This is a genomic window from Bogoriella caseilytica (genome assembly GCF_003752405.1).
GTDB classification, from domain to species: domain Bacteria; phylum Actinomycetota; class Actinomycetes; order Actinomycetales; family Actinomycetaceae; genus Allobogoriella; species Allobogoriella caseilytica.
The window spans coordinates 2,624,498-2,680,686 of record NZ_RKHK01000001.1 but is presented as its reverse complement, the minus strand read 5'-3'; the positions used below and the strand labels follow the sequence as shown (position 1 = coordinate 2,680,686).

58 protein-coding genes and 1 pseudogene (2 of these 59 running past the window's edge) are annotated in these 56,189 nt (G+C 68.3%); 10 read left to right on the top strand and 49 right to left on the bottom strand.

The annotated features are described in order from the left end of the window. Nucleotides 1-309: the 3' end of a hypothetical protein gene (locus EDD31_RS12045; protein ID WP_123304366.1), read on the top strand. Its footprint begins 705 nt before the window's first position; the window shows 309 of its 1,014 coding nt (coding positions 706-1,014); the start codon falls outside the window, past its left edge; the stop codon is at nucleotides 307-309. A 151-nt stretch (nucleotides 310-460) separates the two neighbouring features. Here EDD31_RS12045 and EDD31_RS12040 read toward each other — a convergent pair whose 3' ends face one another. The 14 genes from EDD31_RS12040 to rpsB form a co-directional block, all read right to left on the bottom strand. Continuing rightward, the gene (locus tag EDD31_RS12040; RefSeq protein WP_123304365.1) at nucleotides 461-2,251 is read right to left on the bottom strand and encodes a proline--tRNA ligase; all 1,791 of its coding nucleotides are present in this window, start codon (nucleotides 2,249-2,251) and stop codon (nucleotides 461-463) included. A gap of 86 nt (nucleotides 2,252-2,337) precedes the next feature. After that, nucleotides 2,338-3,012, bottom strand: a complete 675-nt coding sequence (locus tag EDD31_RS12035; RefSeq protein WP_123304364.1) for a hypothetical protein — start codon at nucleotides 3,010-3,012, stop codon at nucleotides 2,338-2,340. 103 nt (nucleotides 3,013-3,115) lie between these two features. Further along, nucleotides 3,116-4,471: a serine/threonine-protein kinase gene (locus EDD31_RS12030; protein ID WP_123304363.1), complete on the bottom strand. Its 1,356-nt coding sequence runs from the start codon at nucleotides 4,469-4,471 to the stop codon at nucleotides 3,116-3,118. Continuing rightward, nucleotides 4,468-5,142, bottom strand: coding sequence for an RNA polymerase sigma factor (locus EDD31_RS12025; RefSeq protein WP_170163293.1), 675 nt, complete (start codon nucleotides 5,140-5,142; stop codon nucleotides 4,468-4,470). The genes EDD31_RS12030 and EDD31_RS12025 overlap by 4 nt, the downstream gene beginning before the upstream one ends. A 79-nt stretch (nucleotides 5,143-5,221) precedes the next feature. Continuing rightward, entirely contained in the window at nucleotides 5,222-6,091 is an 870-nt protein-coding gene (locus EDD31_RS12020; RefSeq protein WP_211336116.1) for a GNAT family N-acetyltransferase, read from the bottom strand. Nucleotides 6,092-6,101: 10 nt separating this feature from the next. Then, entirely contained in the window at nucleotides 6,102-7,256 is a 1,155-nt protein-coding gene (ispG, locus tag EDD31_RS12015; RefSeq protein ID WP_123304362.1) for a flavodoxin-dependent (E)-4-hydroxy-3-methylbut-2-enyl-diphosphate synthase, read from the bottom strand. 75 nt (nucleotides 7,257-7,331) lie between these two features. After that, nucleotides 7,332-8,654 (bottom strand): M50 family metallopeptidase, encoded by a 1,323-nt coding sequence (locus EDD31_RS12010; protein ID WP_123304361.1) that lies wholly within the window; start codon nucleotides 8,652-8,654, stop codon nucleotides 7,332-7,334. Between the two features lie 50 nt (nucleotides 8,655-8,704). Beyond that, on the bottom strand, nucleotides 8,705-9,955 hold the full coding sequence (gene dxr, locus EDD31_RS12005) for a 1-deoxy-D-xylulose-5-phosphate reductoisomerase (RefSeq protein ID WP_123304360.1): 1,251 nt from the start codon (nucleotides 9,953-9,955) through the stop codon (nucleotides 8,705-8,707). Continuing rightward, entirely contained in the window at nucleotides 9,952-10,512 is a 561-nt protein-coding gene (locus tag EDD31_RS12000) for a DivIVA domain-containing protein (RefSeq protein WP_123304359.1), read from the bottom strand. The genes dxr and EDD31_RS12000 overlap by 4 nt, the downstream gene beginning before the upstream one ends. A 135-nt stretch (nucleotides 10,513-10,647) precedes the next feature. Further along, nucleotides 10,648-11,562, bottom strand: coding sequence for a phosphatidate cytidylyltransferase (locus tag EDD31_RS11995; RefSeq protein WP_245991160.1), 915 nt, complete (start codon nucleotides 11,560-11,562; stop codon nucleotides 10,648-10,650). An 84-nt stretch (nucleotides 11,563-11,646) separates the two neighbouring features. Then, complete coding sequence (gene frr, locus EDD31_RS11990) at nucleotides 11,647-12,204, bottom strand: ribosome recycling factor (RefSeq protein WP_123304358.1); 558 nt, start codon at nucleotides 12,202-12,204, stop codon at nucleotides 11,647-11,649. Nucleotides 12,205-12,208: 4 nt separating this feature from the next. Continuing rightward, nucleotides 12,209-13,045 carry a UMP kinase gene (pyrH, locus tag EDD31_RS11985; RefSeq protein WP_123305493.1) on the bottom strand — a complete coding sequence of 279 codons (837 nt, stop codon included), beginning with the start codon at nucleotides 13,043-13,045 and terminating at the stop codon, nucleotides 12,209-12,211. A gap of 160 nt (nucleotides 13,046-13,205) precedes the next feature. Further along, the gene (tsf, locus tag EDD31_RS11980) at nucleotides 13,206-14,045 is read right to left on the bottom strand and encodes a translation elongation factor Ts (RefSeq protein ID WP_123304357.1); all 840 of its coding nucleotides are present in this window, start codon (nucleotides 14,043-14,045) and stop codon (nucleotides 13,206-13,208) included. A gap of 31 nt (nucleotides 14,046-14,076) precedes the next feature. Further along, nucleotides 14,077-15,132 carry a 30S ribosomal protein S2 gene (gene rpsB / locus EDD31_RS11975; protein ID WP_123304356.1) on the bottom strand — a complete coding sequence of 352 codons (1,056 nt, stop codon included), beginning with the start codon at nucleotides 15,130-15,132 and terminating at the stop codon, nucleotides 14,077-14,079. A gap of 621 nt (nucleotides 15,133-15,753) precedes the next feature. On the opposite strand from rpsB, the gene EDD31_RS11970 reads away from it, so the two are divergent. From EDD31_RS11970 to EDD31_RS11940, 6 genes are all read left to right on the top strand, one after another. Further along, nucleotides 15,754-16,737: a hypothetical protein gene (locus EDD31_RS11970; RefSeq protein ID WP_148058946.1), complete on the top strand. Its 984-nt coding sequence runs from the start codon at nucleotides 15,754-15,756 to the stop codon at nucleotides 16,735-16,737. Further along, nucleotides 16,721-17,875, top strand: coding sequence for a hypothetical protein (locus EDD31_RS11965; RefSeq protein WP_148058945.1), 1,155 nt, complete (start codon nucleotides 16,721-16,723; stop codon nucleotides 17,873-17,875). Before EDD31_RS11970 ends, EDD31_RS11965 begins: the two co-directional genes overlap by 17 nt. Then, complete coding sequence (locus tag EDD31_RS11960) at nucleotides 17,856-18,524, top strand: ABC transporter ATP-binding protein (RefSeq protein WP_123304353.1); 669 nt, start codon at nucleotides 17,856-17,858, stop codon at nucleotides 18,522-18,524. Before EDD31_RS11965 ends, EDD31_RS11960 begins: the two co-directional genes overlap by 20 nt. Before the next feature lie 183 nt (nucleotides 18,525-18,707). After that, the gene (locus EDD31_RS11955) at nucleotides 18,708-19,328 is read left to right on the top strand and encodes a M23 family metallopeptidase (RefSeq protein ID WP_123305491.1); all 621 of its coding nucleotides are present in this window, start codon (nucleotides 18,708-18,710) and stop codon (nucleotides 19,326-19,328) included. Nucleotides 19,329-19,539: 211 nt separating this feature from the next. Beyond that, complete coding sequence (locus EDD31_RS14900; RefSeq protein WP_211336115.1) at nucleotides 19,540-21,645, top strand: TPM domain-containing protein; 2,106 nt, start codon at nucleotides 19,540-19,542, stop codon at nucleotides 21,643-21,645. A gap of 86 nt (nucleotides 21,646-21,731) precedes the next feature. After that, complete coding sequence (locus tag EDD31_RS11940; protein ID WP_123304351.1) at nucleotides 21,732-22,448, top strand: PspA/IM30 family protein; 717 nt, start codon at nucleotides 21,732-21,734, stop codon at nucleotides 22,446-22,448. A gap of 52 nt (nucleotides 22,449-22,500) precedes the next feature. On the opposite strand, the gene EDD31_RS11935 is transcribed toward EDD31_RS11940, so the two are convergent. The 29 genes and pseudogenes from EDD31_RS11935 to EDD31_RS11795 all read right to left on the bottom strand — a co-directional run bounded on the left by EDD31_RS11935 (nucleotide 22,501) and on the right by EDD31_RS11795 (nucleotide 47,241). Continuing rightward, nucleotides 22,501-23,445, bottom strand: coding sequence for a tyrosine recombinase XerC (locus EDD31_RS11935; RefSeq protein WP_123304350.1), 945 nt, complete (start codon nucleotides 23,443-23,445; stop codon nucleotides 22,501-22,503). Nucleotides 23,446-23,537: 92 nt separating this feature from the next. After that, nucleotides 23,538-23,957 (bottom strand): annotated as a pseudogene (locus EDD31_RS14810) (DNA glycosylase AlkZ-like family protein); the annotation flags it as partial. Between the two features lie 33 nt (nucleotides 23,958-23,990). Next, the gene (dprA, locus tag EDD31_RS11925; RefSeq protein ID WP_123304348.1) at nucleotides 23,991-25,118 is read right to left on the bottom strand and encodes a DNA-processing protein DprA; all 1,128 of its coding nucleotides are present in this window, start codon (nucleotides 25,116-25,118) and stop codon (nucleotides 23,991-23,993) included. Next, nucleotides 25,115-26,644: a YifB family Mg chelatase-like AAA ATPase gene (locus EDD31_RS11920; RefSeq protein ID WP_123304347.1), complete on the bottom strand. Its 1,530-nt coding sequence runs from the start codon at nucleotides 26,642-26,644 to the stop codon at nucleotides 25,115-25,117. Before EDD31_RS11920 ends, dprA begins: the two co-directional genes overlap by 4 nt. After that, nucleotides 26,641-27,003, bottom strand: coding sequence for a YraN family protein (locus tag EDD31_RS11915; RefSeq protein ID WP_123304346.1), 363 nt, complete (start codon nucleotides 27,001-27,003; stop codon nucleotides 26,641-26,643). Before EDD31_RS11915 ends, EDD31_RS11920 begins: the two co-directional genes overlap by 4 nt. 145 nt (nucleotides 27,004-27,148) lie before the next feature. Further along, on the bottom strand, nucleotides 27,149-27,883 hold the full coding sequence (locus EDD31_RS11910; protein WP_123304345.1) for an anti-sigma factor: 735 nt from the start codon (nucleotides 27,881-27,883) through the stop codon (nucleotides 27,149-27,151). After that, a complete protein-coding gene (locus EDD31_RS11905) occupies nucleotides 27,867-28,400 on the bottom strand; it encodes an RNA polymerase sigma factor (protein ID WP_123304344.1) in 534 nt (177 codons plus the stop codon). The genes EDD31_RS11910 and EDD31_RS11905 overlap by 17 nt, the downstream gene beginning before the upstream one ends. A 26-nt stretch (nucleotides 28,401-28,426) precedes the next feature. Then, complete coding sequence (locus EDD31_RS11900; protein ID WP_123304343.1) at nucleotides 28,427-29,149, bottom strand: class F sortase; 723 nt, start codon at nucleotides 29,147-29,149, stop codon at nucleotides 28,427-28,429. A 7-nt stretch (nucleotides 29,150-29,156) separates the two neighbouring features. Continuing rightward, nucleotides 29,157-29,981 (bottom strand): DUF4397 domain-containing protein, encoded by an 825-nt coding sequence (locus tag EDD31_RS11895; RefSeq protein ID WP_123304342.1) that lies wholly within the window; start codon nucleotides 29,979-29,981, stop codon nucleotides 29,157-29,159. Nucleotides 29,982-30,099: 118 nt separating this feature from the next. Beyond that, nucleotides 30,100-30,399 (bottom strand): DUF2469 domain-containing protein, encoded by a 300-nt coding sequence (locus EDD31_RS11890; RefSeq protein ID WP_123304341.1) that lies wholly within the window; start codon nucleotides 30,397-30,399, stop codon nucleotides 30,100-30,102. After that, nucleotides 30,396-31,163: a ribonuclease HII gene (locus tag EDD31_RS11885; protein WP_245991159.1), complete on the bottom strand. Its 768-nt coding sequence runs from the start codon at nucleotides 31,161-31,163 to the stop codon at nucleotides 30,396-30,398. Before EDD31_RS11885 ends, EDD31_RS11890 begins: the two co-directional genes overlap by 4 nt. Continuing rightward, nucleotides 31,160-31,966: a signal peptidase I gene (gene lepB, locus EDD31_RS11880; protein WP_245991158.1), complete on the bottom strand. Its 807-nt coding sequence runs from the start codon at nucleotides 31,964-31,966 to the stop codon at nucleotides 31,160-31,162. The genes EDD31_RS11885 and lepB overlap by 4 nt, the downstream gene beginning before the upstream one ends. A 231-nt stretch (nucleotides 31,967-32,197) precedes the next feature. Continuing rightward, a complete protein-coding gene (rplS, locus tag EDD31_RS11875) occupies nucleotides 32,198-32,548 on the bottom strand; it encodes a 50S ribosomal protein L19 (protein WP_123304339.1) in 351 nt (116 codons plus the stop codon). Nucleotides 32,549-32,718: 170 nt separating this feature from the next. Next, nucleotides 32,719-33,555: a tRNA (guanosine(37)-N1)-methyltransferase TrmD gene (trmD, locus tag EDD31_RS11870; protein WP_123304338.1), complete on the bottom strand. Its 837-nt coding sequence runs from the start codon at nucleotides 33,553-33,555 to the stop codon at nucleotides 32,719-32,721. 1 nt (nucleotide 33,556) lies between these two features. Next, on the bottom strand, nucleotides 33,557-34,123 hold the full coding sequence (gene rimM / locus EDD31_RS11865) for a ribosome maturation factor RimM (protein WP_123304337.1): 567 nt from the start codon (nucleotides 34,121-34,123) through the stop codon (nucleotides 33,557-33,559). A gap of 22 nt (nucleotides 34,124-34,145) precedes the next feature. Then, nucleotides 34,146-34,394, bottom strand: a complete 249-nt coding sequence (locus EDD31_RS11860; protein WP_123304336.1) for an RNA-binding protein — start codon at nucleotides 34,392-34,394, stop codon at nucleotides 34,146-34,148. A gap of 1 nt (nucleotide 34,395) precedes the next feature. Next, on the bottom strand, nucleotides 34,396-34,845 hold the full coding sequence (gene rpsP / locus EDD31_RS11855) for a 30S ribosomal protein S16 (RefSeq protein ID WP_123304335.1): 450 nt from the start codon (nucleotides 34,843-34,845) through the stop codon (nucleotides 34,396-34,398). Between the two features lie 205 nt (nucleotides 34,846-35,050). Beyond that, entirely contained in the window at nucleotides 35,051-35,860 is an 810-nt protein-coding gene (locus EDD31_RS11850) for an ABC transporter permease (protein WP_123304334.1), read from the bottom strand. A gap of 1 nt (nucleotide 35,861) precedes the next feature. Further along, a complete protein-coding gene (locus EDD31_RS11845) occupies nucleotides 35,862-36,845 on the bottom strand; it encodes an ABC transporter ATP-binding protein (protein WP_123304333.1) in 984 nt (327 codons plus the stop codon). After that, complete coding sequence (locus tag EDD31_RS11840; protein WP_123304332.1) at nucleotides 36,835-37,608, bottom strand: hypothetical protein; 774 nt, start codon at nucleotides 37,606-37,608, stop codon at nucleotides 36,835-36,837. The genes EDD31_RS11845 and EDD31_RS11840 overlap by 11 nt, the downstream gene beginning before the upstream one ends. Further along, nucleotides 37,608-38,402 carry an ATP-binding cassette domain-containing protein gene (locus EDD31_RS11835; RefSeq protein ID WP_123304331.1) on the bottom strand — a complete coding sequence of 265 codons (795 nt, stop codon included), beginning with the start codon at nucleotides 38,400-38,402 and terminating at the stop codon, nucleotides 37,608-37,610. The genes EDD31_RS11840 and EDD31_RS11835 overlap by 1 nt, the downstream gene beginning before the upstream one ends. Beyond that, nucleotides 38,399-38,758 carry a GntR family transcriptional regulator gene (locus EDD31_RS11830; RefSeq protein ID WP_123304330.1) on the bottom strand — a complete coding sequence of 120 codons (360 nt, stop codon included), beginning with the start codon at nucleotides 38,756-38,758 and terminating at the stop codon, nucleotides 38,399-38,401. The genes EDD31_RS11835 and EDD31_RS11830 overlap by 4 nt, the downstream gene beginning before the upstream one ends. Before the next feature lie 243 nt (nucleotides 38,759-39,001). Continuing rightward, complete coding sequence (locus EDD31_RS11825) at nucleotides 39,002-40,003, bottom strand: sugar phosphate isomerase/epimerase family protein (protein ID WP_123304329.1); 1,002 nt, start codon at nucleotides 40,001-40,003, stop codon at nucleotides 39,002-39,004. An 84-nt stretch (nucleotides 40,004-40,087) separates the two neighbouring features. Next, nucleotides 40,088-41,224: a Gfo/Idh/MocA family protein gene (locus EDD31_RS11820; RefSeq protein WP_123304328.1), complete on the bottom strand. Its 1,137-nt coding sequence runs from the start codon at nucleotides 41,222-41,224 to the stop codon at nucleotides 40,088-40,090. A gap of 6 nt (nucleotides 41,225-41,230) precedes the next feature. Continuing rightward, nucleotides 41,231-42,094 (bottom strand): sugar phosphate isomerase/epimerase family protein, encoded by an 864-nt coding sequence (locus tag EDD31_RS11815; RefSeq protein WP_342768049.1) that lies wholly within the window; start codon nucleotides 42,092-42,094, stop codon nucleotides 41,231-41,233. 137 nt (nucleotides 42,095-42,231) lie between these two features. Beyond that, complete coding sequence (locus EDD31_RS11810) at nucleotides 42,232-43,512, bottom strand: substrate-binding domain-containing protein (protein WP_123305487.1); 1,281 nt, start codon at nucleotides 43,510-43,512, stop codon at nucleotides 42,232-42,234. Between the two features lie 41 nt (nucleotides 43,513-43,553). Then, the gene (locus EDD31_RS11805; protein ID WP_123304326.1) at nucleotides 43,554-44,639 is read right to left on the bottom strand and encodes an ABC transporter permease; all 1,086 of its coding nucleotides are present in this window, start codon (nucleotides 44,637-44,639) and stop codon (nucleotides 43,554-43,556) included. Continuing rightward, nucleotides 44,636-45,706 (bottom strand): ABC transporter permease, encoded by a 1,071-nt coding sequence (locus EDD31_RS11800; protein WP_123304325.1) that lies wholly within the window; start codon nucleotides 45,704-45,706, stop codon nucleotides 44,636-44,638. Before EDD31_RS11800 ends, EDD31_RS11805 begins: the two co-directional genes overlap by 4 nt. Then, nucleotides 45,703-47,241, bottom strand: a complete 1,539-nt coding sequence (locus EDD31_RS11795; RefSeq protein ID WP_123304324.1) for a sugar ABC transporter ATP-binding protein — start codon at nucleotides 47,239-47,241, stop codon at nucleotides 45,703-45,705. The genes EDD31_RS11800 and EDD31_RS11795 overlap by 4 nt, the downstream gene beginning before the upstream one ends. A gap of 93 nt (nucleotides 47,242-47,334) precedes the next feature. Here EDD31_RS11795 and EDD31_RS11790 point away from each other — a divergent pair, with 93 nt between their 5' ends. Next, a complete protein-coding gene (locus EDD31_RS11790) occupies nucleotides 47,335-48,507 on the top strand; it encodes an ROK family transcriptional regulator (RefSeq protein ID WP_123304323.1) in 1,173 nt (390 codons plus the stop codon). An 8-nt stretch (nucleotides 48,508-48,515) separates the two neighbouring features. Here EDD31_RS11790 and EDD31_RS11785 read toward each other — a convergent pair whose 3' ends face one another. The 5 genes from EDD31_RS11785 to EDD31_RS11765 form a co-directional block, all read right to left on the bottom strand. Further along, nucleotides 48,516-49,610: an amidohydrolase family protein gene (locus EDD31_RS11785; RefSeq protein WP_123304322.1), complete on the bottom strand. Its 1,095-nt coding sequence runs from the start codon at nucleotides 49,608-49,610 to the stop codon at nucleotides 48,516-48,518. A 14-nt stretch (nucleotides 49,611-49,624) separates the two neighbouring features. Beyond that, entirely contained in the window at nucleotides 49,625-51,217 is a 1,593-nt protein-coding gene (ffh, locus tag EDD31_RS11780; RefSeq protein WP_123304321.1) for a signal recognition particle protein, read from the bottom strand. Nucleotides 51,218-51,526: 309 nt separating this feature from the next. Beyond that, nucleotides 51,527-53,371 carry an HD domain-containing protein gene (locus EDD31_RS11775; protein ID WP_123304320.1) on the bottom strand — a complete coding sequence of 615 codons (1,845 nt, stop codon included), beginning with the start codon at nucleotides 53,369-53,371 and terminating at the stop codon, nucleotides 51,527-51,529. A gap of 2 nt (nucleotides 53,372-53,373) precedes the next feature. Further along, on the bottom strand, nucleotides 53,374-53,712 hold the full coding sequence (locus EDD31_RS11770; RefSeq protein WP_123304319.1) for a P-II family nitrogen regulator: 339 nt from the start codon (nucleotides 53,710-53,712) through the stop codon (nucleotides 53,374-53,376). A gap of 24 nt (nucleotides 53,713-53,736) precedes the next feature. Beyond that, a complete protein-coding gene (locus EDD31_RS11765) occupies nucleotides 53,737-54,984 on the bottom strand; it encodes an ammonium transporter (RefSeq protein WP_123304318.1) in 1,248 nt (415 codons plus the stop codon). A gap of 338 nt (nucleotides 54,985-55,322) precedes the next feature. Between EDD31_RS11765 and EDD31_RS11760 the strand changes: the two genes are divergently transcribed. After that, a complete protein-coding gene (locus tag EDD31_RS11760) occupies nucleotides 55,323-55,571 on the top strand; it encodes a helix-turn-helix transcriptional regulator (protein ID WP_123304317.1) in 249 nt (82 codons plus the stop codon). A gap of 46 nt (nucleotides 55,572-55,617) precedes the next feature. Next, nucleotides 55,618-56,166, top strand: a complete 549-nt coding sequence (locus EDD31_RS11755) for a hypothetical protein (RefSeq protein WP_123304316.1) — start codon at nucleotides 55,618-55,620, stop codon at nucleotides 56,164-56,166. Between the two features lie 11 nt (nucleotides 56,167-56,177). Here EDD31_RS11755 and ftsY read toward each other — a convergent pair whose 3' ends face one another. Further along, nucleotides 56,178-56,189, bottom strand: the end of a protein-coding gene (gene ftsY / locus EDD31_RS11750) for a signal recognition particle-docking protein FtsY (RefSeq protein WP_123304315.1). 1,182 nt of this gene lie beyond the right edge of the window; 12 of the gene's 1,194 nt are visible here — the last part of the coding sequence; its start codon lies beyond the right edge, outside the window; its stop codon occupies nucleotides 56,178-56,180.

Sequence of the window (56,189 nt, the reverse complement as noted above, 5' to 3'; positions counted from 1 at the left end):
GCGCGCGAGAACCGCGCGGCGCGTGCCGATCACTTCCAGCTCCTGGTGGATGCCGCACTTGCGGAGGGAGCCACCGATTCGCGGCAGACCCTCTACCCGCTTCCGCAGATCGAGGGGCGGACGTCGAACGAGTCGGCGATCATCACCGCCGAGGCCGCCCTGCTGGAGCACGCGATCTTCAGCCTGTCGCGGACCGGCCAGGACAGCGAGCTGCGCGAGGATCTCCTGGCCGCCGCGGCCGACTCCGCGTGGCGGCTGAACGCCGTGGGCGGGGAGCTTTCGATCATGCCGGGCTACCCCGCCGAGTAGGTGTCCCCAGCACCAGCACGATTGTGGTCAGCTTGCGCCGGATTGCCGCGTCCGACCGGACGCAGAACGACGCGAACTGACCACAATCGCGGTGAGGTGGGCGGGACTGCGGTGAGGTGGGCGGGGCTGCGGTGAGGTGGGCGGGGCCGGCTCAGCGGCCAGCGGAGCCGATCAGCTCCACCAAGCGCGCCACGGCGGCCTCGGGAGCGACCTCTTCGCGCTCGCCGGTACGGCGGTTGCGGATCTCCACGACCGATTCGGCGAGACCGCGCCCGACGACCAGGCCGTACGGGATGCCGATGAGCTCGGCATCGGCGAACTTCACGCCTGCCGACACCTTCGGGCGGTCGTCGTAAAGGACCTCCACGCCCTGCGCCTCGAGTGCCGCGGCCAAGCTTGCCGCGGTCTCGAAGATCTCCGTTCCCTTGCCGGTGGCCAGCACGTGCACGTGCGCCGGGGCGATGTTCAGCGGCCACACGAGACCGCGGTCGTCGTGGTTGGTCTCGGCGATCTGAGCCACCGCACGGGTGATGCCGAAACCGTAGGAACCCATGGTGACCGTCACGGCCTTGCCGTTCTGGTCCAGGACCTTCAGGCCCAGGGCTTCGGCGTAGAGCTGACCGAGCTGGAACACATGGCCCATTTCGACCCCACGCGCCAGCTCGAGAGGTCCTGAGCCGTCCGGTGCCGGATCGCCGGCTCTAACCTCAGCGGCCTCGATGGTCCCGTCGGCGCGGAAGTCCCGGCCCATGACCAGATCGAAGACGTGCTTGCCCTCGACATCGGCGCCGGTGATCCAGCGCGTACCCTCCACCACCCGCGGGTCGAGCAGGTAGCGGATGGCCGATCGGGTCTCACCGGTGCGCTCATCGACGGTCTGGGGGCCCTGAGGCCCGAGCACGCCCGGGCCGATGTAGCCGCGTACCAGCTCAGGGTTCGCGGCGAAATCCTCATCGGTGGCCGCGATCGCTTCGGCCGGTGCCACCGCTGCCTCCAGGCGCTTGAGGTCAACCTCTCGGTCGCCAGGGAGGCCGACGACGATCAGCTCGCGCTCCCCGCCGGGGTGGCTGAGGGTGAGCACCACGTTCTTCAACGTGTCCGCCGCCGTCCAGGGGCGGTCCGCCCGCGGCCGGACCCGATTAGCCACCTCCACCAGGTTTTCAATCGTCGCGGAGTCGGGAGTGTCCTCGACGACGGCGGCCGGCGCATCGGAGTAGTCCAGCGGCTCGGGCACCGGCGTGGTGACGGCCTCGACGTTGGCGGTGTAGCCGCCGGGTGAGCGGACGAAGGTGTCCTCACCGATCGGCGTGGGGCAGAGGAACTCCTCCGAGCGGGAGCCACCCATCGCGCCGCTCATCGCCGAGACGATGACGTACTCCAAGCCCAGGCGGGTGAAGATCCGCTCGTAGGCCTGGCGATGCGCCTGGTAGGAGACCTCCAGGCCGGCGTCGTCGATGTCGAAGGAGTAGGAGTCCTTCATGTCGAACTCGCGTCCGCGCAGCAGACCGGCGCGCGGCCGGGCCTCGTCGCGGTACTTGGTCTGGATTTGGAAGAGCGAGACCGGGAGGTCCTTGTACGAGGAGTAGAGGTCCTTCACCAGGAGGGTGAACATCTCCTCGTGCGTGGGAGCGAGCAGATAGTCGGCGTCCTTGCGGTCCTTGAGCCGGAAGAGCAGCGGTCCGTAGTCGTCCCACCGGCCGGAGGCCTCGTAGGGCTCGCGGGGCAGCAGGGCCGGGAAGTGGACCTCCTGTGCTCCGATCGCTTCCATCTCTTCACGAACGATGGCCTCGATCTTGGCCTTGACCCGCATGCCCAGCGGCAGCCAGGAGTAGATACCTGGAGCCGCGCGGCGGATGAAGGCGGCGCGCACCAGCAGCTTATGGCTGGCGACCTCGGCCTCGGCCGGGTCCTCGCGCAGGGTACGGGCGAACAAGCTCGTCATTCTCAGCACACGGGCCAGCCTAACGGGCCGAGTGGGCGCCTCAACGCCGCACCCGGCCCGACCTCACCCCTGCGGGGGCAAGCAGGTCAGCGGTCGACGTGCACAACTTCCTGCGCGGCAGGGTCGACATAGACGTCCACGCTGTCGCGGAACTCAACCGACCACACGGGCAGGCCATCGCGGCTCGAGACCTCGATCTCTTCGACCTCGGCGGTGCCACCGTGCTCGACGATGGCCAGACGCAAGGCATCGGCCATGGTGACCTCGCCTGCGGCTTCGAGCAGAGCCTGCTCATCGGAGTCCAGCCCGTCATCGTCAGGCTCCTGGCCGAGAATCTCGGTGCCTTCCCGGTTCACCGCGACCTCGACCTCGCGGCCGTCCAGCGACACGTAGATCTCCCAGCGACCGTCGTCCTCGTCGAGCTCGAAGGCTGGACCGCCGACCTCGCTGGCGGCCAGGTCGATGGCGGCCAGCACGCCGTCGTACTCGGCGGGGATGTCCCCCGCGGCACCAGACGTATCACCGGTCGTGTCGTCATCGGCCGCGTCGTCACCAGCGGTGTCGTCACCAGCGGCGTCGTCACCGGTCGCGTCGTCATCGCTGGTGTCGGTGTCGTCATCGGCCGGCGCCTCGTCCTGTGTGGCCGCGTCGTCCGGCTCGAACTCGGCAGCGTTGTCATCGGCGTCCTGCCCGCAGGCAGCCAGCACAAGGCCGGTGGCCAGGGCAATGCTGACGGCGGAAGCGCGTGCAGTGCGGTTCATACGATCACTCTCCTGGAGGGAACGAGGTGTGGAGCTGCTGATGTGTACACCGGTACGTCGGGCCGGGGCCGCAGAAGGTTGCAGCGTCGAGCCGTGACGCCGGTCACGGCTCGACGACGAAGCGGTGCCGCACCTCAAGGTCTGTCCCGTCCGGCGCGCGGGCCCGCAGCACCACCTCAGCCATCCCCGGACTCGATGCCGTCAAGGTGACGCGTTCCGCGTCGGCCTCGAAGGCGCCGGTGGGTAGCGACCAGACCCAGGAGTCGACTCCATCGGCGAGCGCCTCGAAGCTCACGGGTTCTCCCACCTCCGCCGTCTCGGGCCCGGAGACAGCAATCTGCGCACCACCGGCGGCGCTCGGCGCACCGGAGGAGGCGATCCACCAGCCCGCCCCCAGACCGAGCAGCGCCGCGACCAGCACCGCGACTGCGCCCCGGGCCAGGCGCCAGGAGCGAGCTCGGGACCCACCGGAAGGATCGGCAGGTGGTCCGACGATCGGCGTGCCATCACCCGGCTGCACCGGGGCCTGATCCGCGATTGCCGGACCGCCGCCGGCCTCAGGTAGCAGCATGGTGCCGGCTTGCGATCGAGGATCTCCTGCGGGTGGGGGCAAGCCCGGGCCCCCCGGAGAGGAGGCGGCGATGCCCGTCCCCGCTATCGCACCCTCGATCTCGGCGAGCCAGGCGGCGACGTCGGGATGACGTTCTTCGGGCTCGGCGGCGTAGCTGCGGCGTACGGCTGCGAAGAAGCTCTCGGGCAGGCCGTGCTCGGCCCCGGAGGGGGAGCACAGCCAGAGCAACAGCGCCGACATCGCCCACAGGTCCGCGCGAGTGTCGACCACACCTGGGCCGTCCTGCTCAGGTGGCCGGAACCCCGCCGTCCCTCCCCCGACGGTCAGCCCGGAGTTCAGCGCCAGGTCCTTGCACATGCCGAGGTCGGCCACCACGAGTCGTTCATCGAAGCCCACCACGGCCGAAGCGACGCGGCCACTGCTCCCGCCCCACTGATCGGCCTCGGGAACTGCGGTGAGCAGGAGATTGCCAGGGCTCAGGTCACGGTGCACGAGGTTGGCGCGGTGGACGGCGGCGATCGCGGCGGCAAGTTGGCGCGCGAGGGCCAGCGCATCGGCGGGCGAGGCGACCCATCCCTGCTGGCGGAGCGCACCGACACGAGCTGCCAGCGTGCCCCGATCGGCGTGTTCCAGCACAAGATAGGGCTGGTGTCGCTCGTTCTCCCCGATGTCGTGGACGCCCACCACGTGCGGGCTGGCCACCTTGCGAAGACTGCGCCCTTCGGCGATGAATCGCTCGCGGATCTCGGGGTTCAGGCTGTGGTTCTCCGCGAGCATCTTGATGACCACGGTGTCCAGGAGGGCTTCGTCCACGGCCCGATGCACCGTGGCGAAGGACCCGACGCCGATGACCTCCTCCAGACGGTAGCGCCCCAGCCGCTCACTCATGGAGCCTCGCGGAGGTCGTGGCCCTCGGTCGTGCCGCGCAGCGCGGCGGCCAACAGGGCGCGGCCCCGGGATATCTGCGCTTTGACGGTGCCCGGAGCACGGCCCAGGCGTTCGGCCACCTCGGCGTAGGGCAGACCCTCGACGTCGCGGAGGGTGACAGGGGCCCGGTAGAGCTCCGGGAGAGCCTCCAGTGCCTCGCGCAGGGTGGCCCGGGTGGCGAGCATCGAACTCATCCGCTCAGCGGGGCCGGCCTCCTCCGGCGGCAGGGGCGAGGTGGCGCGCTGGCGGCGCAGGTGATCGACCACCCGGCGTCGCACAATCGCATGCACCCATGTGGTGACCTTGGCCTTGCCGGAGTATGAGCCGATCGAGCCGGCGATGGAGATCAGCGAATCCTGCACCACGTCGTCGACCGCAGAGTGATCGAGCAGAGCGGCGCCGGCGAAGCGATGCACGACCTGCGAGGAATCCAGCTCTTCGAGGAGGAGTTCCGTGGCCAGGGCAGCGGCCGGGCCGTCACCGGCGGCGAGGAGAGCAAGAGTTCTCAGGACGTCATCCTGGTGGCGTTCCGGGCGCGCCGCGAGCAGCCGCCGTGCACCCTGCGAGTCTGCGCCAAGCACCGCGGTGCGCAGTGCTGCATCGTCGTACTCGCCCCTCTCCACCCCAGTCACCAGCTCAGCCTAGCGAGAGCGGCAGCACGGGCACGCTCAGCGGTGCGCAGTCCGCGCGGCATATGCGGGTTCGCTGCGCTCAGAAGAGCACCGTCGCGTAGCTACCGACCTGGCGGAAACCCACCCGCCGGTACGTGGCGATCGCCGGATCGTTGTACCCGTTGACGTACAGGGAGACCGTCGGTGCCAGGCGCGCCCGCACATCGGCGACCACCGCCGCCATCCCCCGCTTCCCCAGGCCCTGACCGCGGCGTTCTGGATGGACCCAGACCCCCTGGATCTGCGCCACGCCGATCGCGAGCGCACCCACATCAGCCTTGAAGACCACCTCCGGCCCGCCGCCGAGATCCTCGATCCGCACGTACGTGCGCTCCCCCGCGGCGAGTTCGGCGACGCGGCTGGCATAGGCCCCGCCGGCCACCGTGGGGTCGTATCCGACCTCCTCGGTGAACATCGCCACCGAGGCCGGGACGATGAGCGAGGTCTCCTCGACTCTGGCGACGCGTACGTGCGGGTCGGCCTCGATCAACGGGTCGGTATCGATCACCATCGAGGGCTGATCGGCGCGCACCTCCCGGGGCTCGCTCCAATGGGGTGCGAGGCGCTCCCAGAGCTCCAGCACCTGCTCGGCGGGCCCCACGAGCGAGGAGCAGCGCCGTCCCCGGCGTCGCAGGTACGTGGCCAGCGGATCCAGGTGGCGTTCCTCGACCCCGACGGGGACAAGATTGGCGCCGAACCAGCACAGCGCCTCGGGCCGGGCGGCGCCACGCTCGGCGCCGAAGACGCCCAGCATCTGTGCCCCGGCGGTCCTGCTGTATCCGAGGTACTCGGCCTGGACCGCGGCCACGACGGAAGCGACCGGATCGCGCCGGCAGACCTCCAGTGCGAGGTGACGGTGCTCGGTCTCCAAGGGTCGGACCGCCGCGGTCGTGCGGCGCCAGAGCTTCATGGCCCCGGTATCAGCTCACGGTGACGACGGGGCTACCCGTGGCGCCGTGCTGCTCCTGGTCCTCGATTCCCATGTCCGCCGCGATGCGTTCGGCCTCGGCGATGAGGGTCTCGACAATCTGGTCTTCCGGCACAGTCTTGATGACCTCGCCCTTGACGAAGATCTGGCCCTTGCCGTTGCCGGAGGCCACGCCGAGATCTGCCTCACGAGCTTCACCCGGTCCGTTGACCACGCAGCCCATCACGGCCACGCGAAGCGGCACGGTCATTCCTTCGAGCCCGGCGGTCACCGAGTCGGCGAGTTCGTAGACGTCAACCTGGGCGCGCCCACACGAGGGGCAGGAGACGATCTCGAGCTTGCGGGGGCGCAGGTTGAGCGACTCCAGGATCTGCGAGCCCACCTTGACCTCCTCGGCCGGTGGAGCCGAGAGCGAGACGCGAATGGTGTCACCGATGCCCTGGGAGAGCAGAGCGCCGAAAGCGGTCGCGGACTTGATGGTGCCCTGGAAGGCCGGGCCTGCCTCGGTCACACCCAGGTGCAGGGGCCAGTCACCGCGTTCGGAGAGCATCTCGTAGGCGCGCACCATCACAACGGGGTCGTTGTGCTTCACCGAGATCTTGAAGTCGTGGAAATCGTGCTCCTCGAAGAGGCTGGCCTCCCAGACTGCGGACTCCACCAGGGCCTCCGGGGTGGCCTTGCCGTATTTCTCCAGGAGTCGCGGGTCCAAGGATCCGGCATTGACGCCGATGCGCAAGGAGACGCCGGCGTCCTTGGCTGCTTGAGCGATGGCCCCGACCTGATCGTCGAACTTGCGGATGTTCCCGGGGTTCACCCGCACCGCGCCGCATCCGGCCTCAATGGCGGCGAACACGTACTTGGGCTGGAAGTGGATGTCGGCGATAACCGGGATCTGCGACTTCTTCGCGATGATGGGCAGTGCCGCAGCGTCCTTGTCGGTAGGGCAGGCCACGCGCACGATGTCGCAGCCCGACGCGGTCAGCTCGGCGATCTGCTGCAGGGTGGCGTTGATGTCGTGGGTCTTGGTGGTGGTCATCGATTGCACCGACACCGGGGCATCGCCCCCGACCTCGACCTGGCCCACGCGGATCTTGCGCGTCGGTTTGCGCGGGCTCAGGACCGGCGGCGCTTCCTTGACGGTCGGCATGCCGAGGGAAATAGGGGTGCTCACGAGGACGAGTCTAGATGTTCTTGCGGTCCGTGGCGGGTGAGGCGTAGCTCGCTAACCACCCATCAGGCTGACCGGTCGCACGATGTCCGCATAGGCCAGCAGCAGCGACATGCCGATGATGAAGACGACCACCACGTAGGTCAGCGGCAGCAGGCGCGCGGTGTCGACCGGGCCGGGATCGGGCTTGCCGCGCAACCGTGCGATCTGACGCCGCAATCCCTCCCACAGTGCCCCGGCCACGTGGCCGCCGTCGAGCGGCAGGAGGGGGATGAGATTGAAGACGAAGAGAGCCATGTTGAGGCTGAGCAGCAGACTCGTCATGTCGACGGCACGTTCGGTCATGCCGTAGTCCTCGACCTCGATGGAGGCGATCTCACCGGCGAAACGGCCCACCCCCACCAGTCCGACCACCGCGCCGTCGCGCTCACCCGAACCGAAGGCGGCACCGGCGATGTCGACCAGTCGCTGGGGCAAGGTGAGCACAATCTCACCCGTGGCGGTGAAGAGTTCCCAGCTCATCTGGGGCACCTCGGTCACCGGCTGCCGTCGCAGTTCCCAGGTGGGGCTGATGCCGACGAAGGGCTGTTGCTGGGTGAGAGGCTCACCGGACTCGCTCTCCACGACGGCGCCGCGCTCATCGAACACCGGGCGCTCCACCAGTGCCGGGGTGACGGTGAGGGTCTCCGGGGCGCTCGCGCCGGCACGCAGCACCTCGATCTCGGTGGCCTGGATCCCGCCAGCGGCGATGGCTGCGGTGAGGTCCTCCCATTCGCTCACGGACTGGCCGCCCCAGGAGATCACCGTGTCACCAGGGGCCAGGCCCGCTTCTGCGGCCGGAGCGGCCGGGTCGGCATCGGTGCACTCGGTGGCTTCGGCATCACCGGGGAGACACTGCTGCACAGTGCCCAGCGTGTTGGTGGTCGTGCCCACGCCCACAGTGGTGACCACGATCGCGAGGAGCCCGACGGCGATCAGCAGGTTCATGGCCGGCCCGCCGAGCATGACCACCAGCTTCTTCGGCACGCTGAGCCGGTAGAAGGCGCGGTGCTGCTCTCCCTCTCCGAGTTCCTCCAGCGCCGAGACCCGTGCCTCCTCGACCAGGGTGAGGCGGCCGTCCTTGCGGGTGCGTGTGCGGCCCGGCCGCCCGGGGGGGAACATCCCGAGCATTCGCACGTAACCGCCCAGCGGAATCGCCTTGAGGCCGTACTCCGTGCCTTTCCTCGTGGTCGACCACAGGGTGGGACCGAAACCGACCATGTACTGCGGGGTCTTCACGCCGAAGAGCTTCGCGGGGACCAGGTGCCCGATCTCATGCAGGGCGATGGACAGGATGAGCCCGAACGCGAGAATACCGACGCCGATGAGGAAGTCCACCGGCTCAGGGTACGGTCCGTGCCCCCGCCGCGTGGGGCTGCGTCCGGGGACTATCCGGCGCGGCGCGAGATGAGCTCGTCGGCGCGGGCCCGGGCGCGCTCCTCGGCGCCGAGGATGCCGTCGAGACTCGCCTCACCCGCAGGGCCGTCGTGCTCCTCCAGCACCTCGCGCACGGTGTCCACAATGCCGAGGTAGTCCAAGCGCCCGGCCAGAAAAGCGTCCACGCACTGTTCGTTGGCGGCATTCAGGACCGCCGGGTGGGTCGCCGAGGCGTCGGCAGCAGCCCGGGCGAGAGAGACGGCCGGGAACACCTCCTCGTCCAGCGGCTCGAAGGTCCACGTTGCCGCCTGATCCCAGGAACAGGGCTCCGAGACGCCAGGGAGCCGTTCGGGCCAGGACAGGCCCAGGGCGATCGGCAGCCGCATGTCCGGCGGGGAGGCCTGCGCCATGGTCGAGCCGTCATGGAACTCCACCATGGAGTGGACGACCGACTGCGGGTGAACCACCACGGTGATGTCGTCCGCGGGAATATCGAAAAGCAGGCTGGCCTCGATGAGTTCGAGCCCTTTGTTGATCAAGGTCGAAGAGTTCAGCGTGTTCACCGGCCCCATCGCCCAGGTGGGATGGGCGAGGGCCTGTTCGGGGGTGACCTCGGTGAGGTCTGCGCGCCGCTTCCCTCGGAAAGGTCCGCCCGAGGCGGTGAGGACCAGCCGCCGGACCTCGCTGCGCCCGGTGATCACCGGGCTGGTCATGCCTTTCTCGTGTCGCCCCGAGGCCAGCGCCTGAGCCATGGCGCTGTGCTCGGAGTCCACCGGAACCACCTGCCCTGGCCGGACCTGCGCGGCCTGGACCAGCGCGCCGCCGACCACGAGGGACTCCTTGTTCGCCAGCCCCAGGGTGGCGCCGGAGCGCAGCGCGGCGAGTGTCGGGGCGAGACCAACCGAGCCGGTGACGCCGTTGAGGACCACGCCGTCCTCCCTCAGGCTCCCGGCGATCCCGGCCTGCGCCTCCGCGCCGGCGAGGACCTCGGGCCCGGGTGCAGTGCCTGGCGACTCCGCGTTCCGCGCGGCGAGGGCCTCGCGCAGCGGCGCGACGGCCTCCGCCCGGGCCACCACCACCGTCTCGGCGCCGAAGTCGAGGGCCTGCGCGGCCAGCAGGGCGGGATCGGATCCGCCGGCGGTCAGCGCGCGAACCCGGAAGCGCCCGGGGTGAGCGGCGACGACCTCGAGGGCCTGGGTGCCGATGGACCCGGTGGAACCGAGGATCACCAGGTCTCGTGGGCTCGAAGCTGCGGCCGTCACTCGACCGAGGCCAGAACTTCGACGGCGCGGGCCAGGTAGGCGTCGACCGTGCCCTCGTGGTAGGCGCGGGAGCGGCGAGCACTGGTGAAGGTCGCCGTGCGGAGTTCCTCGGCAGTGAGATGCCCATCGCGGTCGAAGTACCGCGTGAGGCGCTCAAGCAACGCATCGACCTCCTCGCGGTCGTAGCCGCGACCGCGTTCCGGCGCCTGGAATCGCTCCCCTGCCGGGCGCAACAGGCGCGGGTAGAGGGTGGTAGCACGTTCGGCGATGTGCTCCATCCACTTCTCCTCACCGTGCTCGGCGATGAAGGCGGTGCGGTGGCGCTGGATGAAGGCGGTCTGCAGACGGTCGAGGGCGGAGTCCACGGAACTGGTCAGGTAACCGCCGCGCACGAGATCGAAGGACACACTGGCGACGGCGTTCTCATCGACCGCGTCCTCTGCTGCGCCGGACTGCTCCGACTCATACGCGGAACGAGCGCGCTCGAAGAAAGCCTCGACCTGCTCGCGGTCGTAACCCGTACGCAGCCTGCTTGCGGTGGGGAACATCGCCGCCATCACACGCATCCTTCCGTTGCTGGGGCAGGCTCGTACCCGCCGCGGTCATTGTGTCATCGGCGGCGCACCCGGGCGGGGCGCCCCGCCCAGGTGCCGTGAGCGCCAGGCTGGCGGGGCCGCGAGCGCACCGACGAGCTAGAGACCGGGAACCACGAAGCTGAGCACCAGATAGCTGACGGGTGCACAGATGAGAATGGAATCGAGCCGGTCCATGACGCCGCCGTGGCCGGGCAGCAAGCTGCCCATGTCTTTGAGACCAAGATCGCGTTTGAGCAAGGACTCGGCGAGGTCACCGGTGGTGGCGGCGGCCACCGCCACCACTCCGAGCAGCAGGCCGCCCCACACGGGGCCGTCCAGGACCACACTGACCAGGACGGTGGCCACGGTGGCGGTCAGGAGCAGCGACCCGGCCGCTCCTTCCCAGGATTTCTTGGGGCTGATGGATTTGGCCATGGGCGTGCGGCCGAAGAGCACACCGGCGATGTAGCCGCCCACATCGTTGGCCACCGCGACGAGCAGCACGGTGAGCACCAGCCAGGCACCCAGCTCGTGGCGCAGGAGCAGAATCGCGAACCCGCCGAGCAGGGGCACGTAGGCGGCAGCGAAAATCGAGGCCGAGGCATCCCGGACCGCGGCGGGCCCGCCACCGTCAAGAACACGCCAGAGGAACACCCCGCCACAGGTCAGGACAAAGGCCAGCAGCATGGCCTCGGCGCCGGCAACCCACGCCGAGATGAGGATGCCGGTGGAGCCCACCCAGAGCGGGAGCACGGGGATGCGGATCTCGCGCTGGCCGAAGGCCTTGGCGAGTTCCCACAACGCCCCAGCCACGGCGACGATCGCCAACGCGAGAAAGGCCTCGCGCCGCAGGAACAGGCTCAGACCGACCACGGCGAGCAGGCTGAGGCCCACCCCGATCGCGGCCGGCAGGTTGCGTCCGGCCTTGCTGCTCGCGTGGGCATCGGGGCGGGGCGCTGCGGGCTCGACCAACGCCTCGCGGGCGTCTTCGCGCAATCGCTCGAGTGCCTGCGCTTCGGCATCCTCGCTCACGTCTGCGTCCCTTCTCGCTGTCCCGCGCGCCCGGGTGGCGGGGCGGGCGATGCCGACGCGCACCAGCGGCGCCGGCGTTGATCCTCAGACCTCGAGCAGTTCCTTCTCCTTACCCTCCAGCAGCGCGTCGACCTTCTCCACGTGAGACTTGGTCACGCTCTCGAGCTCCTTCTCGGCGCGCTCGACCTCATCCTCGCCGGCGTCGCCGTCCTTCTTGATCCGGTCGAGTTCTTCCTTGGCCTTGCGGCGCACGGCGCGGATGGCGATCCGGGCATCCTCACCCTTGGTGCGTGCGAGCTTGACGTAGTCCCGGCGGCGCTCTTCGGTGAGTTCGGGAAGGTTCACCCGGATGACCTGGCCATCATCGGTGGGGTTCACGCCGAGGTCGGACTCGCGCACTGCGCGCACGATCGCGTCCGTGGAGCTGCGATCGTACGGCGCGATGAACACGCTGCGTGCCTCCGGGATGGTCACCGATCCGAGCTGCTGCAGCGGTGTGGGGGCGCCGTAGTAGTCCACCAGGATCCCGGTGAACATGGCCGCGTTGGCGCGACCGGAGCGAATGTTGCCCAGCTCCTCACGCACATGTTCCACGGCCTTGTCCATCTTGTCTTCAGCCTCGAGCAGGGCCTCGTCGATCACGGCGTCACTCCTTGGGTTGGTGGCCGGCTCGATCGCCGGCGGCGTTGTCGATGCTCTGGGTGGTGACCAGTGTTCCGATCTTCTCACCCCGCAGGGCCCGCGTGACGTTCCCCTCGGGGCCCATGCCGAAGACGCGCATCGTGAGGTCGTTGTCCATGCACAGGGAGAAAGCAGCGGCGTCAACCACGCGCAGGTTCTGCTGCAGCGCGTCGGCGTAGGTGAGGTTATCGAGCTTGACCGCACTGGGATCGGTGCGCGGATCCGCGGTGTAGACGCCGTCCACACCGTTCTTCCCCACCAGGACCTCGTCGCAGTGGGTCTCCAGCGCACGCTGGGCGGAGACCGTGTCCGTGGAGAAGTACGGCATACCCGCGCCAGCACCGAAGACGACCACACGGCCCTTCTCCATGTGGCGGATGGCGCGCAAGGGAATGTACGGCTCGGCCACCTGCCCCATGGTGATGGCGGTCTGCACCCGGGTGCGCACGCCGGCCTGTTCCAGGAAGTCCTGCAGGGCGAGCGCGTTCATGACGGTGCCGAGCATCCCCATGTAGTCCGCGCGTGCCCGGTCGATGCCGCGCTGGGACAGTTCGGCGCCGCGGAAGAAGTTCCCGCCGCCCACCACGATGGCCACCTGCACCTCGGGAACCGCGGCCGCGACCTGGCGAGCGATACCGGCCACCACATCGGGGTCGAGCCCGACCTTGCCGCCGCCGAAGACCTCACCGGAAAGCTTGAGCAAAACACGGCGGCCACGGGCCGGCTCACCCCGTCGTGGCGGGACAGCGGGACCATGCGGGGGTGTCAGGGGTGCCGTGGGGGCGCCCTCGGAGTCAGTCATGACCATCCTCTTCTTCGGCGAACCGGGCTCTCATAGTGCCTGCTCCCCGGCGGGCCAGCGCGCTGAGCAACCGGCAGGACCGGTCCCGCGGGCGCCCCGCCGGAGGTGTGGAGATGCGACTCGGCCCCGGTTCCACGAGGGAACCGGGGCCGAGGATCACTCAGGATCCGACGCGGATGCGGACGAAGCCGGTGATGGTGCCACCAGCCTCACTCACGACGGCGCCGACGGTCTTCTTCGGCTCCTTGGCGAAGGGCTGGTCGACCAGCACGTTCTCCTTGTAGAAGCCGTTGACGCGCCCCTGAACGATCTTGGGCAGCGCCTGCTCGGGCTTGTTCTCGTTGCGAGCGGTCTCCTCCGCGATGCGCTCCTCGTTGGCGACGACGTCGGCGGGGACCTCGTCGCGGGAGAGGAAGTTCGGGGAGTAGGCAGCCACATGCATGGCCACGTCGCGACCGACGGAGGCGCCAGCGGCGTCCGTGGCCACCAGGACGCCCACCGAGGGGGGCAGGTCCTTGGCCGTGCGGTGCAGGTAGGTGGCGACCTTCTCACCGGAAACGCGCTCGATCCGGTTGATCACGATCTTCTCGCCCAGCGTCGCGGCAGTGTTGTCCAGCAGATCCTTGACGGTGCCGCCCTCGGTCGGGGCGCTGAGCAGCGCCTCGACGTCCTCGGCTCCGGAGGACACTGCCGCGGCCAGGACCTTCTCGGAGAAGGCGATGAACTGCTCGTTCTTGACCACGAAGTCGGTCTCGGCGTTCACCTCGACCAGGACGCCGGTCTCACCGGAGTCGGTCGAGACGACCTCGGCGGCCACGAGGCCCTCACCCACGGTGCGGCCCTCACGCTTGGCAACGCCCTTGAGGCCCTTGACGCGGATGATCTCCAGCGCCTTCTCCTGGTCGCCGTCGGCCTCGTCGAGAGCCTTCTTGACGTCGAGCATGCCCGCGCCGGTCTTCTCGCGCAGGGCCTTGATGTCAGCGGCGGTGTAGTTCGCCATGTTGATCCTCAGATCCTCTCAGCGGTGGTGGTCAGGCCTTCTCGGCAGTGTCAGCGTCGGTGGACTCAGCCTCGGCGGCCTTCGCGTCCTCGGCGGCCGGGGCGTTGCCCGCAACCTCGGTGGCCTCGGGCGCGTCAACGGCCTCGGGAGCCTCGGCGGCCTTGCCCTCCACGGCCTCGGCATCCTCGGCAGCGGCGACGACGTCGGCCGGCTCGGCGCTTCCGCCGGCAGCCTGGTCGGCGGCCTCGGCAGCCTGTGCGGTGACATCACCGGTGGCCGGGTCGGCCTCAGCCGGCGCCGCAGTGGTGCCGGGCTGCTCGCCCTGGCTCTCGAGGAGCTCGCGCTCCCAGGCGGCCAGCGGCTCGGCCTCCGTGGCCTCAGCAGCCTCTCCCCCACCGTGTCGCTTGACCAGGCCCTCGGCCGCGGCGTCGGCGATCACACGGGTGAGCAGCCCGACGGCGCGGATGGCGTCGTCGTTGCCCGGGATGCGGTAGTCGACCTCGTCCGGGTCGCAGTTGGTGTCCAGGATCGCGACGATCGGGATGTTCAGCTTCTTCGCCTCGGCGACAGCCAGGTGCTCCTTGTTGGTGTCCACGATCCAGACGGCGGAGGGAACCTTGCCCATGTCGCGGATACCGCCGAGGGTGCGGGCGAGCTTGTCCTTCTCGCGGCGCTGCATGAGCAGTTCCTTCTTGGTGAAGCCCGAGGAGGCCACATCATCGAAGTCGACCTGCTCGAGCTCCTTGAGGCGCTGGAGGCGCTTGGAGACGGTCTGGAAGTTGGTGAGCATGCCACCGAGCCAACGCTGGTTCACGTAGGGCATGCCGACTCGCTGGGCCTGCTCGGCGATGGACTCCTGAGCCTGCTTCTTGGTGCCCACGAAGAGGATGGAGCCACCGTGGGCCACCGTCTCCTTCACGAACTCGTAGGAGCGGTCGATGTCCTTCAGCGACTGCTGCAGGTCGATGATGTAGATGCCATTGCGCTCGGTGAAGATAAAGCGCTTCATCTTGGGGTTCCAGCGACGGGTCTGGTGCCCGAAGTGGACGCCGCTCTCGAGGAGCTGGCGCATGGTGACGACGGCCATGGCTCGTCCTTCCTGGCGCGGGCCCATGCCCGCGCGTTAGGGGCCCACGCTGACACTTGCGCGCCAGCCGGAGCCCTGGTGTTCCGGTTGTCTGCTCTATGAGCCCTGGTGCCTGCGGCGGGAGACTGCCTGCACCGGATCGTTCCCGGTGCGGGACCGTTGCCCCCTCGCCTCCCCGACCTCGGTCCTGCACTGACCGCGGGTGCGGTCAAAGCAGGCTGGTGCGGGGATATGCGGGCACGCGATGTCAGCCGGGGGGACCCGGCTCGGGGGCAACTCTAGCGGATGAATGGCCGCTGAGACCCGTACTCCCACGCGAGATCGGCGCGATCCCGGTCACGTGGCATACACGGCCGATCTCCCACGCCACTGCGGGCCCTCGCCACCGGGACCGGTCCGGCCAGGTGTGTTCACATCACCCTCGGTGAGACACCTATCAAAGAGGAAAGTGCGCACGTTCGAGTGGCGACACACGTAGCGAAATGAAAACCCCAGTGCGACTCAGGTTCCGATTTCATCACCACGCGCATCCAGGCCTTGACAGACCTCAACTCGTCGCAGCATCGTCATCGGCACACCTATCCTGGCGCCCAGCCGCTGCTGTACCCCATCCAAGGACCCATGAAGCTCATATTGTCACTAGCGGTAACAGTGGCCGTCGTGACGCTCTGGGCTTTCGCCTTCGCGGCGGACACTGGTCGCACTCCGTGGGCCAACGAACGCCTCGGCGTTACCGAGGCCCACGCGCTGGTCTACACCACACCGCAAAGCGATGACGAACGAGACCCGGAGTTCGCAGCCCAGCTCATCCGCATGACCGAGGAAGCGGGGCTCTCCGTCGCACACACGGCGTCGTGGGCCTCCGGCATCGTCACGGTCTACGACCGCCACGGGTCTTTCGGTTCCGATCATGAATTCCGCTCCCTCAGCGAACTCGACGTGCAAGGGTTCATGGTGACGGAGTGCGTCCCTGGCATCGAGCTGGCAGTCCGGGGAGCATTGGGCACCCGCGCCGATGAGCTGGGCACCTTCAGTTCCGACCTGCAGTTCTTCGGGCACCCGCTAGCCGCTGTCACCTCGCCAGCACTCACTCCTCCAGCCAGCGGCATCTTCGCCACGACGGGGGTGACAGACTCCGAATTGGACGCGCTAGCGAACCTTCTCGAGAGAAACGGATTGCAGGTCCTTCGGATTGATACCTACGGCGGCCTCGCCGGAGGCGTTCTTCCGACGAACATCGGCACGATCATCCTAGGACTGTCAGCTTCGCTCACCCAGGCCATTCCAGCTCTAGGATCGTGGTTCTATGCCAATAAAATCCGCGCTAGCGTGGCACCGGCGTTGCTGGCCGGCGCACCTATCAGAGCCTTGTTCGGCCGGTTCCTGAATCGAATGTATCCCCCGTTGCTCACCGGTCTCGCCGTCGGAGCTGGATCAGTAGTCGCGCTGGGGGCGCTTGGACGATCAGTCGCCGGATTCGGGATGAGCGCACCGACAGCGCTGGACGGACTCGCAGGGCTTACTGCTGGGACCTTGTCGAGCCTCGCCATGACCATAGTCGCCGCCATCTTCACGTTGCGGACCTGGTATGCGATTCCACGCTAGCCGCATTATTGCCGACCTGCGACGAGGACTGGCCATCCTCGCCACGACGGCACCGATGGTCTTGATGACGAGCTTCATTCTGGCCTACATGGCCTCGTTCACGCTGCCCGCAGTGCAGATCTTCACCTCTGAACAGCAGGGAAACACCTACCGAATCGGCGCGCTAGATGTCGACGCGCGCCACTACATGGAGGTGCAGTCGCCTCCGCCCTATCAGTTGCAGGACGACCCGAGGTCGGCTGCGCTGCTGACCATGACCGAGAACCACCCAGGTAGTTACCTCTGGCTGGACGCTCAGGAGATCTGGCACGCCGAGTCACACTCGCCGGAGCCCGCGCCGTCCACGCAGGGAATCGTCGTCATCGGGCTGACATGGCCAAGTGATCCATCGGTTCATTCCACACCTGGGCAGCCAACCGTATGGAGCGATGAAGAACGCGGTTCGTGGCGCGCATATATTGACGCCACAATGGAACCCATCTCGACCACGCGACTTCTCGAGTCTGCCCCACGAGGCGACAGCCCGGTCGATCGGGGAGCACAGGCAACGGGGAACTGGGCACTGATACACCCCTCCGACGCCACCCGCCTTCCACTGGAGAGACCACAAACGTTCGAATGGCCAGCTGAACGATTCGCCTGCGCCTGCGCCTCGAGCGATCTGGATCACCTCATTGACGAGTTGAACAGTCACGGCACGGCGCAGTACTACGCAGTTGAGACGCAATCTGGGCCAGGAATCGCGGAGCGGTCCTCAGCCATCGTTTCCTTGGCAACCTTCTTGGTGGCTCTGATGGGCACGATCAGCACCCTTCTCGGCTTCCTCCTCATCCAGTCGGCACTGTGGCATCGCTTCCGGCGCTGCTACGCCATCGAGGCGTCGTTCGGGGCCCATCGACTCGGCTTCGTGGTTCGCCAGAGCGTCCTCATCCTGGCCGCGGCGACGGCACCGGCTGCCTTCGCCTTCTTTGTCGCGTGGAACATGCTCGCCGGCGGACCCTCCACAGCTGACTTCGATCCAGGCGTCGTGGTCTATCTAGCCGTTGGCCTCGTCGTAGTTCACGTAGTGCTGACAGCGATTTCCGCGGCGTCTATCTACCGGAAGGGTCTTGCCCCGAATGAGCACCTCACCAGCTGAACTGGTCGCGCTTCGCAACGTGTCGAAGTCATTTCCTGACGGCGAGCGCACACGCTCCGTTCTGGACTCCCTCTCGTTCGGTGTGGCTCCTGGTGAAGTGGTTGCGCTGCTCGGACCCTCTGGTTCGGGCAAGACCACTGCGCTCAACATCGCGTGCGGTCTGCTCCAGCCCGATTCCGGCGATGTGCTCATCTCAGACGAGACTCTCGATCTCTCGAGCAGATCACGTTTGGCGTTCCTCAGGAGGTGCTATTTCGGCATCCTTCCCCAACATGGCGGGTTGATTGACGAGGAGTCAGTGGCGAGCAACCTTGCGCTCCCGGTGAGGCTGGGGCAGCCGCGCCTCTCCCGCGGTGATCGGCATGCCCGCGTGCTTGAACTCCTGAAGAGCGTGGACGCGCTGCCGGCAACGCAGTTCACAGCGGGCACGCTCTCAGGCGGCGAACGTCAGCGCGTCCTCCTCGCTCGCGCACTCGCCAACGAGCCGAAGGTCCTCCTTGCCGACGAGCCGTCTTCACACCTTGATGCTCCAGCATCTCGCACGGTGCTCACTCTCATCCGGCGGCGGGCCGAGGCTGGCATGGGCGCTCTGATCGCCACGCACGATCCGCTCGTACTCGAGCACTGTGATCGCGCAGTAGAGCTGTAGCGCACGGCAAGTGATGGGGCGCTTTCAGACGCCGGGCCGTACCGCACAGCCGGGAATGCGGGCCGGTAGGTAGGCGCCGCAGCCCGCCATCTCATACACAGATGCCAATCCGCACGCCTCCTCGCCCACATCGGCTACGCCGATCCAGACGGGAGGACGGTGGTGCCCGGGCACGCTCATGCCATGCGCCAGCTCCTGCTACGTCTCACGCTCGTGCCGCCGATAGTGCTTGCCCTGGTGCTCCTCGCGGCGCTGCCGGTCGGCGCCTGGCCCGTGGACGGCCGGGAGCTCACTGACGGTGACACCGCACCGGCGGTACGGACCAGCTCCGAGAGATCCGTCGGCACATCCACGGCTCCGCGGAGCGCCCAGATCCCCAGCACGCGCGGCTACGTCTGGCCCACCGGCGGCGCAACGGAGGTGCTGCGCGGATTCGAAGCCCCCTCGGATCCCTGGGGCCCCGGGCATCGTGGCGTGGACCTGGCACACCCGGCCGGAGAAGAGGTGCTCTCAGCCGGTGCCGGCGTCGTCGCCTTCGCCGGCTGGGTGGTGGACCGCTACGTGGTCTCGGTCGATCACGCCGACGGGCTGCGCACCACCTACGAGCCTGTCGAACCGTCCGTCGCTTCCGGTGATGCCGTCAGCGCAGGTGACCTGCTCGGCCATCTCGCGTCCGGGCACTGCCCGGCATCAGCAGAATGCCTGCACTGGGGTGCGCGGACCGGGCCGAACAGCTACATCGACCCCATGATCCTCCTCGACGAGCGGCCAGTGATCCGGCTGCTTCCCGTCGGACGGCGGTGATCAGTCGGCCCGTCCCGCGATGGAGTACCAGCGCTCGATGCCTGCGGTCATGCGCCCCCAGACACTGCGCGCGGCACGGTCCTGGTGCCGGCCGAACTCGGCCTCACCAGCGAAGGCCTCCTGAACCCGTCAGCCTGACCGTGCCCATCCGGCCACCGTAGGGGTTCGCCGCACGTTGCTCGAAGTGCCGTCCCCGGGGAAAGATCAGTACGTGAGTCTCCGCGCCGCACGTGTGTTCTCAGCCGCCCTCGCCTCTGTCGCTCTGGGGGTGGTCACCGCTCTGCCTGCTGCAGCGGAGCCTCCGGCCGACCTCACCGGTCAGGTTTACGACTCTGCCGGTGCCCTCAGTGACAGCGATGTCGCCGAGGTACTGGAGGCCTTCGACCGCGTCGCCGCGGAAACGGGGCAGGTGGTCTTCGTGGCCTTCGTATCGGACTTCGATGGTGCCACCGGAGGAGACTGGGCGGTCGAGAGCGCTGTCAGTTCGGGTCTCGGCAGCAACAATCCACTGCTGGCGGTGGCGATCGATGAGGGCGCTTGGGGTGTCAGTGGCGACGACAACGCGCCCTACTCCCCCGAAGCTCTGGATCAGCGAGCCGGCCAGGACGTGGTACCTCACCTCTCGCAGGGTGATTGGTCGCAAGCGGCCATCGCCTTTGCCGAGGCCGTCGAGGATCTCGCTGCAGAGGACTCAGATACCTCTTCCGGAGAGCACACCGGCGGATCGGGAGGCGGGTTCGGCACCGGAACGCTCCTCGTGCTGGTGTTGCTCGCTGGACTCGTCATCGGAGGCTACGTCCTGTATCGCTGGTGGCAGCGCCGCAACGCACCGCCACTGGGACCGGATGGGAAGCCCTTGCCGCCTGGCCACCCGCTCACCCTGCCGACTGAGGAACTTGCTGTTCGGGCAGGCCAGGCGCTGCTGGAGACCGACAATGATCTCCGGTCCTCGGACGAGGAACTGGGCTTCGCTCAGGCGCAGTTCGGTCTTGAGGCTACCGACCGCTACACCGCCGCCCTGAATGACGCGAAACAGCTGGGCCAACGCGCGTTCTCGCTCCGCCAGCAGATTGACGACGGCACCATCGATGCAGAGGATCACCAGCGCCAGGCATACGCGGAGATCCTGTCGTTCACTGAGAGGATCGGCGAAGCCCTCGAGGCCCAATCGAGTCACTTCGCCACGCTGCGCGACCTCCAGGCCAAGGCTCCCCAGGCTCTGGCCGAGATGGGCCAGCGGGCCGATGAAGTGAGCTCTCGCCTCGACGGTGCCCGGGCACGCCTGGCCCACCTCGGCACCCAGTACCCCCAGACCGCCCTCGCTTCCGTGGCCGCCGCACCTGATGAGGCAGAGCAGCTCCTTCAGGCCGCGCGCGACTCGGTGTCCACCGGGCAGCAGTGCGTCACCGACGGTGACCGCCAGACAGCAGTGACGCATCTGCAGATCGCCGAGGAGGCCATCGGTCAGGCGGCCGAGCTGTTGCGTGAAGTCGACCAGTCCGGCGCCATGCTCACCCAGGCCGCGGAGGGCCTGCCCTCGGCCATGGACTCCCTGCGCGCCGACATCAACGATGCGAACCGCCTTGCTCCGAATGATCCCGAGGTCACCGCCCGCCGGGATGAGGGCACAGCCGCTCTCGAGCAGGGCCGGCAGGCGCAAGACGGTGGCGACCCTATTGCTGCCCTGCAGCGCGTCGAGCAGGCTGAGACGGGCCTGGACAACATCCTCGCTCCCCTGCGCCAGGAGGAGGAGAATCGCCGGAGAGCGGTGGCGCAGTTGGTCAGCCGGCTGCATCGCCTTGATGCCCGCATCACGCAGATCTCCTCGTACGTCTCCACCCACCGCGGCACGGTGGGGCAACAGGCGCGTACGCGGCTCTCGGAAGCTCAGCGTCTCCGCAACGAAGCTCATGCCCTTCAGCACCAGGATCCCGTGAGAGCCCGCGAGGTAGTGGGCCAGGCGGAGCGTTTGGCGGACCAGGCGGAAGCTCTCGCCCAGCAGGACCATCAGGGCTGGGGTGGAGGCTTTGGCGGCGGTTTCGGTGGCGGCCATCAGGGCGGTCAGCGCGGCGGAGGCATCGACGTGGGTTCGCTGATCCTCGGCGGGATCCTCGGCGGGATGGGCAACAACAACCGCGGTCACCGCGGCGGATGGGGCGGCGGTAGCTCGTGGGGTGGCGGGTCGCGAGGTGGCTCCCGCGGCGGCTTCGGTGGGGGCTCCCGCGGCGGCTTCGGTGGGGGCTTCAGCGGTGGCGGGCGCCGCGGAGGCGGAGGCAGCTTCGGCGGCGGTCGCCGCGGCGGCGGCGGCCGGTTCTGAGCCTCCACGGGCAGAGCCCGTCGGAACCCTGCACAGCACAGGCCCGTTGAACCAATCAGTGACCGAATTCTACGAAGGGCAGCACCATGGCACAGAAGCAGACCATCCTCGGCCGAATCAGCCAGCTGACCAAGGCGAACATCAACGCCTTGCTCGACCGCGCCGAGGATCCGCAGAAGATGCTTGACCAGCTCGTGCGCGACTACACCAACTCCATTCGCGAGGCCGAGGACGCCGTCGCCCAGACCATCGGCTCGTTGCGCCTGGCCGAGCAGGACCACGCCAGTGACCTGGAAGAGGCCAAGGACTGGGGCAACAAGGCCCTGGCCGCAGCGAACCGCGCCAGCCAGCTGCGCGAAGCAGGCAACGCCGAGGAGGCCGAGCGCTTCGAGAACCTGGCTCGCGTCGCCGTGGGCAAGCAGATCGCCGCGGAGGATTCGGCCAAGACCGCAGAGCCGGCCATCGCCTCCCAGCGTGAGGTGGTGGAGAAGCTCAAGACCGGTCTCACCCAGATGCGGACCAAACTGACGGAACTGACCACCAAGCGCGACCAGCTGGTGGCCCGCGCCAAGACAGCCCAGGCGCAATCGACCGTGCAGAGCGCCCTCTCATCGATCAATGTGCTCGACCCCACCACGGAGGTCTCCCGCTTCGAGGATCAGGTGCGGCGCGAGGAGGCACGGGTGGCCGGTCACGCCGAGCTGCAGGGCGCCAGCTTGGAGTCACAGTTCGCTGAGCTCGAAGACCACAGCAGAGACGCCGAGATCGAGGCCCGGCTGGCCGCCCTGCGCAAGGACCAGTAGCGCCATCACCGGCACCCCCTACACCCAGGCCCACCCCCACGTCGCGAGGCTCTCAGGCGCGGGGGTGGGCCTGGGTGTAGGTGGAACGCAAGCGCTCCGGCGTGACGTGGGTGTAGCGCTGGGTCGTGGCAAGCGAGGAATGCCCGAGGATCTCCTGGACGGTGCGCAGATCGGAGCCACCGGCCAGCAGGTGCGTCGCCGCCGAATGCCGCAGACCGTGCGGCGAAAGATCGGGAACCCCGGCCCGGGCAGCGAGACGGTGCAGGGCGCCGCGCAGCGTGCGCGGATCGAGCCGACCGCCGCGCACGCCAAGGAAGATCGCCTTGCCCGAACGCTCCCCCAGCAAGCTCGGGCGCCCGTGGTCGAGGTACTCCTGCATCGCGCGTGCGGCCGGCATGCCGAAGGGCGCGACCCGTTGCTTATCTCCCTTGCCGGTGACGCGCAGAATCCGCTCACCAAGGTCAAGATCGCCAAGGTCCGCGCCGAGGAGTTCGCTGATGCGAACGCCCGTGGCATAAAGGGCTTCGAAGGCAGCCCAGTCGCGCAGCGCTGCAGCATGGACGCCGCGCGACTCTGGATTGGTGGCGTCAACGTCGGCTTCCTCGGCCGCCTCCCGGGCGGTCTCCAGGAGCGCAACCGCCTGCTCGGCGCCCAGCACACTGGGCAAGTGCCGATCCGGGCTGGGGCTCCGCAATCGCGCCCCCACGTCACTGGGGAGGTGCCCGCTCTTCGCGGCCCAGGCGGTGAAGGTGCGTACGGCGGCCACTCGGCGAGCCAGGGAAGACCGCGCCAGGCCCCGGCGCTGCTCGCCGGCGAGCCAGCTGCGTAGTGCGCTCAGGTCGAGCTTCGCGAGCTCCTGCTCGCGCTCCTCCAGATGCGTGAGGAGCGAGCTGACGTCCCCCTGGTAGGCGCGCACGGTGTGTGCGGAGAGGTTGCGGCGCAGGCGCAAGTGCCGGGCGAACCCCACCAGAAGCTCCTCATGCTCGGCCACCGTCATGCCGTCACGCTATGACGCGGGCAGCTATGCCACGTCACGCCACGCCCGGCCGGCGCGGCGGACCAGCAGGCGGGCCCGATCCCGCTCGCAGGTCAGCCCCGGATGGCCGCCATGCTGCGAGCGAGCGCCGCGGAGACATCGGCTGGGGTGAAGAGCTCGACCTCCGGGCCCGCTGTGCTGCGCTGCGCCGGGGCAGGGGGCCGCCAGCGGCCGATGATCTCGCCATCACGGATCAGGATCGGCACGACCATGCCGTTCTTCGCCGGGCCGATAATGGTGCGAATCTCCGCCGGGGCTACTCGCGAGCGGTCGGCGTATCCGATGTAGAACTCCTCGAAGCTGGGCAGGGCATGCACCTCGGATGCACGAGTCGAGGGCCGAGAGGCCGTTGCAGCGATGTACTGGCCGCCGCCAATCTCCCGGACGCGCGTACCTGCCCGCGTGGCAGCCGCACGGGCCTGTCCTGTGGGCGGTCCAGCCCACCGGGCGGGGACTTCCGTCGTCGCCGGTCCGTGCCCTGCGACATCCTCGGCCCATACGCCTACTCAGCGCGCTCGACGCCACTGAGAGCCGTGGCGCTCGACGCGTTCGGCAAGCTCGAGCCGGCCAAGCGCCGATCGCACTTCTGCCGGCGCCACTCCCGCGACTCGCGCCAGGTTGGCGGTATCGGCCGCGCCACGCGCCGGCATCGCATCGAGCACCCGCGATTCCAGTGGCGCCAGGCCGTCGAGCAGCGAGGGCGGACTATCGGGCTCCCGAGGTGCGCTCGCACTGATCGGACCGCACAGTTCCACCGCTTCTGCCGCATCGGTCACGCACACAGCGTGCTGTTCTCGCATGAGGCGATGGCACCCGGCCGAGGCCGCGGAGGTCACCGGCCCGGGCACCGCTCCTACGGGGCGCGACAACCCTGCTGCATGAGCGGCGGTCGACAGTGCTCCGGAGCGCCAGGCCGCCTCGACCACCACGGTCGCCAGCCCCAGGGCGGCGATGAGCCGGTTCCTGGCGAGGAATCGATGCTTGGTCGGCGCGGCTCCAGGCGGGTACTCCGAGATCACCGCGCCGGTGTCGATGATCTGTTCCAGGAGGCGAGTGTTGCCGGCTGGATAGAGCCGGTCGGGGCCACCGGCCAGTACCGCCACTGTGTCGCCATCGACGGCGAGGGCACCGCGATGGGCCGCGGCATCGATGCCGTAGGCACCACCGGAGACGACTGCCAGCCCTCTCTCGGCCGCCCCGGCCGCCAGATCGGCTGCTTGCCGTTGTCCGTAGCTGGTCGCGCTGCGCGCCCCCACCACGGCCAGGCCCGGCGCCCGAGAGAGGCGGCCGCGCACCCACAAGGCATGAGGTGCCTCGAAGCCAAGGTCGTCCAGGGCGGTGGGCCACTGCGTGTCACCCGGCACCACGAGCTCACCGCCGAGCCGCTGCAGCACTTCCAGCTGGCGTCGGATCTCGAGAGTCTCCAGGCGTGGCGCCCAGCGGTCGACGGCTTGGCGCCACCGGGGATGGCCGGCGTCGATCCGCCCGTCCAGCACGTGCTGGACCCAGTCCAAGGCCTCGGCCGGGCCGAGTTGGGCCACGAGCGCACCGGCCACGGGGTCTGGGTGTTCGACGAGCAGGCTCCAGCTGGCGGCCGCGAGGCGCTCCTGCTCGCTCATGGGCTGGTCAGTCATGCGCTCCCCCGAAGCGCCAGCGCGGTGCCGGCTTCGTCGATCGTCGGATGGTCCTTGCCGGCCAGGTCCGCGAGCGTCCACGACACACGCAGCACGCGGTCCAGGCCGCGCTGACTCAAGGCTCCCCGCTCGAGGGCCCGAGACAGCACCGTTCTGATGTCGTTCGGCAGTCCGCGATCGGACGAACGCAGCCATTCACCTGGGACCTCGGCGTTCGTGCTCCACGGCGTGCCGGCAAGGCGCCGGCGCTGGCGCTCCCGTGCCCGCGCCACCCGGGCCGCGACGGCCACGCTCGGCTCCGGCTCCTCGGACAGCGCGAGCGAGGCACGCGTCAGTGGCGGGACCTGGACGTGGATGTCCACTCGATCACGCAAGGGCCCGGAGAGCCGCCGCATGTAGCGGCGGCGTTCATTCGGGCTGCACGTGCAACGGTCCCCCTTGCCTGCGGCGAGCCCGCAGGGGCAGGGATTCGCGGTCATCACCAGCTGGAATCGCGCAGGGTATCTGGCCTGGCCGCCGGACCGTTCGAGGATCAGCTCGCCGTTCTCCAGCGGCTGGCGCAGACACTCCAGCACTGTGGGCTTGAACTCGGGTGCTTCGTCCAGGAGGAGCACTCCGCGATGCGCGCGGCTGATGACGCCGGGCCGGGGCAGCCCGGAGCCGCCGCCGACAATGGCCGGCTCAGTGGCGGTGTGGTGCGGAGACTCGAAGGGAGGGCGGCGCATCAGGCCGTGCTGCGGCCGGAGCGTGCCGGCGATCGAGTGGACGGTCGAGACCTCCACCGCTTCGGACTCGCTCAGATCGGGGAGCAAGCCCGGTAGCCGCGCTGCGAGCATCGACTTTCCCGTGCCCGGTGGTCCGAGCAGAGAGAGGTGATGACCACCCGCAGCGGCCACCTCGAGGGCAAAGCGAGCCTCATCCTGTCCGCGCACATCGGCGAGGTCAGTCTCGGCGCGCCGGGGCGGCGGCGGTGGTGCGGTGAGCACGCTGCTTGCGGCTTCAGGCACGTGTGCCTCACCGCCATAGCTGCGCACCAACTCCCCCAGGTGCCTCACGGCGCGGACCTCGGCACCGGGAACCAGCCGCGCCTCCTCAGCATTGGCCTCCGGGACCACCACCTCGCACCGGCCGGCGGCCACTGCCGCGGCAACGGCTGGGAGCACGCCAGCGATAGGACGCAGGGAGCCATCGAGGCCCAGCTCGCCCAGGTGCACCGCCCGGCCTGCACGTTCCCGGTCCGGCAGGCCGGCCGCAGTGAGCACGGCGACTGCCACCGCGAGATCCAGGCCCGTGCCCGTTTTGCGCACCGAGGCCGGTGAGAGATTGACGGTGGTGCGCCGTGGCGGCCAGGTGACGCCCGAGGAGTGCACGGCCGCCCGCACGCGCTCACGGGCTTCGTTCACGGCCGCATCCGGCAAGCCGACCACCGCGAAGGCGGGCAGCCCTTGGCTCATGTGGGCCTCGACCTCGATCACCCGCCCCTCGAGCCCGGTCAGGGTGACGGTCCAGGTCCGGCCGAGGCTCATCGCTCCCCCACCCCGGTGAGGTGGTCGATGCGGACCGACCCGGAAGGCGGAACGAGCACCGCCATGACATCGATGCGCACGGGACCCGGCTGGGGATGGGCCTCGAGCCATGCCCAGGTCAGCACGCGGAGACGGGTCAGCTTGGCCCGGGTGATCGCCTCACTGGGGTGCCCGAAGGCGTCACTTCGCCGAGTTTTGACCTCGATGATCACCAGTTCGCCCTCCGGCGCCCGGGCCACGATGTCGATCTCGCCGAGCGAGCACCGCCAGTTGCGGTCCAGGACCGTCCAGCCCTGCTCCGTTAGCTGCCGGACGGCAATACTCTCGCCGTGTCGTCCCACGGCATCCTTGGCACGCATGCCACCACCTCCACCGCCGACTGTGGCGGCGGCGGGGCCTCAGCCGCTCGGCCCTCGCCCCGCCCTGGGGAGGAGAGTGCAGCCGCGCTCCGGCTTGTGGACTCAGCCGCGGCGTCGAAGGAACACCGCGGCACCGCGAACGGGCTCAGCCCTCCAGCTGGCCGCGGACGATGCTCTCACCGGAGTGGTTCGGATCGCCGTCGAAGGGTTCATGGGAGACATCGACCACGGCGAGTTCCGCCAGGTCCAGACCGTCGGGGAGATCGAAGGTGCCTTCCTCACCGACCAGCATGCCCACGCTCACCAGCTGCGAGACCTCCTCATCGAGGAGCCAGACCTCGCGGTAGCCGTCCGGGACCTCGCCGGTGACCTCCACGTGCAACAGCAAACGTCCATCGACTTCCTGCACGCGAGCCTGGCCGGCCTCCTCCCATCCCGGTAGGGGGTCAAGGTCAGCGGTCGCCACCGTCGTCTCCGGCACCTCGGTCTCCTGCAGCTGACCGATGACCAGCGTTCCGGCAACGCCGGCCACCAGACCCGCGGCGAGCCAGGTGACATGCACCAGGCGACTGCGACGGCGCGGGGTCTCGCGCCGTCCGGCCGGACGGGAGTTGGGGCGACGGCGTTCGCGGGACGCGCCGGCCTCGGGCCGCTCACCCGTGCTGGGCGGCGGCGAGATCTCGGCGAGAACACGCTCCCACACGTGCTCCGGCGGCGCCTCCAGCGGCCCACCGCTGCGGGCCGCGGTCACCACCGCGCGGAGGCCGTCGACCTCGTCGCGGCACCGGCCACACTCGAGCAGATGCTGCGCCTGGTCGGCATCCGGGTGGAGTTCTCCGAGCGCTATCAAGGCGAGGGGGTCGTCATCGATGTGACGCATGGCTTCCCTCCATCCGAGTGCGCAGGCGCTTGAGGCCGCGGGTGATGTGGGACTTCACTGTGCCGAGCGGAAGCCCCGTCTTGGCGGCGATCTCGGCATGGGTCAATCGTCCGTAGAACGCCAACTCGAGGACGTCTTGCTGTGGCGGGCCGAGATCGGCCAAGGCTTGGGCAACCACCACCTGGTCGACGATCTCCTCGCTGCGGTCGGGTTCGGCGACCTCGGCCGCATGGTCAAGGTCGACCTGGGAGGCGCCGTACCGCCCCCGATGGACGTCAGCGATGGTATGCCGGGTGATGCCGATGAGCCAGGCTGCCATCGGAGCGCGCTCGGGGTCGAAGCGATCCCGGGATCGCCACGCCTTGACAAAAACCTGTTGGGTGACATCTTCCGCGTCAGCGGCATTACGCAGCGACCGCAGGGCCAGGGCGTACACCATGGACGAGTGCGACTCGTAGACCGACCGCATGGCTTCGGGCGCGCCATCGCGGAAGTCCGCACTGTCTGTATCGATCATCCCAACCTCTAGCGCTGCGCTGCGACCTACGAGGTGGCCAGCGTAGCCGTCACAACGGCGTTATCGGTGTAACTGAGCACATCGTCCTGCCATTCTCCGTCGCACGTGAAGAGAACGAGCCGGTGGTCACCCTCGCGGCGGAAGTGCTCGCTCAGGTCGATCGTGGCCTTGGGGATCATCTCAGATGACTCGACCACATAGGTCAGGCTGGCTCCGTCCTCGCGCGTGACCTCAATCAGGTCGCCGGGTTCCAGATCGATGAGGTTGCGGAGCGGTCCGAGGGGCGTGATGTTCGATCCTGCGTGTGCCGCGAGCACCACGGTGCCGCTGTCCGCTCCCGCCGTGGGGCCAAATCGGTACCAGCCGGCACGAGCGGCATCCTCGGGAATCTCCATCTCGCCGTCAGCTTCCACACCCACCGGGTCGATGGGCAGATCAGCGTCGAGGGCCGGCACCTCCACGCGGACCGGTGCGCTCTGCTCGCGCGGAACGGGTAGCTCGGCTGCGGACGTGATGGGAATGTCTCGCGCGATGGTGCTGGTGCGGGGCGGGGTCACATCGTCTTCCTGGGCAGCCGCCCCGGACTCGTCCGGTGCGTCGCCGCGGGAAGGAACCTCGCGAGGTGCGTCCGCCGTCGGTTCGGCGACGGGAGGAACCCCCGCCGCCGAACCGACGCCGTCAGCCTCATCGGTGGACGTGCAGCCAGTGATCACCAGCAGTGCGACCACTGTTCCGATGAGTCGTCTCATGAACGCCTCAGGCGCGGTTGCGCACCAGGGCGCGCCCACCGAAGACGGCGGCGAGAACAGCGGCACCGAGACCGCCGATCACCGCTGCGAGCGGCAAGCCGCTGGGCTCCTCCACGGGGACCAGACCGGTCGGCACACCGGACGGGGCTGAACCGAGGTAGTCAATGGTCTGGATGGCGATATCGAGGCTGTCGTCCTCGAGGCTGCCCCAGGCGTAGACGATGGTGTGGGTTCCTTCTTCGACCATGAGGTCGGCGGGGCCGATCACCGGGTCGGTCGTTCCGGCTGCCGCCACGGAGGCCGAGACGGTACCGGCGGGGAGCTCCAGGCTCTCCTCCGAGCCGTTGGCCAGGTCCATGATGACGGCCTCGTCGCCCGCCAGCACGTCCACGGCCGGCGCAGCGGCAGTGTGACGCACGGTCAAGCGTCCCTCACCGGCAGCGACCTCGCTGATGTCGTTCATGAAGAACGACGCGGTGGCCTCGCCGTCTGCGTCGAGGTGTGCCACGGCGGTGTAGTTGCCGCCGGCCTCGAGATCGAGGTCGATCGGACCGAGCACCGGGTCGGAGTCGTCTTCGGCGTCCGCCGCGGTGATGGCGACCGAGTACGTTCCGGCCGGTAGCTCCAGCGGGCCGGCCAGCGTGGCGGGCTCGAAGTCGTCGAGGGTGAGTTCGCCGTCGACATAGACATCAACGGTCATGCCAGGGACTCCGTGCAGCACGGACAGTGCCGCAGGGTCTGACTGCTCAGCCGCAGCGGGGGCCGCCATGGCAATGAGTGCGAGGCCGGTGGCGGTGGCTACCCCGGCGCGGCGTCGGGCGGTGGTGCTCATGAGCTTCTCCTCGTGTCGTGAATGGTGCTGACATGAGGTATTCGTCGAGAAGTGCCCGTTTGGATGCATGCAAAGTCATCCTTTCTCGCGAGGCCGCCTTCCGGGGCCTCCCGAGCACCTACAGATCGAGCTCGCGCTTGGCGAGTTCCTCGATGTTGATGTCCTTGAAGGTCACCACCCGCACCGACTTCACGAAGCGCGCCGAGCGGTAGACATCCCACACCCAGGCATCGGAGAGGGTGAGTTCGAAGAAGACCTCACCGCCGGTCTGGCGGACCTGCACGTCCACGTTGTTGGCCAGGTAGAAGCGGCGTTCGGTCTCCACCACGTAGGCGAACAGTCCGACCACGTCGCGGTACTCGCGGTAGAGGGCGAGTTCGGCTTCAGTCTCGTAGTTCTCGAGGTCCTCGGTGCTCACCCGATCATCATCCCTTCCGTGTTCGTCTGGTGCGTGGCAGGCTCGGCGACTCCCGGAAGCCGCCACGATCGACGGTGGTGTGCGCATGGCCCGCGCTCGCGCAGGGCCAGCAGGTGGCCGGGAGCCGAGTAGCCCTTGTTGCCCGCCCACCCGTAGTGCGGTTGCTCCTGGTCCAGCTCCACCATCAGCCGATCGCGCTCGACCTTGGCGAGCACACTGGCGGCAGCGACCACCGCGCAGGATGTGTCCGCTTTGACCTGGGTGCGCACCGCCGGCGCCGGATCCAGGCCATCACCCACCACCGGCAGATCTGGTGCCAGCAGATCGGTCTGGAGCGGGCCACTCAGCCAGTCGTGGAGGCCATCGAGCAGCACGATGTGCGGCGTCACCCCCTGCTCAGCAAGGTTCTGGAGTGCTCGCAGGCCCGCCAGGCGCAAGGCCGCGATGATGCCGAAAGTGTCGATCTCCGCGGGAGAGGCGTGTCCCACCGCAGACGCCACACACCAGGCGCGCACTGGAGCGACCAGCTCCTCACGGGCGGAGGCGGTGAGGAGCTTCGAGTCCGCCAGGCCCCGCGGCATGATCCGTGAGGTGCTGGCGCAGACCACTGCCGCTCCCACGCTGACCGGACCGGCCAGGGCACCGCGACCGACCTCGTCCATCCCAGCGAGCAACCCGCCCTGACCGAGCTCGCTCAGGAGAGACGTCTCCAGCACCCGGGACGGGCGCGGACGCGCGGGACGGCGGGTGGCAGCTGCGGTCACTCGGGATCCGGAATCGACGAGAAGACATCCTCGGGGTTGTTGATCAGTGTGAAGCGGTCCAGCGGCCACAGGAGCACGAAGGCACGCCCCACCACATTGTCGACCGGGACCGTCCCACCGCCAGGTTGGCCCATGTGAGCTCGGGAGTCCGCAGAGTTGGAGCGATTGTCCCCGAGCAACCACAGCTCGCCGTCGGGAACCACGATGTCGAACTCGATCTCGCTCGGGTTCACGCCGGGCTTGAGGTACGGCTCGTCGATCTCTTCCCCGTTGATCACCAGGTTGCCGTCTTCATGGCAGCAGACGACGTGGTCTCCCGGCATCCCGATGATGCGCTTGATGAGGTGATGGCCCGCGTCCTGGGGCAGGATCCCGACCCAGGTGAACACGTCGGAGATCGCCTGCTGCCATCCCGGGCGGGAGTCCTCGGGAACGTTCAGCCAGCCGCCCGGGTCGACGAAGACGACCAGGTCGCCGCGCTCGAGTTCCAGAGGCCCGGGAGCCAGCTTGGTCACCATGACGCGGTCGCCGAACTCGAGCGTGTCCTCCATGGATCCGGACGGGATGTAGAACGCCTGGGCGAGGAAGGTCTTGATCAGCACGGAGAGCACCAGGGCGGAAACCACCACCACCAGGGCTTCGCGCAGCAGACCACCACGTTTCTTCTCCGACGGCGCGGGCTGATCACTGCGTTCGTGGCGCGCGCTTGAGGCAGGCGGGTAGCTGGGTGGCATGGCTGCGCCCTCAGCTTCCGAGCCGGCGCCGCTGGGGGCGCCCTCGTGCCCGGTGCTGTCGGTGGTCAAGGGCGTCCTCCTCGCAGGTGCGCCAGCGGCGTGCCGACCCCCTGCCGGCCTTCTTACCTTCCCAAGCGCACGCGCTGAAGGTCTGCACCACATTAACAAGCCGGACGCGGAATCACGCCGTCCCACCCGGAGATTCCGCCCCCCCGGTTGACGCCCAGGCCGATCCGTCCAGAGAAACGAACGGGCCCGCCACCATGATGGTGACGGGCCCGCCCGCAGAACGCTGCTGGTTCAGGAGGTGAAGCGCTTCTCCTTGATCTTGGCTGCCTTACCGCGCAGGTTGCGCAGGTAGTACAGCTTCGCGCGACGCACGTCACCGCGGGTGATGACCTCGAGGCTGTCGATGGAGGGCGAGTGCACCGGGAAGGTACGCTCGACACCCACGCCGAAGGAGACCTTACGGACCTTGAAGGTCTCGGAGACGCCGTGGCCGGCGCGGGCGATGACCACACCCTGGAAGGCCTGGATACGAGAGCGGTTACCCTCGACGACCTTCACGTTGACCTTGACGGTGTCGCCAGGACGGAAGTCGGGGATGTCGTCGCGCAAGGACGCGGCGTCAATGTTGTCCAGGATCTGCATGGTGGTCTCTTCTCCCGCTCGTGCCACAGGTCACGCGCTGATTCAGGCAGCAACTGCTGCCGTTCCGTCGGTATCGGATCTGCGCCTGGTGCCCGTCTCCCCCCGTGGCAGGCGGACGGTTCGCTGCGGCGCAGCACCGACCCAGTCTGCCACAGCGCCCCAGGGATCAGCTACGGCGGACCGCCGCCCTCGCCTGTGGTCTCCCCCACGGCACCATGCCTGCCTCCGGACCAGCCACTCTCGGTCAGCACCGCTCGATCTGCCTCGTCAAGCGTGGCCTGATCCAGGCCGGCGATCAGATCGGGCCGGCGCTGCGCGGTCCGCCGCAGGGCCTGATCGCGGCGCCAGCGCGCCACCTTGCCGTGGTGGCCGGAGAGCAGCACGTCCGGGGCCGCGAGGCCCCGCCATGTGGCTGGCTTGGTGTAGACGGGATACTCCAGCAGGCCCCCGCCGGGCGCGGTGCTGTGGGACTCCTCCACCAGCGAGGCCGGATTGCCGACCACACCGGGCAGCAGGCGGGCCACCGCTTCGACGAGCACCAGGGCGGCGACCTCACCGCCATTGAGCACGTAATCCCCCAGGGAGAACTCCCGGACCGTCACCTCCGGGCGCTGCGCGTAGTGCTCGGCCACCCGGGCGTCGATGCCTTCATAGCGGCCACAGGCGATGATGAGGCGCTCACGGCCGGCGAGCTCCTCGGCGTCCTGTTGCGTCAGCGGTGCGCCCGAGGGTGTGGGGATCAGCAGCGTGGTGGCGCCAGGCGCCGCGCTGGACGTGCTGGGCTCAAGGAGGTGGTCCAGGGCCGTCCCCCAGACGTCGGGACGCATCACCATGCCGGCTCCCCCGCCGAAGGGCGTATCGTCCACGGTGCGGTGCCGGTCCGTGGTCCATGCGCGCAGGTCATGGACCTGCAGATCGAGGATGCCCTCGCGGCGGGCCTTTCCTACCAGGGAGAGCTCAAGCGGGGCGAGATAATCGGGAAAGATGCTGACGACGTCGATGCGCACGTCAGTTCTCGCGTTCCGCCTGGGCGAGTGGTTCCTCGTCGACCTCGGCTGAGCCGATTCCCGGGAAGAGCCCACCGGGAGGATCAATGGTGACGGTGCCGGCACTGTCATCGACGGCGGGGACGATCTCGGCCACGAAGGGCACGAGCACTGTGGGCCCGCCGGTCGCCGGGCGGATCACCAGGAGGTCATGCGCCGGGCTCGCATCAACCCCGGTCACCTCACCGAGTGCCTCGCCGTCCACCGTGACTGCGCTGAGGCCAATAAGCTCGTGCGGGTACCAGGCGTCGTCCTCAGCGGCATCGAGCTCGTCGGTCTCCACCACGAGCTGCACCCCACGCAGCGCCTCGGCGGCACTGCGATCGTGCGCTTCCTCGAAGGTGACGTAGGTGGAACCGTCCGGAGCATGGCGTGCCTTGGCCACGGTGAGCGGCCCGGCATCGGCTGGGACGGTTTCGAGCGCTGTTCCGGGAGCCAGGCGTGCCACCGGGTCGTCGGTGCGCACATCCAACCGGACCTCTCCACGAAGTCCGTGTGCGCGTCCGACGACGGCAACGGTAAGGATCACGCCGGGCTCCCGGGTATGTCGATCAGCGACGGCCGGCGCGGTCGGTGTCGACGACGTCGACGCGCACCGGGCCGTCCGTGGCCAGAGCTGAGATCACGGTGCGCAGCGCGCGGGCTGTGCGGCCCTGGCGCCCGATCACTCGGCCGAGATCTTCGGGGTGCACGTGGACCTCGAGCAACTCGCCGCGGCGTAGCGACTTGACGTTGACCCGGACCTCGTCCGGGCGGTCCACGATGCCGCGCACGAGGTGTTCCAGTGCGTCGGCGAGCACCTCAGGCGTCCTGCTCGCCGGCCTCAGCCTCGGCAGCGTCGCCCTCAGCGGACTCCGAGGCCTTGGCGGACGCAGCGGCCTCGGCGGCGGTGGCCTTGCGCTTCTCCGCGTCGTCCTCGGCGGCCTTGATCGCGGCGGCGCGGTCCTCGTCGCTCACGGTCTCCTTGGTGCGCAGGGTCCCCTCGGAGCCTTCCAGGCCCTTGAACTTCTGCCAGTCGCCGGTGACCCGGAGCAACGCGTTGACCTGCTCGGAGGGCTGAGCCCCGACCGAGAGCCAGTACTGGGCACGCTCGGAGTCGATGTCGATGAGGGAAGGCTGCTCGAGGGGGTGGTACTTGCCGATCTCCTCGATGGCCTTGCCGTCGCGCTTCTTCCGCGAGTCCATGACGACAACGCGGTAGTAGGGCGCGTGCACCTTGCCGATGCGCTTCAGGCGGATCTTGACTGCCACTTGTGTGGTTCTCCTGGGTCTGTGGGGGGTGGGCTCATCCGCTGGCCGGTGGGGTGTCGGCGCCGGGTGAAGCCGCAGGACACGTCACGGGAGGTGAGAGGGGCCGCCCGTTTCGAGTACAGCGGTTCATTCTGCCAGATACGCGGCCAACTATCGAGACAACCCGGACGTGCAGGCGGTCACGAACGGCCGCGTCGACACATCCTCACTTCCAGCGGAAGAACCTCGCCGCGATCGGAACGCTGACGGCGATGTAGCCCGTCATGACCAGCAGCTGCCGGACCGGGACATCCGAGGCGTCGAACCAGAAGGATTGCAGCGCCTGGCTTCCGGCACCGAGCGGCGTCCAGCTGGCGATCTGCGCGATGAGTTCGGGCATCTCCGGGCCGGGCGTCCACAGGCCGGCGAAGAAGAGCATCGGGAAGAACAGCAGCATCCCGATGGCCTGGGCGATGTTCGCTCGCGGGGCGAGCGCAGCGATGATCAGGCCGATGGAGAACATCGCCCCGGCGCACAGCACGAGCGATCCGAGGACCTGCAGCGGCCCATCGGGCATGGCGAGGTCAAAGGCGATCGCACCCAGGACCAGGGCCAGCGCGGCAGCGACCAGGAAGGCGAGGACGCCGATGATCACATGCGCTGTGAGCATCGCCTGTGGCCGCATGGGCGTGGTGGAAAGCCGTTTGAGGATCCCCCGTTCGCGGTACTGCGCGAAGGTCACCGGCAGGACCGTCAGGGCGGGTGTGGCCACCGCCGTCGCCAAGACCGGCGGGATCATGAAGTTCACCGCGGACAGGCCCTGCAGCGGACCAGCCTCCACGATCGATTCGCGCAGACCTGGGATCAGGTAGCCCACACCGATGATCAGCACGGAGGGGAAGATCAGAGCGAAGAAGAGGTTCCCGCCGTCGCGCAGGAAGAGCCGGGTCTCCGCTATGAGGAGTGAGCCGAAGCCGCGGCCGAACAAGGCCCCTCGGGCCCGGCCTGCGCGGGCAGTGGTCGGTGAGGTGCTCATCTCAGGCCTCCTGGGTCTCGTGGTGCGCGCCGGCGAGCTCGACGAAGACGTCTTCGAGGTTGCGGCTGGCGGTGCGGAGTTCGTCGGGGATCACGCCTCGCTGATCGAGAGCGGCGACCACGGCGGGCAGCACCCGCTCGGCGCCGGAGATACGGAGTGCCGCGCCGACCTCGCTCACCTCGTCGACCTCGGGCAGGTCCGCGAGCATCTCGCGGAGACCAGCTGGCGCCTCACTGGGCAGGCGCAGGAGCAGACTGCGGCGCTCCTGGCCTGCGGAGATGAGTTCCGAGGCCGTGCCTTCGGCCACCACTCGTCCGCGGTCGATGATGGCGATGCGGTCCGCGAGGCGCTCGGCCTCATCCATGAAGTGGGTGACGAGGATGATGGTCACACCGGAATCGCGCACGGACTCGATCAAGGCCCACGTGTCGCGGCGTGCCTGCGGATCGAGGCCGGTGGTGAGCTCGTCGAGGATGGCCACCTGGGGCCGGCCGATCAGCGAGAGCGCGATGGAGAGGCGCTGCTGCTGCCCGCCGGAGAGCTTACCGAAGGGGCTCTCCGCTTTGTCCTCCAGCCGGAGCAGGCTCAGCAGCTCTGCGGGATCGGCCGGATCGGGGTAGAAGGAGGCGTAGAGATCCAGTGCCTCCCTGACTCTGAGCTTGTCCGGAAGGCGCGCTTCCTGCAGCTGGACGCCGAGGTGCTCCTGCACCTGGTGCCGGCTGCGCTCGGGGTCGCTCCCGAGCACCCGGACCGTGCCGGCGTCCGGTGAGCGCAAGCCGGCGATCATCTCCACGGTGGTGGTCTTGCCCGCGCCGTTGGGACCGAGGATCGCGTAGATCTGGCCGCGCCTGATCGTCAGGTCGACGCCGTCGACCGCTCGCTTGGCGCCATAGGATTTGCGCAGCCCGCGCACCTCGACGACGGCGTCCTCTCTCGGTTCTGCTGGCCGCGCATGGGCCTGCGGGGTGGGAGCATCATTCGCCATGTCGACTCCATTGCTGCTTGATGACCGCACTAGCGGCCAGGTACCGGAATACGAGGCTCCCCACGACCACCAGGACCACGACAGCCAGCGCTCCCAGCCCGACGTCGACTCCGAGGTCACGGCCGAACCAACGAACGAGGTCGTCCTGGCTGATCACAGCGGGGATGAGCCCCAGGGGCAGAAGCGCGGTGCCGCGCCAGCCACCGAAGCGGTAGTAGTTCATGCCGACCAGCAGGCCGGCGACGATCCCACCAGCCACGCGAGCGGACCCCGCAGACCAGGTGAGCAGGAAACCTTCTTGCCACAGCTGAGCGGAGTCGATGCCGCCGTCCATCGCCTCGGAGACGTGCAGCTGTGACCAGCCGGCCGCCTCGTAGACCCAGCCTTCGGCCATGAAGCCGAACGCCATGACCGTCCCGTGAAGCAGTGCGCCGGCAAGCATGCCGACCAGCGCGCCGCTGGCGAAGGAGCGCCGCGTGGCGCCATTGCCCACTGTGCTGGTGATGAGCATCGCACTGGCGATGCCCACGGAGAAGGAGAACCAGAGCGTGGCATGAAGGGTGAACTGGAAGTAGGACATCTCGATGTCCTCGGGGATGGGCCCCACTCCGCCGAGCAGCTGCACACCGCCTACCACCACGATCCAGAGCGCGGCGACGATCGCCCAGAACCAGAGACTGAGGTAGAGGTGGAGTCCCACGTGCATGCGCGCCAGGCGCTGCCACTGGGGCCGGGCGGTCGAGGTACGGGGGTAGGCCTGCATCACGCACTCCCCTCGGTCTCGGGTGCACCGGGGCGGCGAGCGCCCCGGTGCCGGGCGATCTCAACCACGAGCTCCTGCAAGCCTCCGGGATGGCGGGCACGTAATTCGTCGGCCTCACCGGTGATCACTGGCCGCCCACGCTCGAGAACGACCACATGCTCGAGGAAGCGCTCGATCTCGCCGATGAGGTGGCTGGACATGACGATGGTGCGCGGGTGGGCCGCGTAGTCCTCGAGCAGGGTGTCGTAGAGGGTGTAGCGGGACGGGGCATCCATCCCGAGGTGCACCTCGTCGAGCATGGTCAAGGGTGCTCGCGAGGCCAGCCCAACCACCACAGCGAAGGCCGACCGCTGGCCGCGCGACAAGGAGTCGAGAGTCTTGCGCGGTTGGAGCTCGTAGGCATCCATCAGGCGCCCGGCGAGGTCCTCGCTCCAGTGCGGTCGCAGGGAGGCCACCACGTCGAGGTTCTGGGAGAGCTTCTCATCCTTCATCAGGTGACCGGCCTCCTGAATGAGGCAGGTTCCCTCCATGAGGCGCTGGTTCTCCCACGGGTTCTCTCCATCGACCTGGACGACTCCGGCGCTGGGCCGGCGGTGCGCCGCCAGGGTGGTGAGCAGTGTGGTCTTGCCGGACCCGTTGCGGCCGAGCAGCCCGGTGATGGCGCCAGCGGGCAGTGTGAGGTCGATGCCATCGAGGGCGCGGGTGTCGCCGAAGTCAACGGTCAGTCCGGTGGTCTGCACGGCGAATCCGGCTGCCTGCGGCTGGCCATCGGGCTCAGTCTGGGGAGTGCTCATGGTGCGCCTCCTTTCCGGATGTGGTCGATGAGTGTCTGCGGGTCGAGTCCCAGGGAGCGAGCTTCGGCAAGGACCGGATCGAGCCGGTCGGTGAAGAAGGCCGCCCGTCGCTGTTCGAGCAATCGGTGGCGCGCGCCCTCGGTCACGAACATTCCAAGACCGCGCCGCTTCTCCAGCACTCCCTCATCCACCAGGATCGTGAAGGCTTTGGCGGCCGTGGCGGGGTTGATGCGGTAGCTCGTCGCGAACTGGGTGGTGGACATGACTTGGTCGCCCGGGCCGAGTGCCTCGGAGAGCACCTCGCGGCGCAGGTACTCGGCGATCTGGATATAGATCGGCTCAGGACCGTCGAACACGCCTCACCTCCCGCCCTCGACCCCGCACCACTCCCGGGCTCTATGGTTCATTACTTGACTAATGAACCATAGAGGCGGAGAGCTGTCAACCAGAACCGGTGCCGCCTCGATCGTGGTCACTTGGCGCCGCAATCCTGGCCTACCCTCGCCTGGGAACGGCCCCAACTGACCACAATCGCCCCGGGGCGCGGGGTGGGTTGCGGGGTTGCCTCGGCGCCTGGGGGAGGAGGCGGGCCGCGGACCTCAGTCCTGGGTGAAGGCTGCGTCGAAACTGCCTGTTGCCGGCTCGACGTCCAGCTTCTTGAGGAAGGCCAGCGCTTCCGGCGCGCCGCGCAACCGATCCATTCCCGCGTCCTCCCACTCCACCGAGATGGGACCGGCGTAGCCGGCACCGGCGAGCGCACGGAAGCAGTCCTCCCAGGGGACGTCGCCACGGCCAGTGGAGACGAAGTCCCACCCGCGCCGCTGATTCCCCCACGGCAGGTGGGAGGAGAGGATGCCGTTGCGCCCGTTGCCCATCCGCATCCGGGTGTCCTTGCAATCCACGTGATAGATACGGTCGGCGAAGTCGGTGATGAAGGCGACCGGGTCCAAGCCCTGCCACATCATGTGGCTGGGGTCCCAGTTCAGCCCGAACGCCTCGCGGTGCCCGACCGCTTCGAGGGCACGGACGGTCGACCAATAGTCATAGGCGATCTCGGACGGGTGCACCTCGTGGGCGAAGCGCACACCACACTCGTCGAAGACGTCCAGGATCGGGTTCCAGCGGTCGGCGAAGTCCTGGTAGCCGGCCTCGATCGTCTCGGCGGGCACCGGCGGGAACATGGCCACGTACTGCCAGATGGAGGAGCCGGTGAAACCCACCACCACGTCGACCCCCATCTTCTCGGCCAGTCGTGCGGTCAGCTTCATCTCCTCGGCGGCACGCTCGCGCACCCCTTCTGGTTCGCCGTCACCCCACACCCGGGAACCGACGATCGAGCGGTGGCGCTGGTCGATCGGGTCGTCGCACACCGCCTGGCCCTTGAGGTGGTTCGAGATCGCCCAGCACTCGAGGTTGTACGTGCGCAGGATTCCCAGCCGCTCCTCGATGTACTCGTCGTCATCCCAGCGCCAAGCGTCCAGGTGCTCACCGGAGACGGCGATCTCCAAGCCGTCGAAGCCCCATTCAGAGGCCAGTTTCGCAACCTCCTCAAGACTCAGATCGGCCCACTGCCCCGTGAACAGGGTGAACTTGCGTGCCATGGCGCTCCTCCTTGAGGTTTTCACGTGTGTCTGATCGTGCGCACTCCTCCGGGCGCCTCGACCCGGGACCGTCATTTCGCGGTTCTACCTCATGTCGACTCGTGCACCACCCCGCGCGGCGCTTGTCTCGATGGCGCTGAGCACGCGTTGAACAGCGAGACCGTCGGCAAAGGTGGGGTGAACCGGCCCACCAGTGGCGATGGCGCGCAGGAAGTCCGCGGCCTGAGAGGTGAAGGTGTGGTCCCAGCCGAGCACATGCCCGGCCGGCCACCAGGCCTCAAGGTAGGGATGTTCTTCCTCGGTCACCATGATCGCCGTGCTCCCCTGGAGCGCAACGGGCCCGGACGCACGGTGCACGCGAAGCTCATTCATGCGCTCCAGGTCGAAGGCCAGCGCGCCCCGGTCACCGAAGAGCTCGATGGTCAGGGCGTTCTTCCGCCCAGTGGCCACCCGGCTCACCTCGAGGGAGGCGACCACTCCCCCGCTGGTATGCAAGGTGGCCCAAGCGGCGTCGTCAACGGTCACCTGCTCGGTGCCGGCCTCGCCCGGGCGCTCGGACACGAAGGTCCGCAGTGTGCCCGAGGCCGCAACCACTTCCTCGTCGAGGAGGTAGCGCAGCTGGTCGATCGCGTGCGAACCCAGGTCCCCGAGCACCCCGGTGCCCGCAGTCTCCTTGCGTAGCCGCCAGGTCATCGGTGCCGAGGCATCGGCCAGCCAGTCCTGCAGGTAGGTCAGCCGGGCCTGGCGCACCTGCCCGATCTCTCCATCCGCCACGAGCGCACGTGCCAAGGCCAGGGCCGGGACGCGCCGGTAGTTGAACCCCAGCATCGACCGGCTGGTGGCGTGCTCTGCGGCAGCAACGAGTTTCTCGGCGTCGGCCACGGAGTTGGCCAGAGGCTTCTCGACCACCACGTGCTTGCCCGCACGCAGTGCCGCCAGAGCCACCTCGGCATGCAGGTGGCCGGGCGTGCAGACGTCGATGATGTCGACATCATCACGAGTGATGACCTCACGCCAATCACCCGCGGTCTGCGCCCAGCCATACTGCGCGGCGGCTGCGGCGAGCTTCGCCTCGTCACGGCCCACCAGCACCTGCTGGCGCACTGCGGGCACGTCGGGATAGAAGGCACCCACGTTGCGCCAGGCGTTCGAGTGGGCCTTACCCATGAAGGAGTAGCCGATCACAGCTACCCCGAGGGCCGGTTGGTCGCTCACATCCAGTCCTCTTCAGTTGGTGGTGGTGTCGCCGGTCAGTTCCCGCAGGAACGCCAGCCCGTCTTCGGCCAGGGCATCCTGAGTGGCAGCAAGCGGCCGCCAGATCGACGCCGCCGACGCGATGGAGGCATTCTCGGCGGTGAAACTCTCGATGTTCAGCGGGCCGCTGTAGCCCACATCCCTCAGCGCAGCGATGAACTCCGGCCAGTCCGTCTGATCGTGCCCGGGCGCTCCGCGATCGTTGCCGCAGACCTGCACGTGCACCAGATGCTCTCCCGCGAGGCGGATCGCCTCGGCACTTGAGCGCTCCTCGATGTTGAGGTGGTAGCTGTCCAGCGCCAGACCCACCGCAGGCCCGAGCAGTCCATCGAGGCCTTCCAGAGCCTGGTCCACGGTGTTCACCAGGGAGGTCTCGTAGCGGTTCAGCGGTTCGATACCGAGCTTCACCGCGCGCTGACCGGCGTAATCGGCCACTGGGCGCAGGTGCTCACGCCATTGCCGGTAGACGTTCGGCCGTTCCTGCGGAGTCATCCGCCACACGCGTCCCGTCGAGGCGTAGAAAGGCCCACACACGGCGGGTGACCCGATCGCTGCGGCGAGGTCGATACAGGCCATGAGGTAGGCCTGCGTTCCCGCGATGACCTCGGGATCGGCGGCGACGAGATCCCGTCCGGGCGCCATGGCGCCGACCACGTACGGCGCGAGGCCTGCGGCGACCAGGCACGGCCCGAGGACGTCGGAACTCAGCTGTCCCGGCTCCTCCAGTGGGAGCTCGACGGCATCGAACCCCATCCCGGCGATCCGGGTGAGCAGTTCCGGCGCGTTCCTGTCGGTCAGCGGCGAGGTCCAGACCCAGGTGTTGATGCCGACACGCACGGCCACTCCTTCACGTTGATGTCAGTCGAGGGGGTGCTCAACGAGCAGCCGGGCGGTGCACGGCGATCCGCGCCGCCCGAGCCGGTGTGTCGCGGGCCCGCATGAAGCGGGCCCGCGACACTCCGTCAGGCGCAGGCTCAGCGGTTCTCCCAGACCTCGGGATAGCCGGGCAGGTCCTCGCCGCCGAAGCGGGCGTAGTGACCATCCGGCATACTCTCGTTGGCCTCGAGGTGCTCGGTGAGGTCATCGGCAGTGATCGGTTCCTGCGGCAGCACCCACTCGCTGGGCACTTCCTCGCCGTTGAAGATCATCTCCAGGGCCAGCAGCGGGGTGCGCCACTGGAAGTTGGAGTAGACCGGGGCGAGCCCGGTCAGACCGGTCTCGTCCCACTTGCGCAGGAAGCTCATCTCGTCCTCTCCGGTCATGACCGGGTAGTCCGCGCCGGAGAGCTCAAAGGCCTCGATGGCAGCGCGAGCACCGTCACCGGCGTCCATCCAGACGCCGTGCACGTCCCCGGTGGAGAGAGCGTCCTCGATGATGTTCTGGATGGTGTTCGGGTCGGCGTCGGTGAAGTGGTCCTCTGCTTCGATGCCGTTCTCTTCGAAGATCCGCTCGGCGGCAGCCCAGCGGTGTTCGAGGACATCGACGCCCGGCAGGATGCGTAGGGCGATCACGCGGTCGCCCTCGTTGAGGTTCTCCACCAGGAACTCCGCGGAGTCGATGCCCCAGCCGTAGCCACCCACCGGGTGGATGAAGGTGGTGGCGCAATCGGTTTCGACGCCGCGGTCGAAGACGACCACCGGCTTGCCGGTCTCGCAGGCACGCTCCACCGCCGGGGTCATCGCGGCCGTGGAGTTCGGCGAGATGATGAACGCGTCGCAGTCGGCCTCGCTGATGAAGTAGTCGATGTCGGCGATCTGGGTGTCGTCGTTGTCGCTGGCATCGCGGGTCTCCATCTCGGAGATGACTCCCTCGCCCTCCAGCACCTCAAGCTGCTGCTGCATGGTCAGCCAGCCGGTCTGGCGCCAGGGGTTACCGACCGAGGCATTGGCGAAGCACACCTTCTGTGCTTCGTCGGTGGCGTACTCCGACGTGTCGGTCATCGGTCCATCGATGTACTGAAGCCACGGCGTGTCCGGATCTCCTTCGAAGCTGGCGCCCAGTTGCTCGCGCTGCTCCTCATAGACGGCCTGATCGAACCATTCGCTGTCGTCACCGGCGTCCGTGTCCCCCTCGGTGTCGGCGTCCTCGTCTATGTCGGCGTCCTCGTCTGTGTCGGTGTCGGTGGTGCCCTCCTCCACCGTGCCGTCGTCGCCGTTGCCGGTGTCGTCGGACTCGTCGATGTCGGTGGTACAGGCCGCCAGCAAGGCGAGGGCGGCCGCGGCCGCAAGCGAGCCTCGGATCATGTTCCTACGCATCTGCTTCTCCTTCATCAGGCCCATCGTTGGGCCGGTTGTGATCACCCGGTGTGGTGCGGCCGGGAGTCTGGTTGGTGCTCAGGATCGAGGGTGGAATCGGGTTGCTCGGCGCGGGACCGCCGCCGCGAACCCCAGCTCTTGGCGGCGGCGGCCACGGCGAGGATGATGATCACGCCCTGCACGGTGGGCCGCCAGGTCGGTTGCACTCCTAGGAAGTTCAACAGGCTGAACATCAGTTCGAGGGCGAAGGCGCCGGCCCCTGCGGACAGGACCCAGCCTCGCCCGCCACCGAGCACTACGCCGCCCAGGACGACGGCGGTGATGGCCTGGAACTCGAGGCCGTCACCCAGGCTCGGGCTGGCCCCGGATCGACTGACCAGGAGCAGCGCAGCCAGGGTGGCCGCCAGGGCGGAGATGATGAATGCCCGGGTCTTGATCCAACCCACGTGCGCGCCGGCCAGGCGGGCGGCCTCGGGGTTGTCTCCTGCCGCAATCAGGGTCCTGCCATACGGGCGACGCATCAGCCACACCACGAGGGCTGAGACGGCCAGGAGGATCAGCACCGGATAGGGGATGCGTCCCACCAGCGGAACATCCTCGATGCCGTTGCGGAACAAGGGCTGCAGGCTCGCTGCCCGCCCTTGCACAGCACCACCGCTGACGTAGAGAGCCAGGCCGGACAGCATCAGCATCGTTCCCAGCGTCACGATGAAGCTCGGCACCTTCAGCCAGGTGGTGGCCACACCGTTGACGAGGCCCACGGTCAGGCCCACGGCGATCATCAGGGCGATACCCCGTACCAGGTCGTCCTCACCCAGGATCACGTTGCCGGCGATGACCGCCTGCATGGAGACCAGCGCACCGACGGACAGGTCGAACTCGCCGGAGACGATCACGAAGTACTGCCCGAAGGCCAGGATCATGATCGGCGCCGATCGGGCGACGAAGGCCATCAGCCGGCTCGGCTCACCGAAGCTCGGATTGGCGACGATGATGGCGGCCAGCAGCACCAGCGCGAGGACGAAGATCGCCCCGCCGGGGGTCGACAGCGTGCGCAGGAAACGCTTGATCGCGGTGCCTTCGTGGTGCTGCAACCGGTTGCGGGAGTCGGTGCCGGTGGTGGTCATCGCGTCTCCTGCGCCTGCGCATCGACGGTTCTCACGGAGTCAGGGGCGCCCGGTGTGGTGTCGGCCTTGCCCGAGACGAAGCGCGGTGGCCGGCTGGTGATGCTGCGGCGGGCGTACACCGCTACGGCCAGGATGATGACGGCGCCACGAAAGACATCGCGCAGGAACGAGTTGACGTCCATCACGGCCATGACGTTGTTCATCACCGCGAAGATGGCGACGCCACCGATGGTCCCGAGCAGCTTTCCCTTCCCGCCGGCCAGCAAGGTGCCTCCCAGCACGACGGCGGCGATGGAGAGCAGGTCATATCCTGCCTGCTCGGCGAAGGTCGGACTGCCGCCACCGGTGCGGGAGAGGTAGAGCAGCCCGGCCATCCCGGCCAGCAGGGAGCACATGGTGTGGGCGAAGATGATCGGCGGCTGCACGCGGATCCCGGAGAGGCGAGCAATCTCGCGGTTGCCACCAACCGCGTAAAGATGCAGACCGATGGTGGATTGGCGCAGTACCAGGATGATCAGACCCGCAAGACCCAGCATGATCAGCGTCGAGACCGGCAAGGGCCCGATGTAGCTACGACCGAGGAGTTCGAAGGCTGTCGGGGCCAGCCGGCTCGTGGGCCCGGGGTAGTTCGTTCCGAGATACCCGGAGAGGATCAGCCCCATACCGAGGGTGGCGATGAAGCCGTGCACTCCCCAGAAGGCCACGATCAGCCCGTTGACCAGGCCGATAGCGGCCGAGATCGCCAGAGCGAGCAGCACGCCGAGGACGATATTGCCGGTCACCCCCGCCATGGTCACTGCTCCGACCAGGCTGGCAAGGCTGCCGACGAACGGAACCGAGAGGTCCAGGCTGCCGGCCAGCACGACCAGGGTCTGACCGATGGCGAAGAAGCCGAGAATGCTGGTGGCGGTGAGAATGTCCCGCAGGTTGCCGGTGCTGAAGAAGTTCCGGCCGTTCATCGCGGTCAGGACCGCGCCGGCGATGACCGCCAGCAGCAACACGAGATAGACGATCGTGGTGGAGGACAGGTTGCGCACGGGACGCACGGCCGTAGCGACGCCGCTCATTCGGAGTCCTCCTCGACCGTGGCGCCGGTGGCCACCTGCAGTACTTCTTCCTCCGAGGCTCCGGCGGGGAGCTCGCCGCCGATCCGCCCGTCGCGCATCACCACGATGCGGTCAGACATGCCGATGACCTCCGGGAGTTCGCTGGAGACCATGAGGATGCCGACGCCCTGGGCGGTCAGCTCCCGCATCAGTTCGTAGATCGCGAGCTTCGCGCCCACGTCGATGCCTCGGGTGGGCTCATCCATGAGGACCAGTAAGGGCTTGATGCTCAGCCACCGCCCCAGGACGACCTTCTGCTGGTTACCGCCGGAGAGGTACTGCACCTCTTGGGACAGTGAACGCGTGGAGACCTCGATATGGCTCAGGGTCCGAGGCATCTCCTGACGCACGCGACGAGACCGGAAGGGGTAGGCAGCACGAATCACGCCCATGGCGTTGTCGAGGACGGACTGGCTGAGGGAGAGCCCCTTGGCCTTGCGATCCTCGGTGATCATCGCAATACCACGCTTGATCGCGCCGCGAGGGGAGCCCACCGTGGCCCGCCTGCCATACAGGTGGAGCTCACCACGGCTGAAGGGATGGACCCCGAAGATCCCTTCCAGCAATTCCGTGCGACCGGAGCCCTGGAGTCCGGCGATGCCGACGATCTCTCCGGCTCGCACGCTCAGGTCGATGCCATCGACCTCGGTATTGCCTGCGCCGTCCAGTCGGAGCACCTCCTCACCCAGAGCGATCTCGGGATCCTTGTCCGGAAAGAAGGCCGCCATGGTGCGCCCGACCATCAGTTTGACCACGGCAGCTTCATCAAGTTCAGCGGCCGGCCGGGTCGCCACGTGTGCACCGTCCTTGAGCACCGTGATGGTGTGGCACAGCTCGAAGATCTCCTTGAGGCGGTGCGAGACATACAGGATCGCGACGTTCCGATCGAGCAATCGACGGATGACCCCGTAGAGCAGTTCGACTTCGTGGCCGGCCAAGGCTGCGGTGGGTTCGTCCATCGAGATGATCCGGGCGTCGTAGCTGACCGCCTTGGCGATTTCGACGATTTGCTGCTCCGCCACGGACAGCGAACGCACCAATCGGGTGGGTCGAATGCCCTGGACGCCGAGGTCTTCGAGCAGCTCGGCCGTGCGCCGATTCATCTGGTGGAGATCGACCGCCCCGAACCTGCCCGGCTCACGGCCCAGGAAGATGTTCTCCGCAATGGTCCGCTCCGGCAGCAGGTTGAACTCCTGGAAGACGGTCGAGACGCCGGCCCGCTGCGCCTGGATGGGGTGGTGGAAGGTGTGGCGCTCACCGTTGATCTCCACAAACCCGCCGTCGGCTTGATGGACGCCGGCCAAGATCTTCATCAACGTGGACTTCCCGGCACCGTTCTCGCCGACGAGGCCGTGCACCTCGCCCGGGACAAGATCAAGATCGACACCGTTGAGCACCGTGTTGCCGAAGAAGCGTTTGGTCAGCCTCCGGGCGCGCAGGATCGGCGCGCGTACCGGGCTCGTCGATGAGGCCTCGACGACAGTGTCGATGGACATGCGGTGACTATGGCACGGCACAGGCCCTTTTGTCGAGCAAGACACAGAAGTCTGGTGGTGGACGCACGAAAGTCGTCATGGTTGACTCTGCAGATGCGCACGAGCGAGGTATTCCACCTACTTCGAGACGGTCAACCCTGGACGCGCGCACAGCTCTGCGAAGCCAGCGGCCTGGCCCGATCCACCGTGACGTCGCGCCTGGATGTCCTCGTCAAGCTGGGTGTGGTGGCCCCCTACGGCGACGGCACCTCCACCGGCGGCCGGCCGCCCTCGCTCTATGCCCTCAATCCCTCTGCGCGGGTCGTGGGAGCGGTGGCATTGGGCGCCACCCATGCGGTCGCCGCGGTGACGGACCTGGCCGGCACGATCCTGGGTCAGACCCGCGAACGCCTGGACGTGGCTCAGGGACCGGCCACGGTGCTGTCCTGGGTTGCCGAGACGGTCGAGCGCCTCCTCCTCGAAGCCGATCGCGCACCGGCAGATCTCGCCGCCGTCGGCCTCGGCGTGCCGGGACCGGTGGAACATTCCACCGGACGCCCCACCAATCCGCCGATCATGCCGGGCTGGGACCGTTACGACGTTCCCGGCACCCTCGGCGAGCGCCTGGGGGTACCGGTGCTGGTGGACAATGACGTCAACATCATGGCCCTCGGCGAGCGCAGCACCTACCTGCCCGAGGTCGACGACCTGATCTTCGTCAAGGTTGCCACCGGTATCGGCGCGGGCATCATCTCCGGAGGTTCCTTGCAGCGCGGAGCGCACGGGACCGCAGGCGACCTGGGACACGTCCGGGTCACCAGCGGGAGCGGCGTCATCTGCCGCTGCGGCAACGAAGGGTGCTTGGAGGCCATCGCCGGCGGCCCGGCGATCGCTGCGCGGCTCCGGGACGCCGGTGTGCCTGCGGAGACAACCGGCGACGTCGTAGAGCTGGTCCGCGGAGGAAACCTCGAGGCAGTCCGTGAGGTCCGGCAGGCCGGCCGCGAACTCGGTGAGGTCGTCGCCACCATGGCCAACCTCATCAATCCGTCCGTGGTGGTGATCGGCGGGTTACTCGGTGGCGCCGGCGAGCATTTGATGGCCGGGCTCCGTGAAGTGGTGTACCAACGCTCCATGCCCCTGGCCACCGAGCACCTCAGTATCGTGGCCTCGGTAGCTGGTGATCGTGCCGGCATCCTCGGTGCCTCGGCGATGGCGGCCGAGCACGTGCTCTCACCGGAGGCCATCGAGTCGGCCGCCGCCAACCTCACCGTCAGCGCCGCGCCCTAAGGGGCCACTCAGCAGAGACGGCCGCGCAGGATGACGGCAGCCGGGCGGGCGTATACCCCGACGTCGGTGCGCGGATCGGCGTCGTAGACCACCACGTCGGCACTGGCTCCCTCGCTGATGCCGTCGACGCCGAGATAGTCGCGCGCTCGCCACGTGGCGTAGCCGAGCACATCGGCAGGACTGAGCCCGGCGCGCGCGTTCTCGGCGAGCTCTTCCGGCAGCGTCCCGTGCTCGATCGTGCCGCCGGCGTCGGAGCCCATCAGCAGGGGGACGCCCGCCTCGTGCAGTGCCATGACGTGGGCGTAGCGACGCGCATACATCGCCCGCATCCGGGCGGCGAAGACCGGATACTTCGGCTCGGCCTGGGCGGCGAAGCCGGCGAAGTTCGCCACCTGCAGCAGCGTCGTCGTCACGGCGATACCGCGCGAGGCGGCCTCCGCGATGTGGTCGGCATCCATGCCGGTCCCGTGCTCAAGGCCATCCACCCCGGCATCGAGCAGGGGCCCCACTGCCTCATGGGCGAAGGTGTGCGCGGTGATCCGGGCGCCGTTCTCGTGCGCGGCTGCGACGGCATCGACCAGCACCTCGGGCGGCCACAAGGGGGTGAGGTCGGCCTCGCGTCCCATGGATCGGTCGATCCAGTCGGCCACGATCTTCACCCACCCATCACCGCGCTGAGCCTCGCGCGCCACCGCCTCGGGCAGCTGGGTGACGTCGTCGAGTTCGTCGGCGAAGTAACGGAGGTAGCGCTTGCGATAGGCCAGGTGTTTGCCGGAGCGGATCAGACGCGGGAGATCGTGGCGTTCATGGATCCAGGCGGTGTCCTGCGGCGAGCCGGCGTCACGCACCAGCAGAGTGCCGAGATCCCGATCGATGCGAGCCTGCTCTTCGGCTTCCTCCTTCGAGACCGCCCCCATCGGTCCGAGACCCACATGGCAGTGCACGTCCACCAGCCCGGGGACGACCCACCCACTGACGGTGCGCGCCCCCTCGGCGGCTGCGCCAGGGTCGCTGAGGCGCAACGCGCCGTCCACGACCCAGGCCTCGTCCAGCACACGATCGTCATCGGCGAGGACGGGACCACTCAGGTGCAGTGCGTTCACGGCTTCCTCTGCCCTCAGCGGAGGAACTTGGCGAGTTCCTGCAGGTCCGGCTCCTCGCCGCCCTGGCCTGCGGCCTTCCCGACACCGAAGGCGGCGCCGTCGGAGCTCCTGCCGCCCTGCTGGGCTCGCTGAGCCGCTTCGCGCTCCTGCTGCTTGCGCTTGGCCGGGTTGCCGGACCGGCCCTTCTTGTTCTTGGCACCCTTCGCAGCCTTCGGTGGTTGCTTGCCCTTGGACTTCTTGCCCGGGAGCCCGCCCATTCCGGGCATTCCTCCCATGCCGGGCATGCCGCCCATGCCCGGCATGCCGCCGCGCTTGGACATCTGCTGCATCATCACCTTGGCCTGCTCGAACCGTTCCATGAGCTGGTTGATCTCGGTGACGGTGGTCCCCGAACCACGCGCGATGCGCTGACGGCGAGAACCGTTGAGGATCTTCGGTGTGGCGCGCTCGGCCGGCGTCATGGAGTTGACGATGGCCTCGACGCGGTCGAGTTCGGTCTCGTCGAAGGCCTCCAGCTGCTCCCGCATCTGGCCCATGCCCGGGAGCATGCCCAGCATCGACTTCAGCGAACCCATCTTCTTGATCTGGGCGAGGTGGCCAAGGAAGTCCTGCAGGTTGTACTCGCCCTGGCCGAGCTTGGCGGCCATCGCCTCGGCCTGCTCGGCGTCCATCTGCTTCTCGGCCTGCTCGATCAGGGTGAGCAAGTCACCCATATCGAGGATGCGCGAGGCCATGCGATCCGGATGGAAACGTTCGAAGTCGGTGAGCTTCTCCCCCACCGAGGCGAAGAGCACCGGTGTACCGGTCACCCCGCGCACCGACAGCGCCGCACCACCGCGGGCATCGCCGTCGAGCTTGGAGAGCACCACGCCGGTGAAGCCGACACCGTCGGCGAAGGCCTGAGCGGTGGTGACGGCGTCCTGGCCGATCATGGCGTCGAGGACGAAGAGCGTCTCGTGCGGCTGCGTGGCGTCGCGGATGTCCGCAGCCTGCTGCATCATCTCGGCATCGACACCGAGGCGGCCTGCGGTGTCGACGATGACCACGGAGTGCTGGGCGACCGTGGCGCGCTCCACGCCGGAACGGGCTACGGAGACCGGGTCGCCGACACCGTTGCCGGGTTCGGGCGCCCACACCGGGACGCCGGCGCGCTCACCGACCACCTGCAACTGGGTGACGGCGTTGGGACGCTGCAGGTCCGAGGCGACCAGCAGCGGGGTGTGACCCTGCTCTTTGAGCCACAGGCCGAGCTTTCCGGCTAGCGTGGTCTTTCCCGCACCCTGCAGGCCGGCGAGCATGATGACGGTGGGGCCGGTCTTGGCGAAGCGCAGATCGCGGGACTCGCCGCCGAGGATCTCCACCAGCTCGGCGTTGACGATCTTGATGACCTGCTGGGCCGGGTTGAGCGCGGCAGAGACCTCCACACCCTTAGCGCGCTCGCGCACGTTGGCGGTGAACTCACGCACCACCGGGAGGGCGACATCGGCATCGAGGAGCGCGCGGCGGATCTCGGACACGGTGGCGTCGACGTCCGCTTCACTCAAGCGCCCCTTGCCGCGGAGCTGCTTGAAAGTGGCGGTGAGGCGATCGGACAGACTGTTGAACACGGGACCTCGTTGACATCACGACGACGGCGGTGGGCTCCCCAGGGTATCGCGGGCCTCGCGGGATGCGCGTGCAGGTTCGGCTCCGGCCTCTGCGCAGACCGCAGCACCGGAACCAGGGTCTCTCTCCGCGCGGCCCCTCACCCCCTACGGTGGTGAGGCATGGGTCGTGGCGGAGACCCCGGAAGGTTTCACCCTCGCCGAGCGTGGACCCGGGGGCTGGGCTGGAGGCAGAAGACGGCTCCTGCTACGTGGCGGGCCGCGGTGATGGGTTCGTGCCGGAGGACGAGAACCTCAGGGCCGGCACCCGACCTAGAGCGCGTCGAGTGCGCGTGCGGTGAGTTCGTCGATGAGGCGGGCCCGCCAGGGGCTCCAGGCTTTCGACCCGGCCGCTCGGGCATCCGCCTCGGTGAGGCGACGCAGCATGACCAGCGTGTCCCGTTCACCGCGTACTCCCTGCACGACCTCGGCAACCACGTCCGGGTCGCGTGGATCGCGGCTGGTGGCCAGCTCGGCGAGCAGGAGGTGGTGACGCACTAAGAGCACCACGAGATCTCGCTCCGCCGCCCCCAGGCCGAGGCGGTCCAGCAGAGGCCGGGCGATGCGTGCACCGGCGACGCTGTGGTCGCGCTCCCCCGGGAGCTTGCCGATGTCGTGCAGGAGCGCGGCCAGCGCGAGCAGATCCTCCCGCTCGACCGCACCGGCCGCAGCGGTGGCCGGGATGTTCGCTGCGGCTTCGACCTGATGCCGGTCGACGGTGAACCGGTGCACCGCATTGCGCTGGGGCCGATTGCGCACCGCCTGCCACTCGGGGAACCACGTGGTCACGACCCCGGCCAGATCGAGATCCTCCCAAACCGGGATCTGTGCTGGACCGGAGGTCAGGATCTCAGCGAGCAGCTGCCGATACTGCACCGGCCACGGGCTCGGGGGCGCAGGCGCGTCACCGAGGGCCATCAGCAGCGTGGGCGACAGGGGCAGCCCGGTGCGGCAGGCGGCGGCCGCCGCACGCAGCGCGAGCAGAGGCGTCACGGCTGAGTCGTCGGCGCGCACCCGACGCGCTGTGGCGGCGGCATCGAGCACGATCTCATCGGCGAGTTGCGCCAGGCCGGGAGCGAGCGCGGGCAGGCGCGGCGCGGGTCGGCGTCCGCTCGGCAGGCGCCAGCGGGGAGCGCGCTGGGCGGAGCTGGGAGCACCGGGGCCGGGGGTGCGGGAACGGACATGGTGGCGCGCGGTACGCAGGGTGCGGTCAAGCGCCGCAGAGACGATCCGGCCGGCCTCGGCGAGGGAAGCGAGCAGGTCATCGGCGTAGTCGTGGACGTCGGCGCCGTCGGGCGCCGTGTCCACCACCGTCCCCATCCTCGCCAGTCCCAGTGTGTCGGCGACATCGTCCTGAACGCCGAGGCGCAGCTTGGTCCGCGAGCGGCCGGTGACGTGCGCGAGCGCATCTCGGACATCGAGGAGATGAGAGGTGGCCGCATCCAACGCACCCCGGGGACGCTCCGCGAGCCAGGACGCCACCAGTGCGTCGATGAGGACGGCGTCGCGCAGTCCGCCGCGAGACTCCTTCAGGTCTGGCTCGATCAGATAGGCGAGCTCTCCGTGGAGGGCGACCCGTTCCGCCACGGAGTCGGCCAGGTCGCTGATCCGCCGCCGAGCCGCCCGGCGCCAGTCGGCGAGCACCGCTTCTGCGGTGCGCGCACCGAGTGCGGCATCGCCGGCAACGGTCCGCAGGCGGAGCAGTCCGACGGCGGCCGGCAGATCCGCCGAGGCCATCTGCCGGCACTCGGACAGGGTGCGCACCGAATGGTCGAGCCCGAGCTTCGCATCCCAGATCGGGTACCACAGTGCCGCGCTGAGCTCCGCAAGATCGGCCACGCCAAGGCCCTCATGTACGAGCAGGAGATCAAGATCCGAGGCCGGGCCCCCGTCCCTGCGGCCCAGGCTCCCCACGGCGACGAGCGCCACGCCTGAGCGCAGATCGATGCCGCCTCCGTCGAGCTGGCCGACCGCCTTGTCCCACAGCTCCTGCAGCGCGGCATCCGTGAGATCCGCGAGCTGGTGCCGGTAGGCAGGGCCACCCGGGGGCAGAGCAAGACGGGCCCGGTGCAGCTGATCCAGGAGAGGCAGCTGCACCGGGCCCGCAGAGTCCGTCATGCTCAGAGCGCGTCCGTGCCGCGCTCTCCAGTACGCACACGGACGACGTCCTCGACCGGCACGGACCACACCTTCCCGTCGCCGATGCGTCCCGAGTGGGCTGCGCCCACGATGGCTTCGACAACCGGCGTGGCGTCCTCGTCGGCCACGACGACCTCGATGCGCACCTTGGGCACGAGCTCGATGGTGTATTCGGCTCCCCGGTAGACCTCGGTGTGGCCATGCTGACGGCCGTAACCGTTGGCCTCCGAGACGGTCATCCCGTGGACGCCGGCTGCTTCCAGGGCCTTCTTGACATCGTCGAGCACGTGGGGCTGGACGATCGCAGTGACAAGCTTCATGTCAGTTTCCCTCCCTCTTCGGAATCAGGCGATGACGCCGGAGTCGTAACCGGCCTCACCGTGCTCGGACAGGTCAATGCCGCTGCTCTCACCATCGTCGCTGACGCGCCAACCGATAGTGGCCTTGAGGATCACGGCAATGACGGCTGTGATCACGCCGGAGAACACGATCGCCACCAGCGCGATGATGATCTGGACCCCGAGCAGGCTGACACCACCGCCGTAGAACAGGCCCTCGCCGGTAGCGAGGAAGCCCAGCGCGACGGTGCCCCAGAGGCCGGCCACGAGGTGCACGCCGACCACGTCGAGCGAGTCGTCGTATCCCAGCTTGTACTTCAGGCCCACCGCCAGAGACGAGAGCACGCCGGCGACCAGGCCGAGCAGGATCGCCCCGACCGGAGAGACATCGCCGGCGGCCGGAGTGACGGCGACCAGGCCGGCCACCACACCGGAGGCGGCACCGAGGGAGGTGGCCTTGCCGTCACGGAGTCGTTCGATGACCAACCAGCCGAGAATGGCGGCTGCGGTGGCGGTAGTGGTGTTCACCCAGGCCAGGCCGGCCACGTCGAGTTCGTCGTAGGCCGAGCCGGCGTTGAAGCCGAACCAACCGAACCACAGCAGACCGGCACCGAGCATGGTGAGCGGGAGGTTGTGCGGCTTCATCGGGATCTGGCCGAAGCCCTTGCGCTTGCCGATGATCACCGCCAGCACAAGCGCTGCCACACCGGCGTTGATGTGCACCACCGTGCCGCCGGCGAAGTCGATGGGCTCAGCGATGGAGGCAAAGGGGCCGTCGTCGGAGAGCAGACCGCCACCCCAGACCATGTGGGCCATGGGGAAGTAGGACAGAGTCACCCACAGGCCGACGAAGATCATCCAGGTGGAGAACTTCACGCGCTCGGCCAGCGCACCGGCGATCAGCGCGACGGTGATGATGGCGAAGGTGGCCTGGAAGCCCACGTCCACGATCAGCGGCAGCCCATCGTCGATGACGATCGAGCCGTCCTCGGCGAAGAGTTCGCCGCCGCCGAGTCCGAACTGCTCGAAGGGGTTTCCGAAGATTCCGGCAACGGAACCTTCGGCGTAGGACATCGACCAGCCCCACAGGACGTAGATGACGCCGACGAGGCCCATGGCCCCGAAACACATCATCATCATGTTCAGGACGGACTTCTGGCGCGACATGCCCCCGTAGAACATTGCCAACGCAGGCGTCATCAGCAGCACAAAGGATGCTGAGGCCAGCATCCAGGCTGTGTAGCCGGTATCCATAGTTCCTCCTCGTGCCAACTCCCTCGGATGGCTTAGGCAGAAACGGTGCTCTGCGAGCATTTCGGAACGGGGTCGTCAATGTTTCGCCTGCGTGACGGGGGCCGCATATCGCGTAACAATCTCATTGCGTAGGCCCAAATCGCTCACTCTGTGAGACCTCGCCGAGCGAACCATGCCTCACGGATGCAGACCTAGGTCGGGTTTGCGGGCTCTCCTGACGACCTCACGCGAGCCGGCAGCAGCCCCGTGCGCGACCGGCCGGCCGCCAAGACTGCGGAGCAGCCCTATCATGACAACTTAACTTGACATTTGATGTCAAGCAGAGTTGACTTTCTCTCGTGAGATCTTCACCCTCGACAGCGCACCCCGTCCGGGCACTTCGCAAGGAGCGTCGACTCACCCAGGCCGAGTTGGCTCAGGCCGTGGGCGTGAGCCGGCAGACGATCGTGGCCGTCGAGCAGGGCTCCTATGCCCCCTCGGTCTTCCTCGCACTCAGCATCGGCCGTGTGCTGGGAGCAAGTGTCGAGACGCTCTTCGGTCAGGACGAGGCAGTACTCGTCGCCCGATCTGCGGGCAACACCGAGTGAACCGCCAGGACATTCCCACTCTCGAACAGGAAGTAGGTCAACACCGATGAATGCTCAGCAGCAGGACTCCTGGGACAAGCTCGCCGCAGCCGTGGTGCAGCCCGACAGCCCTGCCTACGGCGATGAGCGCGAACGCGCCATCCTCACCGAGGCGGCCACCCTCGCCATGCAGGTGGGCTCATACCTGTGCTTCGCCGGGGCTCTGCTCACCGCACTCTTCGGCAACATCCTCGCCCCGGCCGTCCTGATCCTCGCCGGGACGGTGCCGAGCTACAGCATGATGTGGTACGCCAGCCGCCGAGGTGTGGACGCACATGCCCTGGCCGCGCGCGCTCCGATGCGATCCATCGGAGGTGCCATGGCCCTGGTCACCCTTTCACTGGTGGGCTCGGCCGCTGCCATCGCCTTCACGATCTGGCAGGGCGAGGGCATCCTGCCCGGACTCCCCTTTGCCGATATCGGGCTGAGCCCTTACGTGGGCGTGGGCATGGCCGTTGGAACGGTCCTCGGGCTGACCTTGGCCATCCTCGGCCTGGCGAAGGATCGCCGCAGTGCCCGGGAACGCGACAGCGCAGAGGCGCCCGATGAGGAGTGAAATCGGAGCAATCAGCTCAGCAA

Coding starts and splice junctions, on each gene's coding strand:
- EDD31_RS11765 (WP_123304318.1), bottom strand. CDS start 54,984: ATGGATACCGGCTACACAGCCTGGATGCTGGCCTCAGCATCCTTTGTG.
- EDD31_RS11795 (WP_123304324.1), bottom strand. CDS start 47,241: ATGTCCATCGACACTGTCGTCGAGGCCTCATCGACGAGCCCGGTACGC.
- rpsB (WP_123304356.1), bottom strand. CDS start 15,132: ATGGCCGTCGTCACCATGCGCCAGCTCCTCGAGAGCGGCGTCCACTTC.
- EDD31_RS11940 (WP_123304351.1), top strand. CDS start 21,732: ATGGCACAGAAGCAGACCATCCTCGGCCGAATCAGCCAGCTGACCAAG.
- EDD31_RS12020 (WP_211336116.1), bottom strand. CDS start 6,091: ATGAAGCTCTGGCGCCGCACGACCGCGGCGGTCCGACCCTTGGAGACC.
- EDD31_RS11770 (WP_123304319.1), bottom strand. CDS start 53,712: ATGAAGCTTGTCACTGCGATCGTCCAGCCCCACGTGCTCGACGATGTC.
- EDD31_RS12000 (WP_123304359.1), bottom strand. CDS start 10,512: ATGGCGGCGATGTTCCCCACCGCAAGCAGGCTGCGTACGGGTTACGAC.
- EDD31_RS11850 (WP_123304334.1), bottom strand. CDS start 35,860: ATGAGCACCTCACCGACCACTGCCCGCGCAGGCCGGGCCCGAGGGGCC.
- EDD31_RS11835 (WP_123304331.1), bottom strand. CDS start 38,402: ATGAGCACTCCCCAGACTGAGCCCGATGGCCAGCCGCAGGCAGCCGGA.
- EDD31_RS11810 (WP_123305487.1), bottom strand. CDS start 43,512: ATGCGTAGGAACATGATCCGAGGCTCGCTTGCGGCCGCGGCCGCCCTC.
- pyrH (WP_123305493.1), bottom strand. CDS start 13,045: ATGACTGACTCCGAGGGCGCCCCCACGGCACCCCTGACACCCCCGCAT.
- EDD31_RS11905 (WP_123304344.1), bottom strand. CDS start 28,400: ATGATCGATACAGACAGTGCGGACTTCCGCGATGGCGCGCCCGAAGCC.
- EDD31_RS11970 (WP_148058946.1), top strand. CDS start 15,754: ATGAAGCTCATATTGTCACTAGCGGTAACAGTGGCCGTCGTGACGCTC.
- EDD31_RS11900 (WP_123304343.1), bottom strand. CDS start 29,149: ATGAGACGACTCATCGGAACAGTGGTCGCACTGCTGGTGATCACTGGC.
- EDD31_RS11915 (WP_123304346.1), bottom strand. CDS start 27,003: ATGCGTGCCAAGGATGCCGTGGGACGACACGGCGAGAGTATTGCCGTC.
- tsf (WP_123304357.1), bottom strand. CDS start 14,045: ATGGCGAACTACACCGCCGCTGACATCAAGGCCCTGCGCGAGAAGACC.
- EDD31_RS11895 (WP_123304342.1), bottom strand. CDS start 29,981: ATGAGCACCACCGCCCGACGCCGCGCCGGGGTAGCCACCGCCACCGGC.
- EDD31_RS11910 (WP_123304345.1), bottom strand. CDS start 27,883: ATGCGTCACATCGATGACGACCCCCTCGCCTTGATAGCGCTCGGAGAA.
- EDD31_RS11825 (WP_123304329.1), bottom strand. CDS start 40,003: ATGGCACGCAAGTTCACCCTGTTCACGGGGCAGTGGGCCGATCTGAGT.
- ispG (WP_123304362.1), bottom strand. CDS start 7,256: ATGCCGACCGTCAAGGAAGCGCCGCCGGTCCTGAGCCCGCGCAAACCG.
- EDD31_RS12030 (WP_123304363.1), bottom strand. CDS start 4,471: ATGAGTGAGCGGCTGGGGCGCTACCGTCTGGAGGAGGTCATCGGCGTC.
- EDD31_RS11935 (WP_123304350.1), bottom strand. CDS start 23,445: ATGACGGTGGCCGAGCATGAGGAGCTTCTGGTGGGGTTCGCCCGGCAC.
- EDD31_RS11755 (WP_123304316.1), top strand. CDS start 55,618: ATGAATGCTCAGCAGCAGGACTCCTGGGACAAGCTCGCCGCAGCCGTG.
- EDD31_RS11805 (WP_123304326.1), bottom strand. CDS start 44,639: ATGACCACCACCGGCACCGACTCCCGCAACCGGTTGCAGCACCACGAA.
- EDD31_RS11965 (WP_148058945.1), top strand. CDS start 16,721: ATGCGATTCCACGCTAGCCGCATTATTGCCGACCTGCGACGAGGACTG.
- dprA (WP_123304348.1), bottom strand. CDS start 25,118: ATGACTGACCAGCCCATGAGCGAGCAGGAGCGCCTCGCGGCCGCCAGC.
- EDD31_RS11790 (WP_123304323.1), top strand. CDS start 47,335: ATGCGCACGAGCGAGGTATTCCACCTACTTCGAGACGGTCAACCCTGG.
- EDD31_RS11920 (WP_123304347.1), bottom strand. CDS start 26,644: ATGAGCCTCGGCCGGACCTGGACCGTCACCCTGACCGGGCTCGAGGGG.
- EDD31_RS11775 (WP_123304320.1), bottom strand. CDS start 53,371: ATGACGGACTCTGCGGGCCCGGTGCAGCTGCCTCTCCTGGATCAGCTG.
- EDD31_RS11960 (WP_123304353.1), top strand. CDS start 17,856: ATGAGCACCTCACCAGCTGAACTGGTCGCGCTTCGCAACGTGTCGAAG.
- rplS (WP_123304339.1), bottom strand. CDS start 32,548: ATGCAGATCCTGGACAACATTGACGCCGCGTCCTTGCGCGACGACATC.
- EDD31_RS11955 (WP_123305491.1), top strand. CDS start 18,708: ATGCGCCAGCTCCTGCTACGTCTCACGCTCGTGCCGCCGATAGTGCTT.
- EDD31_RS12035 (WP_123304364.1), bottom strand. CDS start 3,012: ATGAACCGCACTGCACGCGCTTCCGCCGTCAGCATTGCCCTGGCCACC.
- EDD31_RS12040 (WP_123304365.1), bottom strand. CDS start 2,251: ATGACGAGCTTGTTCGCCCGTACCCTGCGCGAGGACCCGGCCGAGGCC.
- EDD31_RS11840 (WP_123304332.1), bottom strand. CDS start 37,608: ATGCAGGCCTACCCCCGTACCTCGACCGCCCGGCCCCAGTGGCAGCGC.
- EDD31_RS11845 (WP_123304333.1), bottom strand. CDS start 36,845: ATGGCGAATGATGCTCCCACCCCGCAGGCCCATGCGCGGCCAGCAGAA.
- EDD31_RS11800 (WP_123304325.1), bottom strand. CDS start 45,706: ATGAGCGGCGTCGCTACGGCCGTGCGTCCCGTGCGCAACCTGTCCTCC.